Below are 57,671 nucleotides of genomic sequence, written 5' to 3' on the forward strand. Positions count from 1 at the left end.
GCCGCAACTCTGCTGGCAGATCACCCTCACCGGCCGGGAACGGCACCGTTTCCAGGTTGGGGAATCGGCTTTTCTCTGCCTCGACCCCAGCTGGATCCACGTGATGCCAATTCGGCGGCGGTAGCACGCGTCCGACCAACGGTGGGGCGTGAATGGCCGTACGCACCCCCATCCTTATCCGTAGCCGAACGGTTGGCGGCAAACGGCTGGGACGCATGGGTGTTGGTCTCAAGCGCTCTTTTCGTGTCTCAGAGGGCGAAGTCGGCGTCGAACGGTTCGTTCCCTTTGACTACCGGCAACGTCAAGGTGCGATCCCAGTCGGACCAGCCGCCGTCATAGACGCGAACGTCCTGATACCCCAGCGCTTTGAGCTGTAACCACGCCAGGGTCGAGCGAAAACCGTCGTGACAGTAGGTGATTACCGTTTTGCCCTTGGACACCGCTGCGTAAAGCTGTGCCAAATCGGTCATCGAACGCCATTTCTGGCTGAGGCCATCGACGCCAGCCAGGCTCACGACGTTGATCGCGCCGGGAATGTGGCCACCCTGGATGCTGTGCTGGATTCGCTCCCCGCGGTACATGGCGTTCGGGCGGGCATCGACCAAGACGACATCGGAGCGCCGTTCCGCAACCACCCAGCGGTAGACATCGACCCAATCGACCAGGCGATCGGCGGGCGCAGGTTTGAGCGTAACGTTGCCGCGTGGGCGCGGCTGCTCTGCCCTTTTGCGCAGTTCGTTGAACGCGGTCCATTCCAGCGTGCCGCCGTTCAAGATTTTCACTCGGCTCATATCGAACCCGTAGAGGTCGAGCAAAAAATAGACGCGGGAGGCGAGCGCCGTGAGGGAATCGTCGTAGATCACGATCGTCGAATCATCATTGACGCCCCAGCGCCGGAGCGTTTCTTGAAACACTTCCCGCGCGGGGAACTTCATGATCGGCAACGCGTCGTTCTTGCCCAGATCGGCAAACCGCTGCACCTGCACCGCGCCCGGGATGTGCCCGACCGTGAAGTAGCGGTGCGGATAATAGCGCACCTCGAGCACCACCAGATTCGGGTCGTCGATCCGTTCCGCGAGCCAATCGGCGTCGACCAGAAAGCCGGGCGTGGCCGCACGCGCCACGACGAGCGGCAGTGACAATAAGAGCACCAACAACCTTGGAAACCACGCTTTCAGGAACGAACGCGCCATCATGCATCTCCTATACGACATTAATTTATTACCTTATAAGAATAACATACTATGGCTAAAAACACCCGTTCAATCGGGAAACGCGACCACATCAATTTTTCCAATATAGTCGATATTGATTCTCAATTGCATTTCAATTCGGTAACCCCTATACTTCTTCAGACCTCACCCAAGAGGAGACAAAGATGTCCCGCTTCCGCAAGATCATCGCGCCTCACCGTCAATTGGCGGCGAAAACCCTTTCCTACTTCACGATGCACATCACCGTTGCCGCGTTGGTTGCCTACGCGGTGACCGGGAGCTGGCAGGCGGCGCTTGCCCTATCGCTCATCGAACCGATGGTGCAAAGCGTCGCGTACTTCTTCCACGAGCGTTTTTGGGCAGCGCGCGCCAGACGAACAGCGGATGCCCCATCAATGCGTCGCCAACAAACCCAGCCAGAACGTGAGGGTGACCGCGGAAACCACCGTAGTGAGCGAGATCAACCGTGCCACTCCGGGCCCGTCGCCGCCCATCCGTGACGCGAGGATATAAGCGGAGCTTGCCGACGGAAGCGCCGCAAAGAGCACCAAGACCGCGAACGGTAGCGGCGGGAGCGCCAACCACTGCCCCAACAGCCATGCCAACGCCGGGCTCACCACCAATTTGATCGTGGCAATGAGGCCACCAGAGCGCACGAGATCGCGCGCAGGCGTAAGCGCGGCACCCACCGCCAACAGACCGATCGCCACCGCTGCGGCGGCCAGCCGCGCCAACAGCGCATCGACCGGCTGCGGCACCACGCCACCGACTGCGTGAAAGAGGAGCCCCGCCACCGTCGCGAGCACCAGCGGGTTGGCAATGAGGTGCCGCATTCCGCCCGGAGACCGCCGCGCCATGCTGCCCACTGCGAACACGTTCGCGAGCGGCACCAGCGCGCCGCACAGCACCCCCATCCACGCCAGGCCCGTCGCCCCATAAGCCTGTTGCGCAACCGCCATGCCGATGTAGGTATTGAAGCGGTACGCGCACTGCGCGCGCGACGCCACCGCAAGGGGTTCGTCGCCGACCCATCGGCCGAGCGCGAAGACGAGCACGAATCCCACGCCCATCACCAAAGCGCCACTTGCGATCAGCATCACCGCGTCGCCCAATGCCAAGGGCGCGTTGGCCAACGAGCGAAACAGCAACGCGGGAAAGAGTACGAAATAGACGAGCCGCTCCACACCCACCCAAAAGCGTTCCTCGGTGAGCAGAAACCTTCTGAGCACCACGCCGAGCGCAATGCAGGCAAAATCGGGAAAAATGATCGCAAACGCGTCCATGGGGCTTCCGTGTTCGTGGTCTATTGGTTGGGTTGGTGAATTGGGTTGGGTTACTTTGAGTTGCGTTGCGTTTGGGGATCTTCTCTTACCGTGTTATAGTGTCGGTTGCATTGCGTCGCAGTCAGTAGATTCTTCTTGGCGCCTGTTGGGCGCGTCACGCTTCTGGGACTGTCGCCGCAGTCCCGTCGTCGGCTCCGCGCGCAAGCGGCAGCACCTGCATTGTACTTGGCTCGTTGCCATCGACGGTTCATGTCCGGATGGATATTTTTTATCTTTCATCGAAAGGAACGTTCATGGCAACGACACCGTTTTCTCCCGAAACTCCAACGCAAACCGCAACCACCTTCGCCGATCTGGGGCTCCCCCAATCGATCTTGTCCGCCGTCACCCAATCGGGTTACACCGAACCGACGACGGTGCAGCGCGAGGCGATTCCCGCCGTGCTCGCGGACGAAGATCTGCTCGTTTCGTCGCAGACCGGTAGCGGCAAGACCGCAGCGTTCGCGCTGCCGCTCTTGGCGCGTCTGGCAAACCCCCGCCCCGATCCCCGGACACGCGGTGCGCGCGTGCTGGTGCTCACCCCGACCCGCGAACTCGCGCAGCAGGTCGAAAAGGCGTTTCGTACCTACGGAAGCGGGCTTCGCCGCTTGAAGACCGTGACCCTGGTGGGTGGGATGCCTTTCGGCCCGCAACGTAGAGACCTTGCGGGCTACGTCGATGTGATCGTCGCCACCCCCGGGCGCCTCAAAGATCACCTCAACCAGCGCACGCTCACGCTCGACGCGGTGGAGACGCTCGTGCTGGACGAAGCCGACCGCATGCTCGACATGGGGTTCATCGACGACATCCGCGAGATCGTCGCCACCACCCCAGCGAACCGGCAGACGCTCCTCTTTTCCGCGACGCTCGAAGGGGTCGTGGGACAACTCGCGCGTTCGATCACTCGGAATGCGCGCCGGATCGAGGTGGCGCGCACCCCGGAAGCGGCGCCGAAGATCGAGGAACGGGTACACTATTTCGACAACGAAGCGCACAAGAACCGGTTGCTCGCGCACCTGCTGAACGACGAAGCACTCCAGCAGGCGGTGATCTTCACCGCGACCAAACGCGGTGCCGAAGCGCTTGCCGGTCGGCTCCAGGATTCGGGGTTGCGTGCCGCGGCGCTTCATGGCGACATGTCGCAGCGTGCCCGCAGCCGCGTGGTCGAGCAACTCCGGCGCGGCGCGGTGCAGGTGCTGGTCGCGACCGACGTTGCGGCACGCGGGCTGGACATCGCCGGCATTTCGCACGTGATCAATTTCGATCCCCCCAAACAGTTCGAAGACTACGTCCATCGCATCGGTCGCACCGGTCGTGCCGGACGCGAAGGGGTGGCGGTCACGTTCGTGCACCCCAACGAATCGCGCTTGATCCAGGGGATCAGCCGCTTCGTCGGCCGGACGCTCCCGGAAGTGACCATTGCCGGTCTGGAGCCGAGCATTCCGCGCCCCGCAGGGGGGCAGCGCCACTCGGCAAACGGGCACGGCCGGAACGAGCGTCGCGGCCCCAGCAAAACGCGCCGCACTGCTGCCCACGCCAAATCGTACGCCGGGCAGGAACGCGGCGGCTGGGAACGGAGCCGAACCGGAAGCTGGGATAAGCCGGAGGGATCACATCGCCCCCGTCGCGCGTGGGATGCGCCCGCGTACGACCGCTGGGACGACGATGCGCCGCGTCAACGGCGGACGCTTTCGGTCAAGAAGTGACACAAATGAAAGGGAGCGTGCGCTCCCTTGTTCACGAGCGGGCTTTTTTCACGAACGGGATGTGAATTCCACCGCGCGCTCGCGTTTGGCAAAGCGGTCGAGCACACCGTTGACGAATTTGTAGCCTTCGTCTGCGCCGTAGCGTTTCGCCAGCTCGATCGCCTCGTCGATGATCACCCGATGGTTGGTTTCCGGATGGCCGGCAAACTCTGCCGCGGCGATCAACAGGATCGCGTGCTCGATGGGGTCGAGGTCGGTGATCGCGCGGCGCGAGAAAGGCGCCAGTTTGGCGCGAAACGCATCGGCATGGCGAATTGCGGTGCGGAGCAGCTCCAGCATCAGCAGATGGTCGGTGTGGGGAAAATCCGCCTCTTCGGCAAGCTGCTGTTCGATCGCGGCCAGGTCGTGTCCGGTGAGCAGCCACTGGTAGACCCCTTTGAGCGCGAGCTCGCGCGCAAGCCGCCGCCGCGAGCGCGATTTGTCGAGGGGCGTGGAGCGCTCGGCCGCGCTCACTGCGCACCTCCTTGCCGGGCCAACGCGCGCAGGTGGTTCGCCATCTCCACCGCCACTTGCGCACAGTCACGCCCTTTGCCGTGCATGCGCACTTCGGCCTCTTCGTCGGTGTTGGTGGTGAGCACCCCGTTGGCGATCGGGACACCGGTCTCGAGCTGTACGCGGGTGATCCCAGCCGCCATCTCGTTCGCGACGATCTCGAAATGGTAGGTCTCTCCCCGAATCACCGCACCCAGCGCAATGAGCGCGTCGAAGCGGTCAGAACGCGCCATCTTTTGGAGGATGAGCGGCAGTTCGAGCGCGCCGGGGACGGTGACGATCGCGACCGCATCGGGGGAGACGCCCAAACGGCGCAATTCCGCGACGCACGCCGAAAGCAGGCCATCGCCCACTTCCTGGTTGAAGCGCGCGAGCGCAATGCCAACGCGCACACCGCGGCCGTCGAGGTTCGGTTCGTATTCGTAAATGTCGTCGTATCGTGCCATGAGTCGATCCTAAAAACGTCACAAAACAGCGGGCGACGGTGCCGCCACCGCAAATTCCATACAATTGGGGGCGTGCGTCCGCTGACTGGCATCCAAGATCTCGATACTGACTACGTTGCCTTCCGCATCGAAATCGAGGATCACACCCGGTCGGATCTCTTCCGAAGATTCGATCGTGCCTTCGCGCAACGTCAAATGGAGGGTATCGGTTTCCCGATCATAGACCGCCTTCATGCTCGCCATCCCCTCGCTGCAGATATTTTTCCATTTTACTGGTTCGATAGACCGTAACGACCACTGGCGGTTCGTGCCCACTTTCGACCACGACGCGCACCAGGTACGTCTTTGCCGCGAAAACGATCCTTTTTTGGTAAATCGATCGGCCGCCTGCACCCGCAACGACCGACTCGGGCGCTTCTATCGTCGAAGCGATCCGTTCGAGCGTGATTCCCCGACGCGCCGCTTCGAAGCGCGCATGATCGGTCATGCGAAACGGTGTCATCCCTCTTCTTCGAAACCCACCACCTCCAGCCCGAAACCGGTCAGGTTCGGGAAACGCATCGGGTGCGACATGAGGCGCATCTTGCCGACCCCCAGCGAACGGAGGATCTGCGCCCCGACGCCGAGGAAACGGGGGTCCCAGGCGCGGCGGCGCACCCGCTGTTCGGTGAAGTTTTCCAAGAGCTCTTCGCCGCTCTGCGCGCGGTAGAGCATCACCGCGACACCAGCAGGGTGCAGGGCGATCCGCTCGAGCGCTTGGGGCAGCGTCACGCTGTGCCCGGCGTAGCCCGGGTCGAGAAAGTCGAGGATCGAAACCGGTTCATGCACCCGCACGAGCGTCTCTTGGTCGGCGGTGATCGGCCCTTTCCATGCGGCGAAGTGCACGTCGCCGGTGGTGGTGTCGCGAAACGCGGTGAGGGTGAGTGCCCCCCACGGGGTCGCGATCGCCTTTTCCGCCATCCGTTCGACCAGCGTTTCGGTGCGCAGCCGGTATTCGATGAGGTCGCGGATCGCGCCGATCTTGAGCCCGTGTTGCGCTGCGAACCGCTTGAGCTGCGGCAGGCGCGCCATCGTGCCGTCTTCGTCGAGGATTTCGCAGATCACCGCTGCCGGTTCGAACCCGGCAAGCGCCGCGAGGTCGCAACCGGCTTCGGTGTGACCGGCGCGAATGAGCACCCCCCCTTTGCGCGCCATCAGTGGAAAGACGTGGCCCGGCTGCACCAGGTCGGAAGGTTTCGCGTTGCGCGCTACCGCGGTGCGGATGGTATGGGCGCGGTCGTACGCCGAAATGCCGGTGGTCACCCCCTGCGCCGCTTCGATCGAGACGGTAAAGGCCGTGCCATAGGGGGTGCCGTTTGCTTCGGCCATGAGCCGCAACCCCAACTGCGCACACCGCTCCGGCGTGAGCGTGAGGCAGATCAACCCACGACCGTACTTCGCCATGAAGTTGATCGCTTCCGGGGTGACACATTCGGCGGCCATCACCAGGTCGCCTTCGTTTTCGCGGTCCTCGTCGTCGACCAGGATCACCATCCGGCCCGCTTGGAGCTCGGCGATGATCTCGGGCACCGACGCGAGCGCGACCGTTTCGCCGACGTCGTTCATGGACCATCACCTCCCAGCACATCCGTTTCAGGCAGCGATTCGGGCGTCTGCGCAAAATGGCGGGCGTAGGCAAGGAGCCGTTCGCCGTAACGCGCGATGGGGTCGACTTCGAGGTTGACGCGCGTCCCAGCGGTCAGGCGGTCGAAATTGGTCATCGCGACCGTGTGCGGAATGAGGTTCACCGTAAAGAGGCAACTGCCGTCGGCACGATCTTCGACCTCGTTCACGGTGAGGCTGACGCCGTCGATCGCGATCGACCCTTTGCGGGCGACGAACGGCGCCACTTGCGGTGGCGCGCGAAACTGCACGCGCGTACTTTCGCCGACTGGGGTCACTGCGACCACCTCACCCACCGCGTCGACATGGCCCGTGACCCAGTGGCCGCCCAAAGGATCGCCGACTTTGAGCGCTTTTTCGAGATTGACGCGGGACCCGACCTCGTTGAGCCCGGTGGTGCACGAGAGCGTTTCGCCGGAGACGTCGTACTCCAGGCACGGATTGCCCGCAACCATGCGCCGCCCGACCACGGTGAGGCAGACGCCGCTATGGGCGACGCTGTCACCGATCCGCACGTCGGAGAAATCGAGCGAGCCCACATCGACGGCGATCCGCACCCCATCGGCAAGCGGCGTCACCGCAGCAATGCGTCCCACGCCGATCACGATTCCCGTAAACATCCTGGTCTTCCTTTGCGTCCCGGATCGGATTGTAACAAGGAGTCCGCGTAAAAACCGCGCCGCACGGCAAAGCCAGGTAGAATCGGCATCTGTCTGCGCAACTGCGAACCAACGAAAGGAGCAAACGATGGCGAAACGCATTCCCAATCCCGACCCGAACGGGCTCTTCCGCGAAGAGACGATCTCCGACCCGAAAGTGGGGGCGATCCGGCGCATGATTCCGGTGACCGCCGATGGGCTGCCCGATCCCGACCGCGACGAGAAGTTCATCGGCGAACTCACCGTGATGACGCCGATGGGGGCGTTACCGCTCACCTTCGAAATCCCGGCGAAAAGCCTCTCGGACGCGGTCGCAGGGTTTGCCGACGCCGCGGAAAAGCAGCTCGAGCGGATGCAGGACGAGTTGCGCCGCCTTGAACTCGAACAGTCGTCGCTGTTGGCGAAGCAAGCGCTCGTCGGCGGCGGACTGGGAGGACAGGGCGGCCCCGGAGGTGCCGGCGGCCCAGGCGGTTTGGGGGGCGGTCGCGCTGGCGGCGGCAGCGGCCTCATCCTTCCGTGAGTGCGGCGCTTGGAGAAAACGCCGTCGTGCGAACGGTAACGCGGCGCGCTCAGCGCCGCTTTTCGCTGCGCAAGACCGCCTCGATCCCTTGCCGCGCGCCCGCGGTAATCTGCAGCGCGAGCACCGGGCGCAACTGCCACGCGATCACCAGCCGACCCACCCCTTGTTCCGCCCCGGCATAGTAACGGGCGACCACGTTGGGCGCAAGGCGCTTGCCGAGCGTCCATTCGGTGGTCCCCGTTTCGGTGGTGGCGATCCCCACTTCGTCGAAACCAAACGCCTGCCCCAAGTCCTGCAAGACGCTGTCGGCTTGGGTCAGCCCCAACCCACGCGCCGCGGTGAGGAGCAACCCCAGTGACGTGCCGCCGCTCCCCAAGGGCTGGCCGGTGATGAGCAGACTCAACATCTCGCCCTCCGGCCGCGCTGGTTCGGCAAAGAGTTCACTCTTCAGCTTCGACACCGGCCCCCAAAGGCGCAACCCCACGAGCCCTTCGTTCGGCAGCGTACGGACCGCTTCTGCTTCGACGATCGGGTCGCTGAGTGGGCCGGCAAAGGTCACACTGCCGCTGCGCACCGCCAGATCGACTCCGTAGCCGCGGTAGCGGCCGTCTACGAGCGCGATCGTGCCGGTTCCGGTTGGCGGCGCGGGGGGATCCCGGCGCACCATCAAAGCACCGATCAGGCGGGTGGTAAAACCGTACCCTTCGACCCGCACCGCGTCTCCCAATACCGTCTCCACCGCGAGCGCCACCGGATAGCCACTGGTTTTTTCCTGCGGGGCGTCGGCATAGACCAGATCGTCCGATTCGCCGACCACCCCTTCGGGTAGCGCCTGCACGCGCAGCGTCGCGCTCGGGACGACGACACGCCCATGAACCACGGCGCCGCTGGGTTGCGCCCACACGGAGAGCGCCGGCGCAAGATCGAGCGCAAGTTCCGGCACCCGCATCGCCGCGAACCGTTCGCCACGAATCTGCACCGCGGCCGACCAGTCGGGCCACGCGGCGGTACCCGTGCCCGTCACCGTCAGCGTGCCGCCCGCGGTGCTCGCCACCGTCGCACTCAAGGTCAGGGTACGATCCGGGGCAAGCGCAAGGCGCGCCTGCGGCAACCGCAGACCGACCCCTGCCTGCGGTAATGTCACGGTACCGTCGTGGAGTGTCAGGGTCGCGGCGACTTGGGGTGCGGCGATCGTTCCGGACACGGCTGCGTCCAGCATAGCGCGACCGTCGATGCCGGTCACGTCAGGCACGAGCGGCGCGAACGGCGCAAGCGACGGGATCGACACCTGCGCTTGCGCCGCGATCGTCTCCGGCTGGGTCCAATCGACCTGTGCGGTGAGCGTACCGTCGAGTTTCAACGTGGCCACCGGCGAGGCTTCCGGAAGCCACGGTCGCGCCAGACGCTGCACCGTCGCGAGCGGAAAGCGCGCGGTGGCGTGGGCGGAGACTGGCGCTTCAGGCCGCTGTTGGGCGCTCAGGCAGAGCTCCCCGGCCGCCTCCCCCGGGGTCAAACAGAGCGGCGCGACTTGCCAGGCGCCGGGGCGCCAGGTGAGCGCCGAAGCCTTGCGCAGACGCCAGACGCCCAGTTGCGGTGATGTTATGGTGAACGCGGTCAGCGCGCCCTGCCACGCGAAAGCGGCGTCGTCTGCCCCCGTGCGTGCTGCGCCCGCCACGGTGAGCGCGACAGAACCGGGTGCCGACGCCGCCTGCACGCGGATTTCGTGGCGGGCAAGCGTCCCGGTGAGCTGCCCACGAATGCGGTCGATCGGTGGCGCATCCCCCCAAGTGAGTCGATCGAACGCCGCTTCGAGCGCGAGTTCGGGCGTGTGCCAAGGACCTCGCATCGCGCCTTCGACTACCACCCGACCGGCAAGCGGCAGGCGCAACTGTTTGACGAGCGGTAGCTCCGCCAATTGCGGGGCAGCAAACCGCAGGTGCATCTCGACGGTGCCGTCTGCGTCGCCCGCACCGGCGACCACGAGCTGAGCGCTGCCGTGGCGCGCGGTGAGCGCCGCGGAAACGCGCGGAACGGTGCGCCACTCAGCAGTGAGCGCACCCGAGAGCGCACCGTCGGCGCTTGCGACGAGGAGGTCGTCAAGCGTTGCGTCGGTGGCACGAAGCGCACCGCGCCAGCTCAGTCGATCGATGCGGTAGGGCGCAGTCATCGCCGGGTGGTGGATCGTAAGCGCGGTAGCAGCAAAGCGATCGACCGCGATCGCCACCGGCACGGCTTTGAGCGTTGCAGCGAGCGCATCGAGTTCGGCGCGCCAATCGCTCGGCGGCGCGTCGTCCAGCTGCGGCTTGACCGTCACCGTAGCGCGTTCGAGCCCGAGCGCGCGCAAATGGATCGTCCGACGCCCAAGCGCCCCCCAATCGACCGCGATCGTGACCCGGTCGACGCGCACGGTCAGCGCTTCGTCACGCCAACCGAGGTTGCGCCAGACCACGCCAGTACGAAGCGTCCCCGATTCGTAGGCAATCTGCAGTGCAGGCACCATGCGATCCACCCACCGGGTCAGCAATGCAGTTCCCGTTTCGGTCGTGATCGCAGCAGTAAAGAGCACCACACCCGCCACCACGAACTGCACGAGCAGCCACACCGCCTCGGCAATCCAGAACGGCAACGCCGCAAGCCCCGCGACGCCCAGCGCCAAAAGCGCCCGCCACCACGATTGGTGCCGCCGCCGCATCAGAAGGTCACTCCCAGTCCGAGGTGGAGCCGCGGGGTACGGCGGTCACCGTCGAGCGGCACGGCGAGGTCGACCTGGAGTAACCCAACGGGCGAACGCCAGCGGGCGCCGACGCCGATCGCGGAAGCGGGCGCAAAGTCGAGCCAACTGTCGAACGCCTGACCGGTATCGAAAAAGAGCGCGCCGTACCAACCCGGCGGCCCGACGGGGTGGAGCAGCTCGACGCTCGCCACCACCAGATGCTGTCCACCGAGCACACGACCACTCCCATCGCGCGGGGCCAACGTCTGGTAGCCATAGCCACGCACCGAACGATCCCCGCCCGCGAAAAAGCGCAGCGCGCGCGGCAATTCGGTCAATTTGCCGCCCCACGTCGTCCCCCATTCGCCGCGCGCCCGCACGATCGTGCGTCCGAACGGCCATGCGAACTGCCCGCGCAGGTGCATCTGCATGAGGTCGTCGCTGCTCAAAAGCCTACGGGTCGCACCGCGTACGGTTGCCTGCCAGCCGAAACCGCGGGTAGGAAAGAGGGAATCGTCGAACCCTTGCCAGCCCACGGTGAGGTGTTGCAACCAGAAGTGGCTTTGCGTCACGGCGCTTCCCGAATCGGTTCGGCTCCGCAGCCAGTCCGACCCGACCGAAAGCGTCCAGGCGTCCCGCACGCGCGTCCATGAAAGCCCCACCTGTGCCGTCTGCTCGGTGAGTCCCAACCGCGATTCCCGCGACCATTCGCCGTGCCAAAGCAAAAACTCCGTCTTGGGGTGGCGGCGCGGCACACGGTAGTCGAAGGTGAGCCGCTGCGTTTCGCGTGCGAACAACAGCGTGATTTCGCCCTGATGACCGCGGCGATTGAGCAACGGCCAGGCAATCGTGCCGCGCAATTGCGCGCCGATGTCGCTGAAATAGCCAAGTGCCGCCTCGTAGCGACGGCGAGGCGCGGGGGTCGATTCGATCCGGAGCGGAACCCGGTCCCCGGTACGCGCCGCCCAATCGGGGAGCACCCGCACGCGGTCGAACCATTCGGTACTCATGAGGCTGCGTTGCGCCTCAGCCACCGCTTCCAGCCGGTAGCGGTCACCCGGTGCGACGGGAAGCGCGCGGCGTAGAACCGATGCTTCGACCGGTGCGTCGTGGGCGTCGATCGCGCCGATCACGAGCGGCGCGCCGCTCTCCAGCACCAACCATGCTTCGGCGGTATTGCGGGTGCGATCGACGATGAGCGCTTTGCGGCGGAAACGCGCGTCGACGAACCCTTCACGCTGCGCGAGCGCAAGGAGCCCGTCTCGCGTCGCGTCGAACGCCCCTTGATCGACGACCTCGCCGACCTTGAGCGGCACCGTAGCGCGCCACGCCTGCGCCGCGTCGGAGTCACTCAGCGGCCCGTCGATCGTGATTGCGACATGCGACCAGCGGGTGGGCGGTCCAGGGTCGATCGTGAGCACCAACGGGGAACACGGCGCGTCATCGGCCCAACGTGCGGTGACTTTGGCGTGAAAATGGCCCAACGCCCGCAGCGCGCTTTCGGCCTTCGCGACCACGCGGCGGCGCCATGCGGCATCGCGCTCCGGTGATGCCATAGCGCACGCGCGCGGCACTTGCGCCACGGTTCGCGCGACGTTCGTCCGCAAGCGGCCGGTGACCCCTTCGACACGAACGGAAGGTGGCGCCGTCTGCTCGGCGCGCTCTGGCGCGGCAACCGATGGCTCATCTTGAGCGCCTGAGGCGACAGGCACGGAAAACGCCCAGACGACCCCGAGCACGACGCGCAGCGGCACCTGGCGGGTTCGTTCCATCTTCTGATGATAGCAAAGTGGCAACGGCTCAAACGGCGAAGACCGGTGCGAACCCACCGCCAAGCGTACGGAAATTGGTGGTCTGCCCCGCGTAGAGGCGCGCAGCGAAGAGCAGCACCTCGCCGTCGTAGGCGTAGGCGCGGATGTCGAATTTGAACGGTTTCGTCGCACCACCGTTTTCCGCTTCCGGCACCGGCCGCACCGCCGGGGCCGCGTAGGCCTGTGCGACATAGGTGCCGGGCAGGATCACCGTCTCCCAAACGCGGCGCGTCAGTTTGTCGCCGCGGTACGCCGCTTTGCTGCCGTAACCGGCCACTGGTTTGAAAAAGAACGCGCGCCGTTCGGCCCAGAGCGTCGCGGCATTTTCGGGTGTCACCAACACGGTGGTCGGCACGTGCGCCAACAGGAGCGCCCGCGTTTCGCCATCGACACCGAGCGCCTGCAGCGCGGCGTCGTCCGAAAGCGTGACCAGCCGCCGCTTGTCGGCTAGGAGCGCGTGGGCGCGCGGGTGCGGCGTCACCACCGCCGCGTCGCCAAGGTACGCGTCCCGCACCGCCGCGTGCGCCGGGGCTTCGAGCGCGAAGTCGGTCAAGCGGTTATAGACGAGATCGATCGCAACACGCGCCCCCGCGTCACTACGCAGCCACAGCCGCCCGTCGGCACAGGTAAGCGCGGTGGGGTCCGCGATCGCGACGCGGTACCCCGCTTCGGTGAGCAACGCGCAAAAAAGGAGAAACTCGGGGTAGAGGTACTGTTCTCCGGGATCGTCGTCGACGATCGCGATCGTGGTAAGGGGCGCGTTTCCCCGGCAGCGCCGCCATTCGGTCTGAAACATCGCGCACAGCGCCGCGGTGGGCGGGGGTTGTTCGGTCTCTGCCGCGATTTTCGCTGCCAATTCCGGGCAGCAGGCGCGCTGCGCCGCCCGGATCATGGCGTTGATCATCGCACCACCGGCGTTGGTGTTGATCTCGATAAGTTGCGGCCCGCGCTCGGTGAGGTGAAAGTCGTACCCCATCAACACACCCCGCGCGGCGGTGGCGTGGCGGGCCGTTGCCGGTGCCGTCCCGAGCGCCGCTTTCTGCCATGCCGTGGTTTGTGCCAACCGTTCGACCGCGGCGACCACCGCGCGAATCGTCGCCAGATCCGCTTCCGGCACGAAAAGCGCCACCGGTGCGATCAGGTGCGGGCGCTCGGCAAAACGCGCCGGGAGTTGGGCGAGCATCGGGTCACCGGCTGCCCAGGTGTCGAGGACCTGCGCAAGCCGTGCGCGATCGAGCGAATGGCAGGTACAGGTGTGGTGCATCTTACAGCCAACCGTTTTTGACCAACCACCAAACGAGCACGAGCGACGCCACCCACCCGGCGACGAGCGCTGTACGGCGCACCCGTTCCTTGCGTTTGGCTTTCGCGGCGCGCCGCGCGGCGATCTTCGCTTGCCGACGCGCCGTTTCGCGCGCGAGCAACTCCTGGTGCAACAGGCGCGGCAGTTGCGGCACCCATTTCGCCCAATGGGGCGCCTCCTCGCGCAGCGCTTTGGGCAACGCCCGCCACCCCACCTGCTCGCTCATCCACCGTTCGAGAAAGGGTTTCGCGGTTTGCCACAGGTCGAGGTCGGGGTCGAGCTGCCGCCCCAACCCCTCGATGTTCAAGAGCGTCTTTTGCAGCAACACCAGTTGCGGCTGCACCTCGACTTCGAAACGCCGCGCCGTCTGAAAGAGCCGCAACAGAGTTTTTCCAAACGAGATCTCTTTGAGCGGACGGTCGAAGATCGGCTCACAGACCGCGCGAATCGCCCCTTCGAACTCTTCGACACGCACGTACGGCGGCGCCCATCCGGCTTCGATGTGCGCAAGCGCCACCCGGCGGTAGTCGCGCTGGAAAAAGGCGAGAAAATTGACCGCGAGGTAGTTTTTGTCTTCGTCGGAAAGCGTGCCCATGATGCCGAAGTCGAGCGCGATGTAGCGCCCGTCGGGGGCTACCAGGATATTGCCCGGATGCATGTCGGCGTGGAAAAAGCCGTCGCGAAAAACCTGCGTGAAGAAGATCTCGACCCCCGCGGCGGAGAGCCGTTTGAGGTCGATCCCCTGCGCCCGCAACGCGTCGATCCGCGAAATCGGCGTGCCGTGCATCCGCTCCATTACCATCACCTGGCTGCCGCAGTAGTCCCAATAGACCTCAGGCACGATGAGGAGCTTAGCATCACGGAAATTGCGCCGCAATTGCGAACAGTTCGCCGCTTCTCGCATCAGGTCGAGCTCGTCTTCGAGCGATTTCGCGAACTCCGCGACCACTTCGCGCGGCCGCAGCCGCTCCCCTTCCGACCAGAGGGTTTCGAGCAGCCACGCAGCGGCATCCATCAACGCGACGTCGTGTTCGATCACCTGACGGATGCCCGGACGCAAGATCTTCACCGCCGCTTCGCGCCCGTCGAAGAGTTGTGCGAAGTGGACCTGCGCCACCGACGCGCTCGCGACCGGCTCGGGGTCGAACGCCGCGAACACTTCGGTCACGGGGCGGCCGAAATGGTGTTCGAGGATCGTGAGCGCCGTTGCGCTCGAAAACGGGGGGACGCGATCTTGCAGCTTTGCCAGTTCGTCGGCGATGTCCGGCGGGATGAGGTCGCGGCGGGTGGAGAGCATCTGCCCGAACTTGACGAAGATCGGACCCAGGGATTCGAGCGCCACCCGCAAGCGCACGCCACGCGGCGTCGCATCGTGCCGCCAGAAAAAGAGGCGGCGCCACCATCGGGACAACCGCCCAGACGGGTCGGCCGCGCAGACGATCTCGTCGAGCCGGTAGCGGTAGCCGATCCAAACGATGCGAATGAGGCGCAAAAGGCGCATGACGGACGTGATAGCGAAAGAACCTGCGCATTGTACCGTCTTGTCCGCCGGTTCCGTACAATACGCTCCTTCACTAGGCGGGGACGAGACGATGCGCTATTGGGTTCGCTTTGCACCGGAAATCATGATCAAGGGCAGCAGCGTGCGCAAACAGCTGAGCGCGCAGCTTGCCGAAAACCTCAAAGCGGTTTTCGCCAAGCGCGGGATCGAAGCGACGTTTGCGCGCCACCGCGACCGCATCGACGTCACGGTTGCCGACCCTTGCGCGACTGCGGCCGAAGCCGCGCTCACCCAGACCCCGGGGGTAAACCAAGCATGGCGGGTCAAGACCGCGCAGCTCGACACCCCGACACTCGACGCCGTCGCTGCCGCGATCGTTGCCGAAGCGGCACCCCGCGTCACCGGCAAACGCTTTGCCGTGCGCGCTCGTCGTAAGGGCACACACCCGTTCACCTCGCAGGAGATCGAGCGCGCCGTCGGCGCCGCGCTCCTTGCCGCCGCCCCGAACGCGCAGGTCGACCTCACCCAACCGGAGGTGGTGGTCGAGCTCGAACTCGACGGTACGCAGCTTGCCTTCGTCGACGCGCGGATTCCGGGGCTGGGCGGTTTTCCACTCGGCTCGCAAGGTGAGGCGCTCGCGCTCGTCTCCGGCGGTTTCGATTCGACCGTGGCCAGTTTCATGAGTCTGCGCCGTGGCGTACGCACCCACTTTCTCTTCTTCAACTTGGGTGGTGCCGCGCACGACTTGGGCGTCAAGCAGATGAGCTTCTATCTGTGGCAGCGGTTCGCGCTGTCACACCGCCTCCACTTCATCTCGGTGCCGTTCGAAGGGGTGGTCGAGGCGTTGCTCACTCAGATCCCCGACAGCTACATGGGCGTGATGCTGAAACGGTTGATGCTGATCGCCGCGGAACGGATCGCGGACGAAATGGGCATCGACGCGCTCGTCACCGGTGAAAGCGTCGCACAGGTCTCCAGTCAGACGCTGCGCAATCTGGCGCTCATCGACTGCGCAACGGGCAAACTGGTGTTGCGGCCGCTCGCGTTCGTGGACAAAGGGGAGATCATCACATGGGCCGAGCGCATCGGCGCGCGGCAGTTCGCCGAGACGATGCCGGAATATTGCGCGGTGATCTCGCGTCATCCGGTCACCCACGGTTCGTTCCAACGCTTGGCCGCGGTCGAACGCCGTTTCGATTTCGCGCGCCTGGACGAAGCGATCGCCGCGCGCGAGGTAACCCCGGTCGATCAGCTCCCGCAGACGATCAACGCGCAACCGGCGGTGCCCGTCGTGACGACGCCGGAAGCGGGCGACGAAATTCTCGACATTCGCCCACCGGAGCGAGTCAAAGCGGCACCGCTTACCCTGCCCCACCGGGTAGTCCCCTTTTTCGCACTCAAAGAGGCAGCGAAGGGGTTCGACCCCAACCGACGCTATCTGCTTTACTGCGACAAAGGGGTGTTGAGCCAGCTCCACGCGCTGCGGTTGCGCCAAGCCGGTTTCAACCAGGTGTACGTTTTCCGCCCGAATGGACCGCCCCGCCCATGAGCACCGCCCACCCCCGCGTGCTCGGGTGGCTTTCGAGCGCCAATTTCGCGATCATCGTCAGCGGAATCGAGAGAAACGCGCCCACGGTGCCGAGCAACCAGCCCCACAAAAGGAGCGAGACCAGCACCACCGTCGGCGAAAGCCCTAGCGCTTGCCCCATCCAGCGCGGCTCGACGACGTTGCCCAATACGACGTTGATCGCGAGATACCCCACCGCAACCACCGCCGCGTCGACTGGGCCATACTGCAACAGCGCCAAGACGACCGCGGGCAGCGCGGCAATGATCGAGCCGATCGTCGGGATGAAGTTCAAGAGCCCCGCCAAGACGCCGAAAAAGAGCGCGAAATCGACCCCACGCCACGCCAACAGCCCCCACGCCAGCAACCCGGTAGCGGCGCTCACACTGGTTTTGATCACCAGATAGCGATTCACCGCCGCCAAGAAGCGGCGCATCCGCACCTGTGCCCGTCGCTCGCGCGGGAACGCCGCGGTGAAACGGGCCGTAAGCGTTGGCACCTCCAGCAGCAAAAAGACGTACGCCAAGAGCACCAACGCGAAATTGGCCGTCACCTGACCGGTTGCCGCAGCGAGCGTGCGCGCCCCTTGCGCGATCACCGCAAGCGACGGGGTCGGCAACTCCGCCAGGAGCGACTCCCACGGCGCGCCGCGCGCCGCCAGCCACGCTTGCACGCCGCTGTAGAAGGACAACCATTTGCTCTGGTATTCCGGGCCATTCGCCGCCAGTTGTCGCGCGGTGAGCTCGATGACGTTGAAGAGTTGAAACACTGCGAACCCAACGACGACGAAGAGCAGCACGATCCCCACCCCCCAAGGCACTTTACGGCGATGGAGCCAGACGAGCGGCGGCACCGAGATCATCGCAAGAAAGACTGCGACCAGTAGCGGCGCGAGCCAACTCGCCACCGCCTGCACCCCGGCACCGATCACGACAAGCGCCGCAATGACGAAGAGCGGCAGAGGCAGCTGCCCCGTTCGCTCCCGACGCGGTTCGCGTTCCTGCGCCACGTTCCCTCCTCTTCGTTCACTCTCAGGTTCTTGGGTTGCGCGATCACGCCCTTGGGCCGTTGCGAACGTTCCCCGCCCGTGGTCTCATTTCGGGCCGATGGGGTGCGCGCGCTCAGCGGGGCGAGTATAATCGGAAGCAAACCCTTTCGTTACCAAGATCATGGCACAAACCACACACGATTGGACCCACTTGGAACCCCGACACGTCTTGGCGGGGTGGCTGCATCAAGCCATCACTGCAGCATTTCCCGACCACGCCCATCAACCGGTGACGCTCGAGCGCCCCAAAGACCCCAGCCACGGTGACTGGGCCACCACCTGGGCGCTGGCGCACGCCAAAGCGCTCAAACAAAACCCGCGCGCGATCGCCGAAGCGATCCGGCGCGAGCTCACCCCCCACCCGTGGGTTGCGGAGGTGACGATCGCCGGGCCTGGGTTTCTCAACATCCGTCTCACCCCGGCAGCGAAAACGGCGGTCGTGCCGAAGATCCTCACCGCCCGTGACCGCTTTGGCGCCGGCAAACCCCGCGCCGAACGGGTACAGATCGAATTCGTCTCCGCCAATCCCACGGGGCCGCTCCACGTCGGGCACGGTCGCGGCGCCGCGTACGGTGCGACGCTTGCCAACGTCATGGCATTCGCGGGTTGGCAGGTCGCGCGGGAATACTATGTCAACGACGCTGGCCGCCAGATGGACATCCTGACGCTCTCCACCTGGCTGCGCTACCTTGCGCTTTTCGGTGTCGAGATTCCCTTCCCGAAAAACGCCTATCAGGGGCAATACGTCGTCGCGATGGCCGAAACCCTCAAACAGGCGCACGGCGCACGGTTCTGCACTGCCACGGCGGAAGCGCTCCTTGCGGGCGTCCCCGAAGAGCCGCCTGCGGAACGCACCGACGACGACGCAGCCCAACAACGCGAAGCGCGGCTTGATGCGCTCATCGCGAACGCGAAGCGGTTGTTGGGCGAAGATTATGTGTGGCTGCACCAGTTCGTGCTGGCCGAACAGCTCGGCGATTGCCGCGACGACCTTGCTGAGTTCGGCGTCACCTTCGACAACTGGTTTTCGGAGCAGAGCCTCTACGACACCGGTTTGGTCGCGCGCACCATCGAAACGCTGGAAAAGCGGGGCCACATCTACACCCAAGACGGCGCGAAGTGGTTCCGCGCCACTGCGTTCGGCGACGAAAAAGACCGCGTGGTGCAGCGCGCCAACGGCAGCTACACCTATTTCGCTTCCGATATCGCTTATCACCTCAACAAATTCGAACGCGGCTTCGACCGCGTGATCGACATCTGGGGCGCCGACCACCACGGCTACATCCCCCGCATGCGTGCGGCGCTGGAGGCGCTGGGGCTCGACACCAGCCGCTTCGAAGTCTTGCTCGTGCAGTTCGCGGTGCTCTACCGCAACGGCGAAAAGGTGCCGATGAGCACCCGCGCCGGTGAATTCGTCACGTTACGCGAACTGCGCCACGAAGTGGGCAACGACGCGGCCCGCTTCTTCTATATCCTGCGTAAGTCGGATCAGCATCTCGATTTCGACCTCGATCTGGCAAAGCGGCAATCGAACGACAACCCGGTCTATTACGTTCAGTACGCGCATGCGCGCATCGCGTCGGTACTGCGCGAATGGCGCGAGCACGAAGCGGGCGACGCTGCGATCGACGAAACGCTCGCTACCGCCGACCTCGCCCCGCTCGAAGCCTCGCCAGCAGCGCTTGCGCTCGCGCAGCAGCTGCAAATGTTCCCCGCCATCGTCACCACCGCCGCCGAAGAGCGGGCGCCGCACCATATCGCGTTCTACCTGAAAGCGGTTGCTGCCGATTTCCACGCGTGGTACAACGTCGATCGCATCCTGGTCGAGGACCCAGCGGTACGCCACGCGCGGCTGGCGTTGGCGCGCGCCACGCAATGGGTCCTCAAAAACGGTCTGCAGCTCCTCGGCGTTTCGGCGCCGGAGCGGATGTGAGTCGGTTGGGATGGTGACGGAACGATGAACGTGGCTCGGATCGCAGCGCGAACACAACCTCCGCGCCCCCAGTGGGGGGGAACCCTGGTGGGGCTGCTCCTCGGGATTGCGCTGGGCGCGATGCTCGCGCTGGCTGCGGCCTGGTACGTCACGCGCCACTCCCCGTTTCGAACCCAATCCGCGCCCACCGTCACCCCCAGCGAAATCCCGAAAGAGATTCTCGGGATGCTTCGCAGCCAAAACGGTGGCGCACCCACCGAACCCAACCCCCCCCAATCGGTCGCCACACAGCCTGGGTCGGCGCCGCTTGCCGCCGCTGCCCTGGAACCGGCTGCCACACCGCCCGTGGCAACACCGAACGCGACGTCCTCGATCACGGGGCCGGTCCCGCCAGCTCCCTCGGCACCGCCCGCCGCGAACGAACGCTGGTTCTGGCAAGTGGGCGCATTCGGCTCGGAGCAAGAGGCCAACCGGGTGCGCGCCGAGCTGGCACTCTTGGGGCTCACTTCGCACGTGGAACCCACCCGGATGGATGATGGTCGAACCCTTTACCGCGTCCGTGTCGGCCCGTATCCCTCACAACAGGCGGCGCAAGCGGTCCGCAACCGGCTGCAAGGGGCGGGTTACCAACCCGTGATGGTCAGAGGGTAATCACCCTGTTCAGGAGGAGCGAATGCACAATGACTTTGGTGATCTGCTTACCCGTCGCGCGTGGCTTCGCACCGCAGGCGGGTTGCTTGCGTTGGCTGCGCTGCCGCGTGCCGGCATAGCCGCCCCCACCCACGAAGTGATCGACCCGCCGATCGCCTCGCCCAGCGACGTGATCGAAGTGCTGGAGTTCTTCCATTACGGCTGTCCCCATTGCCGCAATTTCGATCCGCTCTTGCAGACGTGGAAAGCGAAATTGCCTGGCGACGTGCGGGTGCGCGCGGTGCCGGTCATCTGGAACCAACGGGTGCTCCAAGGGCTGGCGACGTTTCATTTCGCGCTCGCGGCAATCGGCGCGCTCGACACGCTCCATCCGCGCGTCTTTGCCGCATTGCAAGACGAACGGCGTCCGCTCTACGACCGCGACGGCGCCGCCGAATGGGTGCGCGAGCAGGGGGCCGACGGTGCGGCGCTCGCGAAAGCGTGGGATTCGTTCGGCGTACAGACCCGCGTGAAACAGGCCGACCGCGAGACGCGTGAATACCAGATCCAAGGGGTGCCGACGCTTGCGATCGCGGGGCGTTATCGCACTTCGGCGTCGCTCACCGGCAGCCACGAAGCCGCATTGGCCGAAGCGGATCGGTTGATTGCGCGCATTCGGCAAAGTCGACAGAAAGGGTGACGGGCATGGCCGGAGCCGGTAGTTACCTGACAACGGACGCCGCGCCTTCGGAGCGCCGCCGCCACCAACGGATCTACGTCGCGCTCGTCTCGTCGCGCCGTTTTCGGGTGGACTTCGCCGGCGTGCCCGGCGGCGATGACCGCCCCGTCTATGACCTCTCGCTGGGCGGCTTTTCGTGTGGCCGCCCTACTGAGTTACCCACCACCTCCTTTCCCTTCGTTTTGCACAACGACAACGACGCGCAACCGATTCGCGGTGAAGCCGAAGTCCGCGCGGTGGTGAGCGACGGCCGCATCGGCTGCGCATTCGTGGCGCTCGACCCGGCAGAGAGCGAACGCCTCACCCGTTGGCTCATCGATTACATCCTGGCAAATGCCCGCGTGCGCATCGGCGAAGAAGAGGCGCGCGCGATTGTCGAGGGGAATTCGTTTTTGTGATTCACTCCTGACGGAGCGCGACGATCGGGTCGAGCCGCGCGGCGCGGCGCGCGGGCAGAAAACCGAACACCACCCCTACCGCGGCGGAAAAGAGCACCGCCAGCGCGATCACGCCGAAATCGAGGAGAAACGGAAACCCGAGCGCCTGCGCCGCCAAATAGGAAGCCACGAGCGCGAGGACGATCCCGATCGCGCCGCCCGCAAGCGAAAGTACCACCGCTTCGACCAGGAACTGTGTCATCACATCGACCGCGCGCGCGCCGATCGCCAACCGAATGCCGATCTCACGCGTCCGCTCGGTGACCGAAACCAACATGATGTTCATGATCCCGATCCCGCCGACCACGAGGCTAATCGCCGCCACCGCGGATAGGAGCGCGGTGAGCATCCGGGTAGTCGAGGTGAACGTCCGCTCGATTTCGCGCGAATCGGTGATGCGGAAGTTGTCGCTCTCGTTCGGTGCGACCCGCCGCCGTTCCCGCAGCAACTGTTGGACTTCGGCGATCGCTTCGCTACTGGTGTAGCCGGGCGCAACGGCAGCGATGATGAACCGCACCTGGGTGTTGCCCGCGATGCGGCGGTGATAGAGGCGCAACGGCACCATCACCAGGTCGTCCTGGTCGCTGCCGAATGCCGATTGCCCTTTCGCTGCGAGCACCCCGATCACCGAACAACTCAACCGGTCGAGCCGCATCCGTTCGCCGACCGGCGAGCGGTCGCCAAAGAGCGTCGTCGCTACCGTCTGTCCGAGCAGACAGACCGGGGCACCGGAACGGAGCTCGCCCGGCGTCGGTTCGCGGCCGTCCGCTACGGGCCACTGCCGGGCCGTCAAGTACCCTTCGCCAATGCCGACGATCTGTGTCGTCGTGCTCTGGTTGCCGGCGATCACGGTGCGGTTGGTCACCGCGGCAGGCGCAGCGATCGCGATCGACGCCGCTTCGCGCTCGAGAAAGCGGGCATCTTCGACGGTGAACGGAACGGTCAGACTGCCGGGCCCGAAGCCGCGCGACGGGCTGATGAAGAGAACGTTCGACCCCATCGCGGCGATCTGCTGCTGCACCGCGGCGGTTGCGCCGCGCCCCAGCGTGACGAGCGCGATCACCGCCGCAACCCCGATCACCACCCCGAGCACGGTGAGAAACGAGCGCAACGGGTTGCGCGAAAGGGCCCGCACCGCTTCGCGCCACGCGATCATCCACATAGGCCGCCCCTCTCCTCACGTTCGATCCGCCCATCGCGGAAATGGACGATGCGCCCCGCGTATTCGGCCATCTCCGGTTCGTGGGTCACCATCACGATCGTCACCCCTAGCGTCGCGTTGAGCGTGGCCAGCAGTTGCATGATTTCGTGGCTGCGCGCGGTGTCGAGGTTGCCGGTGGGTTCGTCGGCGAGCAGAAGCTGCGGCCGGGTGACGATCGCGCGCGCGATCGCGACCCGCTGCTGTTGGCCGCCAGAGAGTTCGCTCGGGCGATGCCCTTCGCGACCGGAAAGCCCCACCTGCGCAAGCGCCGCTTGGGCGCGCGCGCGGCGCTCCGCCGCTTTCACCCCTTGGTAGAGGAGCGGCAATTCGACGTTTTCCAACGCGGTGAGCCGCGGCAAGAGGTGAAACCCTTGGAAGACGAAACCGATCACGTAGCGCCGCAGCAGCGCGCGCGCGTCGGCGTCGAGCGCGGTCACCTCCAGCCCTGCCAACGTATAGCGCCCCTGGGTGGGCGTATCGAGGCAGCCGATCACGTTCATACAGGTCGATTTTCCCGAACCGCTCGGCCCCATCAGCGCGACGAATTCGCCGCGCGCCACGGTGAGGTCGATCCCGGCAAGTGCAGAGACCGCGGCGTCGCCCGCCCCATAGACGCGGGTGATCCCTTCCAAGACGACGAGCGGGGAAAGCGCAGCACCCGCAGCGGTTGCCCCGCCCGAGCCCGGCGCCGGGGCTTGCGGCTGGGGTGCGTCGCTCACGGCGCCTCCGCGCGCAGTTCCCGAACGATCACCGGTGTACCGGCGCGCAGTTCCCCTCTTTCCACTTGGATTACCTCGCTGCGCTGCCCGTCGTTCAGCCCCAAACGAACCGTCACCGCGCTTGGCGCGCCCCCTTGCAGCACATAGAGTGTTACCGCGCCGCGCGTTTCGCGCTGTGGCGGTGATTGTGGGGCGCGGGGAATCCGCGGGCGCAGAAAATCGAAAAGGGAAAAACCTTTCGACGCTTCTGCCCGCTTTGCTTGCGGACGATAGCGCAATGCCGCGTTCGCCACCGTCAATACCCCTTCGCGGCGATCGGTTTCGATCTCGGCGGTTGCGGTCATCCCGGGACGAAGCCGCAGGTCAGGGTTTTGCACTGCGATCACCGTTTTGTAGGTGACGACGCCATTGACCACCTCGCTGCCCCAGCGCACCATCGTCACCTTCCCCGTGAAGGTTTCGTCAGGGAAGGCGTCGACCCGAAAATGGACCGTCTGCCCGGCGCGGACCCGGCCGACGTCGGCTTCGTCTACGTCGGCCAATAGCTCCATTTCGCGCAGGTCTTCGGCGATCACGAAGAGCACCGGCGCTTGCAATGACGCCGCGATCGTCTGGCCGGGGTCGACTTTGCGCTGCAACACCACTCCGTCGACCGGAGAACGGATCACCGATTTGTCGAGGTTGATCGCCACCTCCTCGAGTTGCGCCTCGATCGCGGCGATCTGGGCCCGCACCTGCGCGTCGCTGGCTTCGGCACGCGCCACCGCGGCTTCCGCCGCATCGAGTTCGCTTTGCGCCACGGCTTGGCCATTGCTCGTTCGCGCCGCGGTCCGCAAACGGGCCAAACGGGTCTGCGTCTCCCGGATCGTCGCCGCCACCTCGGGCAATTTGGCGCGCGTTGCCGCCAACTGCGCCGTCAATTGGCGACGCTGCGCTTCGAGCTTGCGCGTGTCGAGCCGAGCGAGCACCGCCCCTTGGGTGACGCGGTCGTTGAAATCGACAAGCACCTCGCGCACGGTGCCCGAAATCTCCGCACCCACGTCTACTTGTCGGGTCGGCTGCAACGACCCGGTTGCCGTCACCGTCGCGACCAGGTCTGCGATCCGCGCTGCGTCGGTGGCGTAGCGCACCACCGGCTGCGCAGGTTGCGTGTGCCACCACCACGTTCCGGCAACCCCTCCAAAGAGCAGCGCCAAGAGGATCCAGCGCCAGCGTGTGCGCCGGGGCTGGGCGCGCAGCCGTGCGCTCAGTTCTGGCGGAAGCACCCCCACAGCAGTCTGTCCCCCCTCGTTATTGTCTGCCTCCCTCACGATAGCATGCTCCTTGGTCTCCTTGCTCCCCTTGCGGTCACCGCACCCTCCTTCACGCGCTCACCATGGCACGCCCAGATGGTATTCGAGCAACAGGCGGTCGTTTCGGCTCGTCGCGAGTGCCGTCTGGTAAGCGGCTTCGGCGCTGAGCCAGGTGCGCTGCGCGTCGAGGACGAGCGCGTAATCGACGAGCCCGGCGCGGTACTGCGCGTCCAACAGTTGCCACGCCCGCTCGGCTGCCTGCGCTGCGGCGGCAAGCGCGTGACGGCGCGCGTCGTTCGCGTGCAGCTGCGCAAGCGTCTGTTCGACCTCGCCCAACGCCGCGACGAGCGCAGCCCGGTAGTTCGCAGCCGCTTCGCGCACCGCGGCGTCGGCAGCGCGCGCTTCGGCAGCAAGCCGCCCACCGTCGAAGAGCGTCGCCGAAAGGTTCCACGCCAGCGCCCAACTCGCCGCGCTCATCTGCCACATCGCCGCCGGATTCGCCGCGGCGAACGCAAGCGTCCCAGTGAGCGGAAAAGTCGGGTATTGCGCCGCGCGCGCTTCGAGCGCACTGGCCACCGCTGCCGCGAGCTGCCGCTCCACTTCGCGCACGTCGGGACGGCGGCGCAAGAGGTCGATCGGGGTACCGGGGTCGGGCGGCGGTGGCAAGAGGTCGTCTGCAGAAAGGGGCGGCGGATCGCGCCAAGGGCCCTCTCCGCCTCCGGTAAGCGTCACCAGGCGTTCGACGGCAACAGCATACTGCGCCTGCGCTTGGGCGCGCTGTGCGGCGAGTTGCGCTGCCAGGGTTTCGAGCTGTGCCCGTTCCCGTTCGCTTGCGAGTCCTGCCGCGATGCGGGCGTCAAGGAGTGCCCGGCTCTGCGCGACGATGGCCATTTGCCGTTCGCTCACCGCCTGCTGCGCGCGCGCGGCGATCGCGTCGAGGTAGGCCTGCGCGGCTTGCCAGAGCAACTGCCGTTCAAGGTGCGCGGCTGCCCAGTGGGCCGCCTCGGCTTGCAGCGCCGCGGCGCGCGCCGCCGCCGCGCGCCTACCGAAAAGGTCTGGCGTCCACTGCCCATCGATCCCCGCCTGCGTGGTGGCGTCGACGCTGGCTTGGCCGGTGCGCGCCGCGCCCGTACCGCTACGCGTCATGCCCGCATTCGCGGTGATCGTCACTGCCCCGGCTTGCGCCTGCGCCGCCTCGGCGAGCGCTGCGGCTTTCGCCCACCGCGCAAGCGCCGCCTCTCGCTCAGGGTTCGCCGCCCGCACCGCGGTAAAGAGTTGGGCGAGCGACGGTGCGGCGGTCAACCAGGGCGACGACACGTTGGCTGGCGCAACCTCGGCAACGCCATGGTGGAAACGCTTGGGCCAATCGGCTTCGGGATTCGGGTATTGCGGGGGCTGCACCGCGCACGCGGACAGGAAGAGCGGCGCCAGGTACACCCACCTAACGTGCAGTTGCCGCGAGCTGGGCAAGGGATTCGGGGTCGTTGCAATTGGCGAAGGCGTCGGGTTCATCCGCGAATGAGACCGCGCTGTGCGGCAAAGTTCCGTACCAGGCGTCGATTCTACGCCGATTGGTCGCCAAGAACGCGGTCAGACTGGGTAAATGGGCACGATGGACGAGCAAAAAGACCGGATGGGCACGCACGCCGTCGTGGGCGAAAAAGACGGGCGGCAGAGTGTCGTGCGTGGTCTCCGCTCCGTGGACACCGGGACGCGCCAACACCCCTGCTTTGTGCGCCGCGGCCAAGAAGCGCGCTACGAGATCGCGAGGCAGGAGCGGCGCGTCGCATGGCACCGTGACCACCCATTCGCTGGGCGCCGCCGCCAGCCCCGCGGCGATCCCGGCAAGCGGCCCGGCAAAGCGCCATTCAGGGGCGTCACTGACCACGGGGTAGCCAAGCGCACGGTAGCGCTCGAGGCTGCGGTTGGCACTGACAAGGAGCTGAGTAACCTGCGGACGCAACCGCTCGATCGCCCACGCGATGAGCGGTTTGTCACGCCAGGTAACCCACCCTTTGTCAACGCCACCCATGCGCCGCCCTTCGCCACCGGCAAGGATCAGCCCGGTCACGGCGGGCCGGTTCGGGTCGGGTTCGGCATGGGACATCGGGATGTCGTCCTCTCTTTCCTGTGTCACGTCGCGGTATTCCCGTTTCGCAGCGCTTCGCGCGCCCGCTCCCGCGCGGCCAGCGCCGCTTCGCCGTGGCGCCGCTTCACGTGCCCGAAGCCCCGCACGGTGCGTGGCCAACGCGCTAGCGCTTCGGCACGGGACAACAGGTCGAGGGTTGCACGATCGCTGCGCAACTGGTCGGCGATTTCCGCCAGATCGCTTTCGTAGAGACGGATGAGTTTTCGCTCCCAGCGCCGCTCTTCACTCTGTCCGAACGGGTCGAACGGGGTACCGCGCAAGAACTTCAACCGTGCCAACCACGGGAAGACCCGGCGTAGCCACGGACCGTAGGTGCGCTTTTCGATCCGACCGGTCAGGGGATCGGGTTTGGCCAAGAACGGCGGCGCGAGCAAAAACTTTGGCGTAAAACCGGGTTCGAACGTCTCGGTCAGCTGTTGCCACACTTCGGGGCTGCTCCACAGCCGCGCCACCTCGTATTCGTCTTTGATCGCCAAAAGGCGATGGTATTCGCGGGCCACCGTCGCGGTGAGCGGCAAATCGTCTGGTGTCTCGGATGCGGAATCGGGCAGCGCCTGACCCGCTTTTTGCCGCAACGCGCGTTCGGCGACGCGGATCCGTTCGACCCGCTCCCGGTACCGTTCGGCGTAGCGCGCGTTCTGGTAGCGGGTGAGGTGTGCGACGCGGCGCGCGATCATTTCGTCGAGCGTCTGCGACAGGCGCAAGATCCCCTTGGGTTCGCTGTGGGCAAAAGCGCGCACTGCATCCAGATCGACCGCGGCGCGCCGCCCCCACAAAAACGCTTTCTGGTTCGCGGCAACCGCGACCCCGTTCAATTCGATAGCACGCAGGAGCGCCGCCTCAGAAACCGGCACCCACCCCTGTTGCCACGCGTAGCCAAGCAGAAAGGCGTTGGTGAAGAGCGCATCGCCCATCAGCCGGGTCGCCAATTGGGTGGCGTCGAACGCGAAGGGCGCCCCCCCGATCGCTTCACCGATCTGCGCCAGCAGCCGCTCGCGCGGGAACTGCCAGTCGGGGTTGCGCGTGAATTCGAGCGTCGGCGTCTCAGCCGTATTGACGACCACACGGGTACGCCCGACGGTCATTTTCGCCAACGCCTCGTCGCTCGCGGTGACGATCAGGTCGCCGCCGATCACCGCGTCCGCTTCCCCGGCAGCGATGCGGGCTGCGGTGATCCGCTCTGGAGTTGCAGCTAGCCGTATGTGGCTGAAGACCGCGCCCCCTTTCTGCGCAAGACCGGTCATGTCGAGCGTCGTCACCCCTTTCCCTTCCAGGTGCGCCGCCATGCCGATGAGCGCGCCGATCGTCACCACACCGGTCCCCCCGACTCCGGTCACCAGGAGGTTCCACGGGCGGTCGAGCGCGGGCACGCCGGGTTCGGGCGGCAGCGGCCAATCGTCGTCGCCCGCAAGCGCTTCTCCTTTTTTGAGCTGCGCGTTTTCGAGCACGAGAAAGCTGGGACAAAAGCCGTCGGCACAGGAGTAGTCTTTGTTGCAGCTCGACTGGTCGATCTGCCGCTTGCGACCAAACTCGGTTTCGAGCGGCCAGACCGCGACGCAGTTCGACACTTCCCCGCAATCGCCGCACCCTTCGCAAACCTCCGGGTGGATGAAGAGCCGCCGCGGGGGATCGGGGAACTGCTTGCGTTTGCGGCGCCGCCGCTTCTCCGCCGCGCAGGTCTGGTCATAAATGATCGCCGAAACCCCAGGCAACGCGCGAAATTCGCGCTGAATCGCGTCAAGCTCCTTGCGGTGGCGAATCGGCACATGGTCGACGTCGGCCGGACCGTAAGCGCGGGGCGTACCGTCGGTGACGATCACCAAGTTATGGACCCCTTCGGCTTTGAGTTGCGCGACGATCATCGGGACGGTGAGCGGTCCGTCGACCGGCTGCCCGCCGGTCATCGCGACCGCATCGTTGTACAGGATCTTGAAGGTGATATTGACGCCCGCCGCGATACACTGCCGAATCGCCAGGATCCCGGAGTGGTAGTAGGTGCCGTCGCCCAGGTTGGCGAAGATGTGGCGCGTTTCGGTAAACGGCGCCTGCCCGACCCACGGCACCCCCTCGCCCCCCATCTGGGTGAAGGTACTGGTGTGGCGCTCCGGCATCCAGGTGACCATGTAGTGGCAGCCGATCCCGGCAACCGCGCGGCTCCCTTCGGGCACGCGGGTCGAGGTGTTGTGCGGACACCCGGGGCAGAAGGTGGGGAGCCGTTCGGCATGGAGCGGCAGGCGCGCCAACGCCGCCTCTTTCTGCGCGATCCATTCGAGCCGCGCCCGCATTTCGGGCGAATCGTACCAACGGGCCAAGCGGTTGCCGATCGCACGCGCGATCATCGCTGGCGTGAGCTCCCCCGCCGCGGGCAAGAGCCATTCGCCGTGGTCGACGGTGCCGTCGGGACGCACGAGGTGGGCCCACTCCCCCTTTTCGTCGAATTTGCCGACCACCCGCGGCCGGACATCTTCGCGCCAGTTGTAGAGCTCCTCTTTGAGCTGATATTCGATGAGCTGCCGCTTTTCCTCGACCACCAGGATCTCTTCCAACCCGTCGGCGAAGCGGCGCACCGCGTCGGCTTCGAGCGGCCAGACCATCCCGACCTTCATCAGGCGGATGCCGATCGCCTTGGCGCGTTCGGCGTCGATACCCAGGTCTTCGAGCGCCTGCAGCACGTCGAGGTAGGATTTGCCGCTGGTGATGATCCCCAGGCGCGGCCGTTCGGGTTCGATCACGATGCGGTTCAGTTCGTTCGCCCGCGCGTACGCGAGCGCTGCGTAGAGCTTGTGGTGCAGCAGCCGCTCCTCTTGCACCCGCGGTGGATCGGGCCAGCGGATGTTGAGTCCGCCCGGCGGCATCGGAAAGTCGGTGGGAATGGTCACGGTGACGCGGAACGGATCGGCGTCGACCGACGCGGCGCTCTCCACCGTATCGGCCACCGCTTTGAACGCGACCCAGCAGCCGCTGTAGCGCGACAGCGCGTAACCGTGGATTCCGTAATCGAGGTACTCCTGCACGTTGGCTGGCGCGAGCACCGGCATCATCACCGCTTTGAAGATATGGTCGGTCTGATGCGGCAGCGTCGACGATTTCGCGGCATGGTCGTCGCCAGCAACGACCAATACGCCGCCGTGGGGCGACGTACCCGCGGCGTTGCCGTGGCGCAAGACGTCGCCACTGCGGTCGACCCCCGGACCTTTGCCATACCAGAGCGCAAAGACGCCGTCGTAGCGGGCACCCGGGAACAGGCCGACCTGTTGCGTTCCCCAGACCGCGGTGGCCGCCAGATCTTCATTGACGCCGGGTTGAAAGACGATCGCGTGGTCGCGCAGGAAAGCTTGCGCGCGCCACAACTCTTTGTCGAGACCGCCCAGCGGGGAGCCGCGGTAGCCGGAGACGAACCCCGCGGTGTTAAGCCCAGCGGCCTGGTCGCGGATCTTCTGGTTGATCAGTAACCGAACGAGCGCCTGCGTCCCGGTCAAGAAAACCCGGCGTTCCCGGTAGCGGTCGTCCAGGGTATAGCGGGCCAGCGCCAGCTGACCGATGGGTGCGTTCATCTTCTGTCTCCTTTGGTGTGGCTGCGCGCCGCAAAGCGGTTCGACTCTGCGGCGACCGCTCGCGAATCGTGGTGTTCGGTGGCGATTTGGTTTTATTTTTGCGCGTTACCGCATTCGAGAAAAGTTAGGGAAAACCCGATCACCACGCCAGATAGGCGTACCCGGCCTCTTGGAGCTCCATGATCGCCGCCGCGCCCACTTCGACGATCTCGGCAAACGGTTCGATCGCCTCCGGGCCCCACCCGAGCGTTTTCATCGTATTGCCACACGCGATGTAGCGCACGCCGTAGAACTCCGCCTGCCCTTTCGCCCGCTGCCGCAACTCCTCCGGGATCGGGCGCTGCGGCGCTTTGGCGATGAGGTGAATGCCCGGGCCGAAGCAGACCACCGCGACTGCGATCTGATCGGGGTATTTTCCCAGCATCGCCGAGACCGAGTTGAGGATATGTCCGATGTATTCGGGGTCGGCTTGGTTGAGCTGGTAGACGATTTTGTGCGGCATCTCGTCGCCGAAACCACTCCCCGCCCGTGCCCCCCCGGCTGCGAGCGCCAACGCAGCCGGTGCGGTCAGTGCCAGTCGACGGCGACGGTCGGGCGCGCGTTCGCCCGTCACGGCGTTTTGGGTGGGTCTTGGGTCGGTTCGCGTGGGTTTGGTCATCGTGCACGCTCCTCTCTGTTGGGGGTCGTTCCTCAAAAACCGAGCCGCTGCCGAGGGCCGCCCTTTGCGACCACCTCTTCCCGCAGCGCGTGCAAAAGCGCCTCGCCGCTTGCCGCACCACCGAGCAGACGCAACCGCTTCACTGCCGCCGCGAAATCCCCAGGCGTCAAGCGGTCGAGCGCGCGGGTGCGGCCACTCCACGCTTCGGCTTCGTCGCGCGGAACCCCCAGCCGCACCGCCTCTTGGACGAAGAGCGCTGCCCGCTGCGACGCGGTGAGGTAGTCGAACCGCACTTTGAACGCGAAGCGGCGCAGGCTCGCTGCGTCGAGCTGTTCCACCAAGTTGGTGGTGCAGATGAAAATGCCGTCGAACGCCTCCATCTGCGTGAGCAGTTCGTTGGTTTGCGTCACCTCCCAGTGCGCGTGCGCCCCGCGGCGGTCGGCCAGGAAACTGTCGGCCTCGTCCAGCAGCAATACCGCCCCGCGCTCGCGCGCTTCCCGGAACATCGCCGCGATCGCCTTTTCGCTTTCGCCCAGCCATTTGGACAACAGGTCGGAGGCGCGCTTCACCACGATCGGCTTGTCGAGCGCGCGCGCAATCCCGTGCGCGAATTCGGTCTTGCCGGTACCGGGCGGGCCATAGAAGCAGAGCGTTGCGTGCGGTTGCCGCGACAGCGCCGCAACGAGCTGCTCCGGATCGATGTCGAGGTTGAGGAACGCCCAGTCGAGCGCAGTCGCGGCAGGTAGCCGCGGCACACCCTGTTCGCCCAGGAGCGCCAAACTCGCCGACAACGCCCGTTCCGCCGCGGCAAGCGGTGAAACTGCCGTCTCTGGTCTTTTCCCAGCCGGGCGCGACGCGACCCAACGTGCCACCTGCGCCGCTTGCGCCAAGAGCGCCGGTGACGCCGCCTCGTGGCGCACGAGGCGCATCAACCATTCGTCGCTGGCGCCCAATCCCGCAAACGCTTGCCGCGCGATCGCCAACCGCACCCCTTCGGGCGGGACGGGAAAACGCACCGCGTACGCGAAACGGCGCAAATAGGCCGGATCGAACGTCGCGTCGTTGGTGATCCAGATCGTTGGCAGTGGATTGTTTTCAAGCAGCCAATTGGTCCACGCCTTCGCGCCTCGGGTCGGCGCGGTGTCGTCGTCGCCGCCCAACAAGGAAAGCAGGGAATGCCCCGCGGTGGGCAGCACATCCTCGGCTTCATCGAGCAGCATCAACGTACGTTCCGCGCGCGCGGTGATGCTCGACGCCGCGGCGTAGGCGCGCAGCCGCTCTTGACCCTGGATCGGTTCGCCCGCTTCATCCTGCGCTGGCGTCTCCACCAGCCGCGCGCCGAGCGCTTGCGCGAGCGCTTGCGCGAACTCGGTTTTGCCGGTACCCGGCGGGCCATAAAAGAGCAGGTTCACTCCTTTGGCACGGGTCGTGAGCGCTCCGTCCACGAGCGCGATCAAGGTTGCGGCATCCTGCGCCAAATGGGGAAAGTCGGCGAGCGTACAGCGCGGTTGCCGCACCACCGGCCGAACGAACGCCGCCATCAAGTCGTCGGTGGTGAGTTGGCTCGAGAGCAAGAGGTGCGGCAGCCGCCCCATCACGTCGAAGCGCGTTTCCAGGTCGTGCCCCGCACGGTGCGCCGCATCGACCCGAACCAACCCGGCGCGGTGCAGCGCCCCGTCGGGCCGCAACGCTTTGACGACGAGCGCGCGGCGAACGTTCGCGATCGCCGCGACCGCCAACGCGACATGGTCGAGCCCACCCGGTTGGTTCGCCGCCGCCACCGCCGCGTGGAAACGGCGAAACGCCGCCAACGCCACCGCGAAACGCAACACGCCCACTTCGGCGCGGTTGAGCCCGAGCACTTTGCCCAAACGTGCCGAATTGCGCAACAATGGCAATTTCGGGTTGATCGCGGCTTCGAGCTGCTCCAAGCGTTCGAGCAACCGCTTCTCGATCCCTGCGGTGCCGAGCTTGCGCATCGCGGCGCGGTCGATCACCGTATCGCCGTCTTCGTCCTCCCGCGTCGGGACCAATTCGCCCACGTAGCGCACGTAGTCGCTGTCGAGCAGGATCGGCTCGGAAAAGATGCTCTCCTTGTCCAAGTGGCGGTGCCACCCGAACGCGAGCGTCAAGCGGATCAACCACGCCCCGAGGAGCGGCGCATGGGGATCCCGGTCCGATGCGTCGAGGGCTTGAAAAAGATGAGCGAGGCGCTTGGCCAAAATCACGACTCCTTTTGCTTACCTGGCGGTTCGGGTATCATCGCGCAAACGCAACCCGGATGACCTTTCATGGGGCACCACACCGTTAGAGCGGAAAACCTCGATTCGGTTCGCCTGGACGTCTGGCTCTGGGCTGCCCGTTTCTTCAAAACCCGAACCCGCGCGCAAGAAGCGATCGCGGCGGGACACGTCAAGCGCGGCGGCGAACGGGTGAAGGCGTCGCACCGCGTCAAAGTGGGCGAACGCTACACGATCCGCATCGGCCCGTACGAATGGCAGATTACGGTTGCTGCGCTCAGCGACCGCCGCGGCCCCGCCGAGGTGGCACAAACGCTCTACCACGAGGACCCCGAAAGTCACGCCCGCCGCCAGGCACAAGTGGCCGAACGTCGCGCCCTGCAAGCGGCACCTACAAAACCCAGCAAAACCGCGATCGACCGCGCCCGCCTGCGGGCGCTGAAGCGCCAACAGCGCGCCCCGTGACCGCGCACCGCACCGGCACCTTACGACGAAGCCGACGAAGCCGCGCCCGACGACAGACGACGCGCCATCTCCTCTTTTTCCGCTGCTTCTTGCAAGCGTGCCAACCACCGACGGTGGGCTTCGTCCAGACACAGATCGACTTGAATCCGCTGCGTACAGGCGGTGCGTGCCGCGGCCAGTTCCTGGTCTGCCTGCTGCCGAATCGCCCGCGCCTCCTCCTTGAGCTGCACCGCTGGCGCCTGCTCCCGCGCCACCACGCCGCCGACCACTGCGACGACGCCGAGCACAGCCGCCAAAAGCCAGATCCCTCCGCGCATTGAGTAGGCTTCCTTGTTAGAATTCGTTTATTGTATCCCTTTGGAAGCGAAGATGGAACTGGTTTGTCTCGACCTTGAGGGGGTGTTGATCCCCGAAATGTGGGTGGCGTTCGCCGAAGCGGTAGGAATACCGGAACTCAAACGCACTACCCGCCAAGAACCCGATTACGATCGGTTGATGCGTTTTCGCCTGGAGATCCTGAAACAGCACGGCTTAGGCCTCCGGGAGATCGAACGGGTCGTTGCCACCCTTGAACCGCTACCGGGCGCCAAAACCTTTTTGGATGGTTTGCGCGAACGCTACCAGGTGATCATCCTTTCCGATACCTTCCAAGAGCTGGCGCGCCCCTTGATGCGGCAACTCGGTTGGCCCACCCTCTTTTGCCACAACCTCGTCGTCGCTCCCGACGGCACGATCACCGGCTACCGGCTGCGGATGAAGGACCAGAAACGGGAAGCGGTGAAGCGCTTCAAAGAGCTCAACTTCCGGGTCGTCGCCGCGGGTGACTCCTACAACGACACCACGATGCTCGCCGAAGCCGACGCCGGCATCCTCTTTCGCGCGCCGCAGGTCGTGGTCGAAGCGTTCCCGCAGTTCCCGCTCGTCCCCGAAGCGTACAGCGAACTGCGTGCGGCGATCGACGACGCGTTTGCCCGCATCGCCCAAGAACGGCAAGAGGCAGCCGCACGATGAGCGAACGCACCTACACGCTCGTCGCGTCATGCCCGGACCAGGTGGGTGTCGTCGCGCGGGTGTCGCAGTTCCTTGCCGAACTGGGCGGGTGGATCCTCGAAACCAATTTCCACGCCGAACCGGCCGACGCCGCGAACCCGTCGGGTCGCTTCTTCATGCGCCTGCAACTGCGCGCCGATTCGATCACGCTGCCGCTCGTGACGTTGCGCGAACAGTTCGCGCATGCGGTCGCCGAACCGCTCCAGATGCAGTGGCGGATCACCGATTCGGCGGTGAAAAAGCGGGTCGTGATCCTGGTCTCGAAGCAAGAACACTGCCTCTACGACCTCCTGGCGCGCTGGCAAGCCGGGGAGCTCGACGTCGAAATCCCCTGCGTGATCTCCAACCACCAGACGCTGCGCGGCATCGTCGAATGGCACGGGATCCCCTATTTTCACGTCCCGGTCACGCCAGAGAACAAACCCGAAGCGTTCGCCGAAATCCGCCGGATCTTCGACGAAGCGAAAGGCGACGTGATGGTGCTCGCGCGCTACATGCAGATCCTGCCGCCCGAACTCTGCGACGCGTATGCGGGACAGATCATCAACATCCACCACTCGTTCCTGCCCAGCTTCGTCGGCGCGCGCCCCTACCACCAAGCGTGGCAACGCGGCGTGAAACTGATCGGCGCCACCTGTCACTACGTGACGCCCGAGCTCGACCAAGGGCCGATCATCGAGCAGGACGTGATCCGTGTCGACCATACCGACACACCGGACGAGATGATCCGCTACGGGAAAGACATCGAAAAAGCGGTGCTGGCGCGCGGGCTGCGTTATCATATCGAAGACCGGGTCTTGATCCACGGCGCACGCACCATCGTCTTCCGCTGAGCCAAAGGGGTTGCAAACGACCGTTTTTGCGGCAAAATAGCGAACACATGCAGGAGGAGGGGGCGACACGCCCGGTTGTTCCACCATTTTTTCAGGAGCGAAAATCATGAACAAAAGCGAATTCGTCGAAGCCTTGGCCGACAAGATGGGCAGCAGCAAAGCAGAGGCCGCACGTGCGCTCGACGCCGTGCTCGCCACCGTCACCGAACAGCTCGCGAAAGGCGAAAAGATCACGTTCACGGGCTTTGGCTCGTTCGAAGTCGTCACCCGCGGCGAACGTACCGGTCGCAACCCGCAGACCGGCGCCACGATCACCATCCCGGCGACGAAACTCCCGAAATTCACCGCCGGTGCGGCGCTGAAGAAAGCCGTTCTCGGGTAATTTACCCCGTTTCGATTCGCACATTCGGCGCGACTGCACCGCGTGCAGCCGCGCCGTTCTCTCTTTCCGCTTACGGACTGCGACTTTGCGTATGATCCCCCACCTCACCACTGCCCTTTCCGGTCCGTTGCTCGAAATCGAACACCAGTTCCTCGCGCACCAACCGGCGATCGAACGCTGGTTTCGCCACTGGTTCACCGAGCACATGCCACCCTTTTACGCCTCCACCGACCTCAGAAACGCCGGGTTCAAACTCGCGCCGGTGGACTTGAACCTCTTCCCGGGCGGATTCAACAACCTGGCAGAGCCCTTTACGCCGCTTGCCGTGCAAGCGCTGCAGGTCGCGATCGAACGGGTCTGTCCCGAAGCGCGGCAATTCTTGCTCATCCCTGAAAACCACACCCGGAACCGCTTCTACCTCAGCAACGTCTTCCACTTGCAACGGCTTTTGCGCCTGGCGGGGGTCGAGGTGCGCGTCGGCTCGCTCCTTCCTGAGATCACGGAACCGACGCCGTTCGAAACACCAGCGGGCACACTCGTCCTCGAACCGATCGTCCGGCGTGGCAACCGCGTCGGACTTGCAGATTTCGACCCGTGCGCGATCCTCCTCAACAACGACCTCTCCGCAGGGATTCCGGCGATCCTCGCCGAACCGCTCGAGCAGATCGTGATCCCGCCGCCGCAAGCGGGCTGGCATCGTCGCCGCAAATCGCACCACGCGGCGTGTTACGCGCAGGTTGCGAACGAATTCGCCGAAGCCTTCGCGCTCGACCCCTGGTATTTCACCCCCGCGTACCGCACCGTGGGGGGCGTCGACTTCCGCCACAAACAGGGGGTGGAGGCGCTTGCCGATGCCGCAAGCGACCTTTTTGCCGAAATCCGACGGGAATACGCCGCGCGCGGCATCACCGAAACGCCGTTTTTGGTGATGAAAGCGGATGCGGGCACCTACGGCATGGGGGTGATGGTCGTCAAAGACCCCGTGGAACTTCGGGAACTCTCGCGCCGCGACCGCAACAAAATGGCACGGGTCAAAGAGGGGCTCGAGGTAACCCAAGTGATCGTGCAAGAGGGGGTCCCCACCTTCGAACGGGTCGACGGCGCTGCCGCCGAACCGGTCGTCTATTTCATCGATCACTACGTTGTGGGCGGGTTTTACCGCGTCCATACAGAACGCGGCCCAGACGACAACCTCAACGCCCCTGGGATGCACTTCACACCGCTCACCTTCGCTCGCCCCTGCTCGGTGCCCGACTTCACCGCCGCACCCGACGCCGAACCCAACCGCTTCTACGCGTACGGCGTCGTTGCGCGTCTGGCGCTTGCGGCAGCCACCCGCGAGATCGAATCGTTGAACGAATCGCACAGCGATGTAGCGGCAACCCCACTTGCGACCGCCCGATGACGGAAAGCCAACGATGGAACTCCTCTTTCTGATCGATCCGCTCGCTGCGCTCAACCCGAAGAAAGACTCCTCGCTCTTTCTGATGCGGGAAGCGGCCGCGCGTGGCCACACCATCTGGGTCGCTTATCCCGGCGCGATTGCCTGGCGACACGACCGCGTCTGTGCCGAAGCGCTGCCGCTTGCCGTCGACCCCAACGCCCCGCATACCGCGTGGGCAGAAGGTGTGACCCCACGCTGGCGGGCGCTCCGTGAATTTTCCGCGGTGCTGCTGCGCTTCGACCCGCCGTTCGATTTCGAATACCTTACGCTCACCTGGCTCCTTGAGCGGGCGGAGCAGGAAGGCGCGCGCATCTTCAACGCCCCGCGCGCGGTGCGTGACCACTCCGAAAAATTGAGCATCCTCGAATTCGCCGAATTCATCCCGCCAACCCGAGTGGTGCGTCGCGTTCCCGACGTCCAGGAAGCGATCGACGCACTCGGCGGCGACGTCATCGTGAAGCCGCTCGACGCGATGGGGGGCGCGGGCATTTTTCGCATCCGCCACAACGACCCCAACCGCAACGCGATCGTCGAGACCCTCACCGCACAGGGCCAGCGCACGATCATGGTCCAGCAGTACCTTCCCGCGATCGCCGACGGCGACAAACGGGTCTTATTGATCGCCGGTTCGGTAGTGCCGTGGGCGCTGGCGCGGATCCCGAAAGCGGGCGAAACGCGCGGCAACCTCGCCGCCGGGGGTACCGGCGTGGCGATGCCGCTCACCCCGGAAGAGCGGCGGGTCGCCGAAACGCTGGCACCGATCCTGTGGCGACGCGGCCTCTTTTTCGTCGGGCTCGACCTGATCGGCGGCCGACTCACCGAGATCAACGTCACGAGCCCCACCTGCTTCGTCGAGATCGCCGCGCAAAGTGGCGAGAACCCTGCGGCGTGTGCGATCGAACGGCTCGAAGCGGTGATCGCGAACCACTGAACCATGTCCGTGTCTGCACGCCGTACCGCCTTCCGCCGTATCGTCACGCCACTTGTCTGGCTGTCGCTGCTTTTTGCGCTTGCCGCGTGCTCGCGCGAACCCACGTTGGTTCGCGAAGAGCAGTTCGTCTTCGGCACCCGCGTCGAACTCACCGTGGTCGACGCCGACGCGGAACACGCCCACAGCGTCTTGGCGGAAATCAGCCGCGAACTCGCGCGCCTGCATCGCACCTACCACGCCTGGGAGCCGTCGGCACTCACCCGCTTGAACGCCGCGATCGCTGCCGGACACCCCGCTCGCGTGAGCGCCGAGCTTGCCGCAATCCTCAGGGACGCCCAACAGTTCGTCCGCGCCAGCGACGGACTTTTCGACCCGGGCATTGGCGCACTCGTTGCGCTGTGGGGCTTTCACCGCAGCGACTTCAGCGCCAACCAACCGCCCGACCCCGCGGCGGTTGCCGCGTTGCGCGACCGCCATCCATCGCTTGCAGCGCTCACCATCACGCCGCTTACCCCCGATCCCGCGTCTCCATGCGCGCAGCCGGACGCGGTCGACGCGATCGCCACGAACGAAACCCCTGCGGCGTGCGTCACCAGCTCCAACCCCGCGGTCGCCATCGACCTCGGTGGCTACCTCAAAGGCTACGCGCTCGACCGTGCCGCCGAGATCGTCCGCCGCCACGCGATTGCGGCCGCGCTCATCAACATCGGCGGCAACATCCTCGCGCTGGGGCAGCCCAACGCCACGCGGCCCTGGCGCATCGCGCTGCAACACCCGCGCCGCGCCGAACCGCTCGCGGTGCTACCGCTCTACGATGGGGAAGCGATCGGCACCTCGGGGGACTACCAGCGCTATTTCCTCGCGGACGGACACCGCTACCACCACCTGATCGACCCGCGCACCGGGTGGCCCGCCACGGAGAATCAGGCGTTTACCGTCGTGATCCTGCCGCAACCCGATCACCGAACGGGGCTTCGCTCCGACGTCGTCAGCAAACCCCTTTTTCTTGCCGGTGCCGATTGGCCGCGCTACGCCGCGCGTTTCGGGGTGACGCGCGCGCTTCGCGTCGCCGCGGACGGCACCATCACCGTGACCGCGCCGCTCCAGCAACGCCTCCGTTGGATCGACCCACCCGATGCGATCACCGTGGTCGATCCGCCAGAACCGCAAAAGGGACTTAGCGATTGAGGAGATTGGCCAGACGCATCCGGTACTCGCGCAGCAACGGATCCCCGGGCCGCATCAAATCGAAGATTTGCAGGATCAATTTGCGCGCCGCGCCATCGTTCCAGTCACGTGCGCGCGCGACGATCGCCAGCAGCGCTTCCAGCGCCGGTTGCCATTGCCCTTCAGCGGCGTACCGCTTCGCCAACCGGTAGCGGCTGTCCCAATCCTCAGGAAACGCCGCGACCCGCGCTGCGAGTGCTTCCAGAGATTCGGCGGTACCGTCGGCAAGTAACGCCAACCGCGCCTCGAGCCGTTTCGCGTCGTCGCTGTCCGGCTCACGGAGCGCACGAAAGTGTTCGCTTGCTTCCGCTACGCGCTTCTGATCCAGGAGTAGCGCAATAAGATCGAGCCGCGCCCGGTCGAACGCGGGGTCTTCGGCAAGCCCCTCGAGTAGGAGCCGCTCGGCGGTTGCGGCGTCGCCCGCCTCGCGCGCGGCAACCGCTTGCCGCCAGTTCGGTTCAGCAGGCGAGGGCAGCAACCGTTCGAGCCAACGGCGCACCTCCCGCTCGGGAAGTGCGCCAGTGAATTCATCGACCACCTGGCCGTCACGCAGCGCCTTGACATTGGGAATGCCGCGGACCCCATAGCGCGCGGCCAACGTCGGGTTCTCATCGGAATTGACCTTCGCCAGCAGGAAACGGCCCCCATATTCGGCGGCGAGCCGCTCCAACACCGGCTTCAGCACCCGGCACGGACCGCACCAAGGTGCCCAAAAATCGACGACCACCAACCGACGGTGGGATTCGGCAAGGACCGTCGGTTCGAAATTCGCTTCATTGGCGTCGATCGTCACGGATTGCGTCATCGTCGCCTCCTGCAACAGCATTTTCTGATATTTTTATCTTATCACGGGTGCGCATGTGCAGGAACGGTTGAATCTGCAGCCAAACGAGCCCCAACGCCGGGAGCGCCGCAACCGGTGCCGTGGGGCCAACGGTCAACCACAGCGCGAGCGTCGCTCCGACGACCCCCCAACGCCATTGCAGTCGCCGTTGCCATTGCGCCATGCGCTGCGTCTGGGCGCGCACTTCCGCGCGCAATGCGGCAAATTGCGTCAACCCCCTCGCTACCCGCACATCCGGCAGCGGACCCTGGTCGAAGCGATCGGCGTCGAGCAGCACCAAAACGCGATGAGCGGTATCGTTCTGGTCCGCGTTCGGGGAGACACGCGGTGCTGTTGTCTGGCACAAGACCCACGGTGCCCCCGGCGGTAATTGCTGCACGCGCGGATCACAGACCTCGGACTCGGCCGCCCCAGGCCACCAACCCAGCGCCGACCACGCCGCGCGGGTGGTCGCCGGTACGTCGTCGGCAAGCACCCGCCACACCCCCTCGGGTTCACTGGGTACCGCCGACGTCACCGCAGCGAACGAACCGGCAGGGACGGGCACCACCGCACACGCACCCAGCCATGCCAGCATCTCCGCGTTGGCATCCACGCGCTCGGGTGCGCTGACTCCGTGCGCAACGCCGATCACCCACGCGCCGTTGTGCCGCGCCGCTTCGATGCGCGCGAACCATTGGTCGGAATCGAACGCTCCGCGCCACGCCGCACGCGTCACCCCGGCTGCCCGCAGCGCTTCCGGTTCGCCGGTCGCCACGACCCAAACCCGCCCCCGCCGGTCCGCGCAGCGTGTCAGCCACCCGAATGGCCCCCATTCCGGTTTGCGTTCCCGCGCCACCACGCGCCACTGCGTCAAGGGATCTCGCGCAGAGTCGCCGACCAAAGCACACGTGCTCTGCCACAGGCTAGCGGCAACCGCATCGTTCCCGGTCGGCAGGAGCGTGACGCATCCCGGGCCTGGCGCCAACGTCACCCGCACCGCTTGGGCGAATGGCACCATACCCGTGACCGCCAACGGATTGAGTACCCGCCGCGCCCCGCGCCAGAATTGGAGTTCTGGGGTATGCGGTCTCTCTGGCGCGTCGTGTTCGGGTGACGGTGCCGCTTTGTCACAGCGCACGGTATCGAACGGCAACAGTAATGCGGCGACGCGCCACTGCTCGAACCAAGCGGTGCGCGCCACCGTAATGTGCACCGCGCGACCGAGCGCCGTGACGGCGTGCGGCGTCCGAAACCAGACACCGCGCGTCGCAAAGCGCAACCGCGAAGCGATCGCCCAACCGGAGCGCACCTCGGAATCGAACCACGGGAAGAGAACGAGCGCCAGCACCGCCAGTTGGTGGAGCCAGATCGCAAGTGGCGCTTCACCCACCACCAACACCGCCGACCAACCGGCCACCGCTAGGGCTGGCCAAACCCAACCAGCGCTTTTGTCGGCTTCATCTTCCAGAGCGACCACACCACGGGGATCGATACGGCTGGGACGCACCACGACCGCCCATGCCTGTCCGGAAACCACCTGCGTACTGCGTTGCCACGGTTCGGTCTGCCAGTCGGGTGAGACCGCCAATAGGTGTAACTGCGCTGGAAAAAGGGTGCCCGGTGTCAGCCAAAGAATATCGCCGGGGACCAAATCGGTGGCCGGAACCCGGTGCCACACCCCTTCGCGTAACACCCAGAGATGCCAGGGAACGCGCGTCAGTCGGCGCGCCGCGCAACGCCCCCAGCGCGCCATGCCCCATCCGGCTGCCAACAGGGTTCCTCCCACCAGCAACCAGGCCCAGGCAACCGCAGTCGCTTCTTGCTCGATCGCTGTCGCCACCGCCAGCACGACACACGCAAACGCCAGCGCGAACCGTGGCAGACCTGTGCGGTCCGGACGCGACGCCACAGGAAGCCCTGCCGAAAGATTGCGCCCATGGATACGCTGACGACGTCGGACCTCTTCCCAACTCAACCCGACCGTCGGATCGGTAGCCAACCGTGCCAACAGTGCTTGGGTCTCTGGCGGCAAATGCTTCGGATCAGGGAGGCTATCCGGATCGGAATCGGGAACAAAATCAGAGAACGCCACGAACGTCCTGAGACAAAAGAATCACGCTTTCTGGTTCGCTTGCCACGCGGCCAACAACTGATCGCGGTACGGCGCGAGTTTTTCGATTGGGATTTCGACGACCGGACCACCCAGGGTCGATCCCCGATAGACGCCAACCAATGGCGTTTCCACGTCGGGAAGGTAGATCTGAACCGGCGCATTGGCTTTGAAACGCAGGCTGCGCAACTCCTCGGGGAAAAAGAGCGCACCGTGCGTGATGTTGAGTGCCGCTGCCCCTTCGAACCGCTCGCCGTTACTTTTTTCGGCAACCACTTTGACCGGCACCAACCGCACCTCGTTCACGCGCTTCAACGCGCGCGCCCGAATCCGCTTGTGCAGCTCCTCCTCGGCGAGGAACGGGAGATTGCCGATGCTTGCTTCGACGTCGGCCAGCTCCACGTCGGTGAGATGGGGCGCCGCGGCGACGAGCCGCTCTTTCGGGATCGTTGTGCCGACCGCGCGGCGGGGGCGGGTCAACGCCACTTGGTGCGTCAGCTTCGTGACGCGAACACCCGCACCGGCCAAGCGCTTCCCCACAACGGTCCGCAACCCTTGATGGACGGCGTTCCCCAGAAGACCGTCGAGCGTTTTCGCCAGATCCGCCTCTGGGACCGTTTCGAGCGCCGCCGGAAGTTCCAGCGTCAAGGTATAGGTCAGTTGCAACGTCGCTTTGCTCATCGCGACCACCTTCTATTTTTCGTCATCTTACCACGGGGATGGTTGCCGCGGCCAAAAGCCGAAATAAAACGCTAAAGCAATCGGCAATTTTGCCGTTAGACAGAGCATGCCTTCGACTATACTGTGTTTACCTGTCCGCGCGGTTGGAGCGTCATCATGCGTCATTTGTCGATTTCCGCCAAACTCCTTTCGATCCTCATCGTCGGCGGGCTGCTGGTTGCGACCACCAATGGATTGACCTTGTGGAAAGATTGGCAAAGCGTGCAAACGGCGCAGCGGCAATTTGCCGGACTCGAGTTGCTCACGCGCCTGGGGGACGTCTACCGTCAGGTGCCCATCCTACGCACCTGGTCCGGGGTTACGCTCGCTGCGGACCCCAAGAGTGAACTCCACCAGCACGCGACCCAAAACGCGCAGACGCTCGTGACTGAAATCGACAGCCAATGGAACGCGTTTCGCACCCTTGCCACGCAAGCCCCGCTTTCGCCAACCTTGACCGAACAGATCGCAATGCTCGATCGTTCCTGGCAGGAGATCAAGACCCGCGATGCGGCCGATCGCTTCCAGATGCTGGCGCCGCTCGTCGACGGATTATTGGAAACGATGCGCCTCATCGCGGTCGAATCGCAACTCGCGTTCATTCCCGACCCGACGATCAGCAGTCTGACTCAGGCGTGGTTGAACGATATCCTTCCGCTCACCGACGCAAGCAACCGCTTGCGCGGGTTGCTCACGCTCGCGTTCGTCGAGCAACGCTTCGGCGAACCGGCACTGTTGGAATTCACCCGCCATCGCCATACCTTGGCAAAAAGCATCGAAGATCTGGCGTTCATCCACAACCGCTTGCGCAGTTTCGGCGTCACCGAACTGGTCGACCTCTTCGACGCGCAACTGAGCTATCTGCAAGAGCAAGGGGAGATGCTCGACACCACCCTCGACGCGATCAAATTCGGCTTCTTCGCGCGCGATCCGCTCGAAGTCTATGACGAAGCCAGTCAGTTGGTCGATGGGGTCTGGGGCTACGGCGCGTCGGTGCATGCGCTCCTTGCCGAACATGTCGAAAGCTACCGCGCGGCGAAATGGCGCAGCCTTGCGATGTTGTCCGCTGCGATCGCCGCGGCATCGCTCGTCGTTTTGCTCATGACTTTGGCCATTCGGCGCTCGTTGCTCGCTACCATCACGCGCATCGCCAACGGTGTGCAGCAACTTGCCCAAGGTGACCTGACCACACAGATCGCGGTTCGCGAGCGCGACGAAACCCGCCGCATCGTCACGGCGCTGCACGAGATGATCGGCAAATGGCGCGAAAGCCTCTCCACCGTCCATGCCGCACTCGAAGCGCTGGCGCGCGCCGCGCAAGTGAGCGAAGCCAACGCACAGGCCATTGCCGACCGCGCTCGGCAGAGTGAAACCCACGTCACCGCGATCGTCGACGCTGCGGACGCGCTCGACGCCACCGCACGCAATGCCCGTACCGAAGCGCAAGCAGTCGTTGCCGACGCGCAAAAAACCCTCGACGAAGCGCAACAGATGGCCGGCGCGCTTGCTCAGGCGCTGGCTACGCTGGAAGCGATGAACACGCAACTCGACGGGGTCAACGCCGCCAGCCGCCGCTTCATCGCCGAATCGGCGGCGATCCGACGCATTACCGACAAAGTGCGGGAAATCGCCGAGCAGACCAACCTCTTGGCTTTGAACGCCGCGATCGAAGCGGCGCGCGCCGGTGAGGCGGGCCGGGGCTTTGCGGTGGTTGCCGACGAAGTGCGCAAACTCTCCGAACAGTCCGCGGTCGCTGCGGGCGAGATCGACACGATCACCACGAATCTGGCGCAGCAGGGTCAAGCGATCGAAGCCCAGCTCGACGCGACCCTGGCCGAAACGCAGTCGAGCCACGAACGGATCGGCGCGTTGCAGGGGTTCATGGCGCAGGTGGAACGCGCGACGCACGGCACGCTCGAACGGGCGCGCTCCATTTTACAGGTCGCAAGCGACGTCGAACGGTTGAGCGAAACGATCGACCAAGCGGCGCACAACGCCAAAACCGCCGCGCAGCAAACTTCGAATGCAGCGAACGAAATCACGACCGCAAGCAGCGAAGTCAATGGTTGGGTGACGAAACTCAAAGCGGCGTTTGCGCGCTTTCGGCTCTGAGCTACGCGTCGAGCGGATCCACCTCCAAGCGCCACCGCAACCCTTGGCGTTGTGGCCACTGCAGCAACCGTTCCCGCCACGCCCGCAAAAAGGTGTGGAGCGCAGCGCGGTTCGGCGATTCGACCACCAGCTGTGCCCGTTCGCGCCCGGCCAAACGGACGATCCTGAGCGGCACCACGTCCAAGAGGCGCACCGCATGCCCGTGCGCGTGCTGTTCCCGCATCGCCTCGCCGGTCGCTTTCGCTGAAGTGAGGAATTCGAGCGCCACTTCGAGTCGTGGCGCGTCGGCGCGCAGCAACGCTTGATGCACGAAAGGCGGCAACGCTAGCCGTTTGCGTTCAGTCAGTAACGTATTGGCGAACGCCGCGTAGTCGTGCGCGACCAGTTGCTGGAAAAACGGGTGGTCCGGATAGCGGGTCTGCACCAGCACTCGACCCGGTTGCCCGCTTCGCCCGGCCCGCCCGGCAACTTGCAGCAACTGCTGCATCAAGCGCTCCGTTGCCCGCGTCTCGGCCGCAAGCAGCCCCGCATCGGCGCCGACGACGATCACCAGCGAAAGCGCCGGGAAGTCGTGCCCTTTCGCGATCATCTGCGTGCCGATCAAGAGCTTCGCGTCGGCGCGCGCCACCGTCTTGCGCAGCGCAGCAAACGCCGCAGCGGTTTGGCACGCGTCGCGGTCGATCCGCACCACACCATGATCGGCGAACGCGGCGTGCAACTCCGCTTCGAGCCGTTGCGTTCCCTGCCCGGCAACCGACAACCCGCCGTTGCCGCACGTGGGGCAGACCTCGGGCACCGCGATGCTCCAGCCGCAATGGTGGCAGCGCATCCGGCTGTCGACGCGGTGATAGACCATGCGCACCGAACAGCGGCGGCACTCCTGAACCCAGCCACAATGGGCGCAATAGAGGGTCGGCGCAAACCCACGCCGATTGAGGAAGAGCAACGCCTGTTCCCCGCGCGCCAGGGTCTCTTTGAGCGCCTCCCATGCCTCGGGCACCAATCCCGCGGTGCGCGGTGCTTCCCGCGTCACGGGCAACAGTTCGATCGTCGGCAGCGGCACGCCAGTGGCGCGCTCCGCAAGCGTCACCCGGCGGATCCGCCCCCGTTCGCTGTCCCACCAGCGTTCGAGCGACGGCGTCGCCGACCCCAAGACGACGCGCACCTGCGCCGCTTTGCCGCGCCACAGTGCAAGATCGCGCGCCGAATAGGGCGCCCCTTCGAACTGTCGGTAACTGGCGTCGTGCTCTTCGTCGACCAAGATGAGCCCCAAGCGCGGCATCGGCGCAAAGATCGCCGAACGGGTGCCGATCAAACAGTCCACCGCGCCTTGCACCAGCGCCGCGAAGAGGTGCTGCCGTTCGCGCGCGTTGAGGTCCGAATGCCAGACGCCGATCCTCGCTCCCGGAAAACGGGCGACCACCCGCGTTGTGGTCTGGGGAACGAGCCCGATTTCTGGCACCAATACGAGCGCTTGGCGCCCGGCCGCCAGCGTCTCCGCGATCAGACGGAGGTAGCACTCCGTTTTTCCGCTACCGGTGACACCGAAAAGCAGCACGGGGTCGAAACCCGTGGGACCGGCGGTGAGCTGTGCATACGCGCGCGCTTGCGCCGCGGTCAAACGTGGCCCCGGCGTCGTCACGACCGGCTCCGAACGGCGCTGGGAAGCGGTGTTTTCGCCGGTCGCGTGTTCGCCCACCGCTCCATCCGTTACCGCGGCGAGCGCCACTTGGCGTTTGCGCCGTCTGAGTGCGGGCGGCAGTACAAACGCCAGATATTCGCCCAGCGGGTTCAAATAGTAATCGCTCGCGAACGCGATCTGGTCCAACAAGACCGGATCGAGCGGCGGCCAATCGTCCCACCATTCGGCGATCGGCTTGAGCCGCTCTGGCGGCACCTCGGGTTCCGGGTCACACGCCCAAACCACACCCAAGACGCGCCGCCGCCCGAGCGGAACCCGGACGAGCTGCCCGCGGTACATCGGGTGCATGTCCGGTACGCGGTAATCGAAGAGGCATTTCCCCGCTTGCGGCACCAACACGCGGGCAACGCGTTCGCTCATCGTGCTGCCGCGCACCCGATCACGGTGATGTGGTTGGGTGGTACTGCGCACTCTCCTGTTGCACCGTCTCGACGAGCACCGCGACATGCTCCGGCGGCGTGTGTTGCGAGATCCCGTGGCCCAGATTGAAGACGTGCCCGGTGCCTTCGCCATACGCGGCGAGGATCGCGCGCGCCTCGCGACGCACCGCCTCGGGTGTAGCGAGCAACACCGCGGGATCCATGTTCCCTTGCAGCGCGACGCGGTCACCGACCAACTGCCGCGCTCGACCGATCTCGATCGTCCAATCGAGCCCCACCGCGTCGGCGCCGCAGTCGGCGATTCGTTCGAGCCACAACCCACCCCCTTTGACGAAGACGATCACCGGCACGCGCCGACCGCGCGCGGTGCGCGTAAGTCCCGCGCAGATCCGTTCCAGGTAGGCAAGCGAAAACTCGGCAAACGCGCGTTCGGAAAGCACGCCTCCCCACGAGTCGAAGAGCATCACCGCGTCCGCACCGGCGGCGATCTGCGCGTTGAGGTACTGCGTCACCGCTTCGGCGTTGACCACCAAAATCCGATGAAGCAGCTCCGGGCGCGCATAAAGCATTTTTTTGATGGTGTGGTAGTCGCTGCTTGCGCCCCCTTCGACCATGTAGCACGCGAGCGTCCACGGGCTTCCGGAAAAGCCGATCAGCGGAATCTCGTCGGCGAGCGCCGCTTTGATCTCCCGCACCGCGTCGAGCACGTACCGCAGCTCCACCTCGGGGTCGGGTACCGCCAGGTTGCGGATCTCCCACTCTTCCCGCAACGGTCGCTCGAATTTCGGTCCTTCCCCTTCGGCGAAATAGAGTCCCAACCCCATCGCGTCGGGGACCGTGAGGATATCGGAAAAGAGGATCGCGGCGTCGAGTCCGAACCGCGCGATCGGCTGTAACGTCACCTCGACGCACAACGCCGGATTGCGGCACAAATCGAGAAAACTCCCGGCACGTGCCCGAGTTTGTCGGTATTCCGGCAGATAGCGCCCCGCTTGGCGCATGAGCCAGATCGGGGTGCGGTCGACGGGTTCGCGCAGCAACGCGCGCAGCAAACGGTCGTTTTTCACGTCGTCTCTCGGCAATACGGTTCCGTGCGCGAGGATAACACAGCCAGCACCCCGTTACCGTCGCCAGAACGCTGGGGTGAGGACGACCAGAAAGGTGAAGATTTCAAGGCGCCCCAACACCATGGTAAAGGTCAAAAGCAACGTCTGCCCTTCGTTCAACCAGCCGTAATTCGCAGCCGGCCCCACAGCGCCCAAACCCGGCCCTGTGTTGTTGATGCACGCCACCACCGCCGAAAACGCCGTGACGATATCGAGGCCACTGGCACTGAGCACCAGCGTGAGCGAGACGATAGAGACCATGTAGAGAAAGGAAAAACCCAAAACCGCGAAAACGACACGGTTTTCGATGATCGTCTTGCGTAAGCGCACGGGAACGACGGCGTTGGGGTGGAGCGCGCGCACGATCTCGCGGTAGATCTGCTTGTAGAGGATGATCGCACGCATCATTTTGATCCCGCCGCCCGTCGACCCGGCACAGGCGGTGAAACTGCTCAGGAAGAGCAGCCACAATTGGGCGAAGAACGGCCAGAGGGTGTAGTCGGTCGTCGCCAAACCCAGCGACGTGGCGATCGAGACGACGTGAAACGCGGTGTCGCGCAGCGCCCGCCAGAAATCGGCGTACGCGCCGTTCACGGTCAAATAGGCGGCGAGCATGAGGCTACTGAACGCGAGCACACCCAAATAGTAGGGCAATTCAGGATCGCGCCAGTAGGGTTTCGCGGATCTTCGCACCAGCGCCAAATAGTGGGTGGCCCAGTTGAATCCGGCGAGCGTAGCGAATGCGATTGCGATGAGTTCGAGCGTAAGGCTGTGAAAATAGCCGAATGAGGCATCGTGGCTGGAAAAGCCACCGAGCCCCATCACCGAAAAGGCGTGGATCACCGCATCCTCGATCGACATCCCACCGTACCAGAACGCACCCATGCACAGGAGCGTCATCCCCGCGTAGGTGAGCCACAGGCCCTTTGCAGTATCGGCAACGCGCGGTGTGAGCGACTCCTCTTTCAACGGCGTGGGGGATTCGGCCTGAAAAACCTGCCGCCCCCCGATCCCCAGCAAAGGGAGAATCGCTACCGCCAAAACGACCACCCCCATTCCGCCCACCCAATGGAGGAACGCGCGCCAGAGGTTGAGGGAAAAGGGGAAATCGTCCAAACCGGAATAGACCGTGGCGCCGGTCGTTGTCAGCCCCGAGACCGCTTCGAAATAGGCGCGCACGTAGCCGAGTTCGGGGCGGTAGAGGTAGAGCGGGATCGCCGCGAAGAGCGGTGAGACTACCCACGTGAGCGCGACGATCAGAAAGCCATCGGCGGGACGGAGCGCGCGCCGATACCGCCGCGTCGCAGCCCAGAGAAGTGCCCCAGCAGCGAACGCCGCTGCCATCGCTTCTTCGTAGAGCGTGTGGCTGCCGTCGGCGCGCCACAGCGACGCCGCGGTGGGAACCAAAAAGAGCAGGGAAAAGAGCATGAGAATGTACGCGTACGCATGGAGCGCCGGAACCCAGGGTCGCATCGTCGCCGCTCCGCCGATTCAGAAAAAGCCGAACCCGACGGCGAAAAGCTTTTCGATCTCACGCACGCGCCGCCGTTGCGTACAAAAGAGGATCACGTGATCCCCCTCTTCGATCACCGTGTCGTGGTGGGCCATCACCACCCGTTTCTGTTTGCGCGCTGGGCTTGCCGCTTCCTCGTCCGCTACCGTCTCTTCGCGAACGATCGCTGCGACCGTCACCCCTGGTGGCCAGCGAATTTGGTCGATCCGCCGCCCCACCACTTTCGACGTCTGCGCGTTGCCATGAACGACGATTTCGATCGCCTCCGCGGCACCGCGCCGTAAGCGGTGGACTGCGGCCACGTCACCGCGCCGCACGTGTTTCAAGAGGGCCCCGATCGTCACCAACGCCGGTGAAATCGCGATGTCGATCGTTTCGCCTTGCACCAGATCGACGTACGCGGAGCGGTTGATGATCGCCAACGTCTTTTTCGCGCCCAACCGTTTGGCGAGCGCAGCCCCCATGATGTTGTTTTCGTCGTCGTTGGTCACCGCAAGGAAGTGATCGACCTCTTCGATCCCTTCGCGGTCGAGCAGATGTTCGTCGGTGGCGTCACCTGCGAGCACCAGGGTATCGGTGAGCTCGACAGCCAGCTGCTGCGCGCGCTGCTTGTTATATTCGATCAATTTCACGCGGTAGTCGCGTTCGAGCATTTTCGCGAGCCGCATTCCGATATTGCCGCCCCCTGCGATCATCACGCGCGATCCGCGCCGCTCTGCGGGCCGCAGTTCACGAAGCAGTGCCGGAATTTGCCCTGCGCTTGCCAGAAAAAAGAGTTCGTCGCCGGGGTGGATCACCGTATCCCCTTCCGGAATGATCGGCACCCCGTGGCGGTAGATCGCAGCGACCCGCATTTCGACGTTGGGGAGGTGATAGCGCAACGCTTTGATCGGGTGGCCAACGAGCTTTCCGCCCCGTTCGGCACGCACCGCGGCAAGCTGGACGGCGCCGTTCGCAAAATCGAGCAGTTGCAGCACCCCTGGGTGGTTCACCAGGCGGACGATGTATTCGCAGACGATCTGTTCGGGGCAGATCGCGAAATCGACCGCAAAAGCCTCTTCGCCCAGGAGTTCTTGGAACGCGGTGTAGTCGGCGGCGCGCACTCGGACGATACTGCGCGGCACGTTGAAGAGCCGTTTTGCGATCAGAGACGCACAGAGGTTGGTCTGATCCGATTGCGTCACCGCGACGAGCAGATCGCAATCGCGCGCGCCCGCCTGTTCCAGCAGACGGGGGGACGCGGCGTTCCCGACCAAAGTGCGCATCTCGATGCGGTTTGCGACCTCCGCCAAGCGGCTGGCGTCGACGTCGATCATCGTGATGTCGTTCTCTTCGCTCGCCAGATGCTCCGCCACCGAGCTGCCGACCTGACCGGCCCCCAAGATGATCACGTTCACGCGTCGTCCTCCTCTTTCCGGCGCAGCGAGAGGCCCAACTGGCGGAGCTTGCGGTAGAAGTGGGTGCGCTCCAATCCCGCCAGATCCGCGAGCCGCTGCACGGGGAGATCGGTGCGCGCCAACAACCGTTCCAGGTAGAGCCGCTCGAACGCTTCCCGGGCCTCCTTGAGTGGCAGTGCAAAGAGCGTACTCACGTTCTCCGGTTGGTTTCGCTGAAGCGCCCTTTCGATCGCTGCAGGATCGAGTCGATCTTCGGTGGCCAACGGCAAGAGCGCCTGGGTCCATGCGTCGAGTGTCCATTCGGCATCGAGCGCGATCCGTTCGATCGTCCGTTTCGCCTCCTCTGGCCATGCCAACGGTTGCCCCAGTTCGGCTTCCAAGGCCTCCTGGACGAGCGTACCGAGCGCGATCGACTCGTCCCGTTTGGGTACGACGATGGGGTCTTCCCATACCCGCGCCAATTTTTCACCGACCAAGGGACGCCACTGAGCGAAAGCGTCCCACGCGCGAATCGCCGCGATCAGCCGCACCTGATGGACCGCTGCGTACTGATAGAGGAACGACAGGTTTTTCGCGAGCATCCGGTTTGCGCGTTCACCCAAATTCGCGAAAACCAGATGGCTGCGCCACTGCTTCACCTGGTCCACCGAGAGCGGTGGGGTTTCCGTCGTCAACCATACGGTGTGCTGCCCTTCTCCGAGGTGGCGCAACAGCCACTGCTCGTAAAACGGTTCGGGAAAATAAAGGAGTGCTGCGTGGTCGTGCTGTAATTTCGCGTTGAGTGCGTCGATCACCGGAGCGAGCGGGCGCGGCACCCGCGTTACCGTGAGTGGGGTTTCTGCTTTCGGTTGCGCCCGATAGCGGTCGATCGCTTTTTTCAGCACATCGAGCAGCTTTTGCATCGAAATCGGTTTTTCCAGAAAGCCGTACGCACCGTGGTGTGTTGCCTCGACCGCGGTCTCGATCGTGGCATGTCCGGAGATCATGATCACGGGGGGCAGCGCGCTTCCCATTTCGCTCTGCCATTGTTTCAACAGGGTAATCCCGTCACAATCGGGCATCCAGATATCGAGCAATATCGCCTCAGGAGCGAATTCCGCCAGTTTCTGCTGCCCTTCCGAACCATTTGCGGCCGTTGCGACGCGATAGCCTTCGTCTTCCAGGATCTCGCTCAGCCAGTCGCGGATCCCCACTTCGTCATCGACGATCAGAACTTTTGCCATCGTCTCCTTCCTCACGGTCGGCTGCGGCAAATGTCAGACGTACTTCTGCACCCTTGCCATCCACCGGTGTCGTCAGCACGATCGCCGCATGGTGATCGTCGACGATCTTCTTGACTACTGCCAAGCCCAACCCAGTCCCTTTGCGCTTCGTGGTGTAGTAGGGTTCGAACGCTTTTTGCTGATACCCTTCGGGAAAACCGATCCCGTTGTCCTGAACGCTCAGTTCGATGCGATCATTCTGACGCACCAAGCGGACAACGATTCTCGGGTCGGCGATCCCCTCCAGAGCGTCTTGCGCGTTTTGCAGAAGGTTGTGCAGCACCTGCCGCAGCTGCCTGGGATCCCCTTCGATCGCCCACGGTCCTTCGCCTTCTACGACGCATTCGACGGGGATCCCGCCCTCTTCGTAGAACACCAAAAGCGACCGGATGAGTTCGGCAAGATCGACACGCGTTTTTTTTGCGTTCGGCATTTTCGCATAATCGCGAAACGCATTGACCATTTCGGTCATCGCTTCCACTTGGTCGATCACCGTTGTCGTGGCGCGCTCAAGGAGCTGGCGCTCTTTCTCGGGCAATTTCTCGGCCAATTTGTACCGTAGCCGTTCCGCCGCAAGACGAATCGGCGTCAAGGGGTTTTTGATCTCGTGCGCGAGCCGCCGCGCGATTTCGCCCCACGCCGCAAGGCGTTGTGCAAGGACGACGTCTGTGACGTCGTCGATCACCACAACCCATCCGCTGGTGGCCTCTGTGAGCGGTGCCACATGAACCACGAAGGTTTTGCCCTTATCCTCGTCGACCCATTCGAAGGTAACTGGGCCGCTCGCAACCGCCATAACTGCCTGTAAGCGGTCGCGCAATGCCGGATTTCCGCGCCAAGCATCGTTGGCGTTGAGCGGGGTCGTGCTTTCGTCCCCGAGCAGCGCTTTCGCGGCCGCGTTTGCGAGCACCAAATGGTGGGTTTCATCGAAGACCAGCACTGCAGTGGTCAAATGGGCGAGCACGGTTTCCAGATAAGCGCGGGCGGCTTCCACCTCGGCATGCGCCCGTGCTTGTTCGGCTTGCGCTTTTGCCAATTGTTCGCTCATGCGATCGAACGAGCGGACGACCCAACCCAACTCGTCTTGGCTGGAAATGCGATCCGCCACGGGGAGGTAACGTCCCTCTGCCAGCGCCCGCGTGCCTTCTTCCAGCGCGAGCAAAGGTGTGATGAAACGGCGCGAAATCTGCAGCGCGATCATCGCGGCGGCAATCCACGCGGTTACCACCGCAACGGAGAGGATCACCAAATAGAGCCGTTGCAACGCCTCGCGACCGTGCGTGATCTGCGCGTATTCGCTTCGTGCCTCCGTGACTTCGTCGATCGCAGTGCGAATCGACGTGGGCACCCGGCGCAGTAACACCATAAAGGCGCTCTCTTGTTCGATCGTTTGCGGGATCCACACCACGACCCTTACCCAAGAACTCTCCTCGGTTTCGACGACGCGATGGCTGGTTTCTTGCAGTTTCGCCAATTGCCATTCGGCTGGAGTGCCCGCTTCTTGCTGCACCCATTGTGGATCTTCGCCAGCAAAACCTTGGACGACCCCTTTACCCGTCAAAATCAGTAAGCCATCGAGCCCCATCTTTTGCCGCCACTGCTCCAAAGTCGCGCCTTGGATGCTGTGCGCGTTTGCGACCCATTCGCTCTGGAGCCATTGCGCCTCTGCCAATAGACGCGCCACTTGGGTATCGATCGCGTGCCGGGCAAGCTGCCCAGCGGCATCTAGGGCACGCTCCACCCGGACGTCGAACCACGCGTCGATCGCGCGCACGACGAAAAAGACCGTGACGCCGTACAAGACCAAGGTAGGGAAAAGCGCCATCATGAGCAGGATGCCCGTGAGTTTTGCACGCAGTCGCGAGCCAAACCGACCCATGCGAACCTGGCGCCACAGATGGACCCCCTGCCGGAGTGCAATCGTCAATAACGCGGCGACCGCGATCGCCGCAAGCCCGAGCAAATAGGGAAACGCTTGAGCGAACAGAACCGTTTCCAAACTGGCCGAAGCGGCCAGCAGGATGACGAAGATCGCCGCGGCAAACCCGACCGCAACGCGCACACTATTTACGCCCAGGGTCGCCATCGGTACGGGGTTCCCGCCCAATCGATGCGATCACGGCTTTCCGTACTGGGAAGCCGTAACACCGGCCCGAGCTCCCGTTCGTCAACCGAAACCGTGACTTCGGCTTCGAGTTCCGGATTCGGTGTCAAGCGATCGCGTTCCAACAGGCGCCAACCGCGCAGGGTGGTCACCGGTGCGATCGCATCATGCCAACTGCCCTGCGCAACGACGCTGCCGTTGTGTTGCAGCCACCAGATGCGCGTTCCAGGTCGGTATTGCAGTTGAAAAGTCCACCGTTTCCCCCAAATAACCTGATCCGTCCACCACCATCGTACCTGAAGCAGGCGGAACGTGATCGCAAAAGGAAACTTCACCCCTTTTTCCAACAGCGACCGCCAAATTGCGGGTAACTCTGCCCACGTGAGTTTGGCATCGAGCACCCACCAACCTTCGGCTTCGCGTAGCGCCGCGTGCGTGATCGTCACGAATTTTTGCTCGTTTTCGGGTTGGGCTGCGAGCGTGCGCCTGCCGGTTTGCAGCCACAAACTCCCTGCGCCACCGATGAGCGCCGCCACGACACGCCGGCGCTTACGATTCGGCAACCTTCTCGATACGCGCATAGTAAAAGCCATCGTGCTGCTCGGTGGGCAAATAGTACCCGTCAACCCCTTCGGTGGGAACCCGCTTAGCGTCGTTGTGGTTGTTCAGAAACTTTGCAATGACCCTTTCGTTTTCTTCGGCGAACACGGAACAGGTGACATAGAGCAGTCGGCCTCCGGGTCGGAGCAAAGGCCACAGTGCAGTCAGAAGTGCTTGCTGCACCGTGCGGAACGTCTCGAGATCGCTTACCCGCCGTAACCATTTGATATCGGGATGGCGGCGCACGACACCCGAACCGGAACACGGCGCATCGAGCAATATCGCGTCGAACGGTCGCCCGTCCCACCATGCGTGCGGTTCGCGGGCATCGCCCACGACCGCTTGTGCGCGCTCACTCAATTCCGGAAAGCGCGCGAGCATCGCGCGGTACCGGTTTTTCTCTTTTTCGACTAGGGTCAAATCGATCGCCGCGCTGTCGAGCAGGTGGAGCGCTTTTCCGCCTGGCGCCGCGCACGCGTCCAACACCCGTTCCCCTGGGCGTACCGCCAATAACGGTGCCGCCCATTGCGCTCCGATATCCTGGATCACCACCTCGTTCCGCACCGGTTCGGGCAGTTTCGTTTCCGCAACGGGTTCTGGCAACCAAATCGCGCCGGGTAACGGATCAAACGGTTCCGCTGCGATCCCCGCTTCCCGCAGTCGTGCGATAACCTCCCTCCGTTTTTCGCTGCTACGGACGCGCAATCCCATCGGCGGATGGGTATTTCCCTGATGCAACACCGTCTGCCAGGCACTTGGGTGGGCAAATTGGATTTTTTCGACCCACCATCGAGGGTGCCGCCAATGCGCCGCGATTGCCTGATCGCTCCGTGCACCCCAAGCTTCGGGTGCCCACTGGGCGCGCTCGCGATCATAGCGCCTGAGGAGTGCATTCACGAAGCCTGCGGCGGCGGTGCGTCGTTTTTTTGCAACCGCAACCGCTTCATGGATCAGCGCATGAACCGGCACACGACCTTTGCGCAATTCGGTGAGCGCAACCAAGAGAAGTGGCCGCACAGTGCGATCGATAGGTCTGCGACTCAATGCCGCCAGTACGGCATCGCCCCAGCCGTAATCACGCAAGGTACTCCACGCAAAATCCTGTACCCTCGCCCATCCTGGGGCCTGAGGGTTGTGCGCGACCATCCGTTGCCACGCCGCGGTGGCACTTTCCCCTCGGATCACGGCGGCGACGATCGCGCTCGCACAATCGAGCGCACCCGCGAGCGTTTCTGGTGCAGCATAATGGCCCGCTGAGTGCGCCTTGTGTTTCACGTGAAACCTTTCTAGGCGATCAAGTCACGAACATATCGGGGCAAAATTCCCCGCGCACGATAATTTTCCCCATCGAGATAGCGCAGGTCCGTAATCCCCCGTGTTGTGATCCGCTCATCGATCCGTTCCGGCGTCATCACCGCACAATCGGTTCCGTTCGATGCCGCGGCAATTCCCCAGAGCGCGCCGTAGAGCGGAATGTAGTGGAAATGGGGATAGACATAACGAAAGACCCGCCGCAAACGGGCCACCAAAGTTTTAATACGCTCTGGCAAATGATCGGGCGAACCGATGTGCAACGACAATAAGCCGTTCTCTCCCAAAAGTAGGGCGCACTGCTGGAAAAAGGGTTCCTGGTAAAGTGCTTCGGCCGGTCCCACCGGGTCGGTGAGATCGAGCACGATCAGATCGTAATCGCGTCGGCCGGATTGGGCCGCTTCCGCAACGAACTGCAACCCATCTTCGATCCGAACCGATACTTTGGGATGATCGAGTGCGCCACGATGGATCGCGTGAAAATACTTTTTCGCCAATTCGATGACTTTTTCATCGAGCTCGACCAGATCGATCGCTTCTATCGAGGGGTATTTCAAAAGCTCCTCGGCAGACCCGCCATCCCCACCGCCGATGATCAATGCGCGACGCGGTTCCGGATG

At 64.6% G+C, this 57,671-nt stretch carries 50 protein-coding genes and 1 pseudogene (2 of these 51 running past the window's edge); 17 read left to right on the forward strand and 34 right to left on the reverse strand.

What is annotated here, in order from left to right:
• On the forward strand, positions 1-124 hold the end of the coding sequence (locus HPTL_RS10470) for an ABC transporter ATP-binding protein (RefSeq protein ID WP_119335922.1). Its footprint begins 1,028 nt before the window's first position; 124 of the gene's 1,152 nt are visible here — the last part of the coding sequence; its start codon lies off the left edge, out of view; it ends in the stop codon at positions 122-124.
• Between the two features lie 124 nt (positions 125-248).
• Here HPTL_RS10470 and HPTL_RS10475 read toward each other — a convergent pair whose 3' ends face one another.
• Positions 249-1,196, reverse strand: coding sequence for a sulfurtransferase (locus tag HPTL_RS10475; protein ID WP_197713693.1), 948 nt, complete (start codon positions 1,194-1,196; stop codon positions 249-251).
• Between the two features lie 182 nt (positions 1,197-1,378).
• Here HPTL_RS10475 and HPTL_RS11680 point away from each other — a divergent pair.
• A pseudogene (locus HPTL_RS11680) lies at positions 1,379-1,591 on the forward strand (DUF2061 domain-containing protein); the annotation flags it as partial.
• Between the two features lie 15 nt (positions 1,592-1,606).
• Here HPTL_RS11680 and HPTL_RS10485 read toward each other — a convergent pair.
• The gene (locus HPTL_RS10485; RefSeq protein ID WP_119335925.1) at positions 1,607-2,497 is read right to left on the reverse strand and encodes an AEC family transporter; all 891 of its coding nucleotides are present in this window, start codon (positions 2,495-2,497) and stop codon (positions 1,607-1,609) included.
• A 293-nt stretch (positions 2,498-2,790) separates the two neighbouring features.
• On the opposite strand from HPTL_RS10485, the gene HPTL_RS10490 reads away from it, so the two are divergent.
• Complete coding sequence (locus tag HPTL_RS10490; protein ID WP_119335926.1) at positions 2,791-4,242, forward strand: DEAD/DEAH box helicase; 1,452 nt, start codon at positions 2,791-2,793, stop codon at positions 4,240-4,242.
• Between the two features lie 48 nt (positions 4,243-4,290).
• On the opposite strand, the gene nusB is transcribed toward HPTL_RS10490, so the two are convergent.
• Genes nusB through HPTL_RS10520 form a run of 6 tightly spaced genes read right to left on the reverse strand, consistent with a single transcriptional unit; the run spans position 4,291 to position 7,522 of the window.
• The gene (nusB, locus tag HPTL_RS10495) at positions 4,291-4,755 is read right to left on the reverse strand and encodes a transcription antitermination factor NusB (RefSeq protein ID WP_119335927.1); all 465 of its coding nucleotides are present in this window, start codon (positions 4,753-4,755) and stop codon (positions 4,291-4,293) included.
• Entirely contained in the window at positions 4,752-5,240 is a 489-nt protein-coding gene (ribH, locus tag HPTL_RS10500; RefSeq protein WP_119335928.1) for a 6,7-dimethyl-8-ribityllumazine synthase, read from the reverse strand. Before ribH ends, nusB begins: the two co-directional genes overlap by 4 nt.
• An 18-nt stretch (positions 5,241-5,258) precedes the next feature.
• Entirely contained in the window at positions 5,259-5,474 is a 216-nt protein-coding gene (locus HPTL_RS10505) for a DUF2283 domain-containing protein (RefSeq protein WP_119335929.1), read from the reverse strand.
• Complete coding sequence (locus HPTL_RS10510; RefSeq protein WP_119335930.1) at positions 5,458-5,742, reverse strand: DUF4258 domain-containing protein; 285 nt, start codon at positions 5,740-5,742, stop codon at positions 5,458-5,460. Before HPTL_RS10510 ends, HPTL_RS10505 begins: the two co-directional genes overlap by 17 nt.
• Positions 5,739-6,845 (reverse strand): bifunctional 3,4-dihydroxy-2-butanone-4-phosphate synthase/GTP cyclohydrolase II, encoded by a 1,107-nt coding sequence (gene ribBA / locus HPTL_RS10515; RefSeq protein WP_119335931.1) that lies wholly within the window; start codon positions 6,843-6,845, stop codon positions 5,739-5,741. Before ribBA ends, HPTL_RS10510 begins: the two co-directional genes overlap by 4 nt.
• Complete coding sequence (locus HPTL_RS10520) at positions 6,842-7,522, reverse strand: riboflavin synthase (protein WP_119335932.1); 681 nt, start codon at positions 7,520-7,522, stop codon at positions 6,842-6,844. Before HPTL_RS10520 ends, ribBA begins: the two co-directional genes overlap by 4 nt.
• 127 nt (positions 7,523-7,649) lie before the next feature.
• Between HPTL_RS10520 and HPTL_RS10525 the strand changes: the two genes are divergently transcribed.
• Complete coding sequence (locus HPTL_RS10525) at positions 7,650-8,081, forward strand: hypothetical protein (RefSeq protein ID WP_119335933.1); 432 nt, start codon at positions 7,650-7,652, stop codon at positions 8,079-8,081.
• 49 nt (positions 8,082-8,130) lie between these two features.
• On the opposite strand, the gene HPTL_RS10530 is transcribed toward HPTL_RS10525, so the two are convergent.
• Genes HPTL_RS10530 through ubiB form a run of 4 tightly spaced genes read right to left on the reverse strand, consistent with a single transcriptional unit; the run spans position 8,131 to position 15,409 of the window.
• Positions 8,131-10,773 carry a translocation/assembly module TamB domain-containing protein gene (locus tag HPTL_RS10530; RefSeq protein WP_119335934.1) on the reverse strand — a complete coding sequence of 881 codons (2,643 nt, stop codon included), beginning with the start codon at positions 10,771-10,773 and terminating at the stop codon, positions 8,131-8,133.
• Entirely contained in the window at positions 10,773-12,566 is a 1,794-nt protein-coding gene (locus HPTL_RS10535; RefSeq protein WP_119335935.1) for an autotransporter assembly complex protein TamA, read from the reverse strand. Before HPTL_RS10535 ends, HPTL_RS10530 begins: the two co-directional genes overlap by 1 nt.
• A gap of 28 nt (positions 12,567-12,594) precedes the next feature.
• On the reverse strand, positions 12,595-13,869 hold the full coding sequence (locus tag HPTL_RS10540; RefSeq protein WP_119335936.1) for an ATP-grasp domain-containing protein: 1,275 nt from the start codon (positions 13,867-13,869) through the stop codon (positions 12,595-12,597).
• Position 13,870: 1 nt separating this feature from the next.
• Entirely contained in the window at positions 13,871-15,409 is a 1,539-nt protein-coding gene (ubiB, locus tag HPTL_RS10545) for a ubiquinone biosynthesis regulatory protein kinase UbiB (RefSeq protein ID WP_119335937.1), read from the reverse strand.
• A 91-nt stretch (positions 15,410-15,500) separates the two neighbouring features.
• On the opposite strand from ubiB, the gene thiI reads away from it, so the two are divergent.
• A complete protein-coding gene (gene thiI, locus HPTL_RS10550) occupies positions 15,501-16,958 on the forward strand; it encodes a tRNA uracil 4-sulfurtransferase ThiI (RefSeq protein WP_119335938.1) in 1,458 nt (485 codons plus the stop codon).
• Here the strand turns inward: thiI and HPTL_RS10555 are convergent.
• A complete protein-coding gene (locus HPTL_RS10555) occupies positions 16,912-17,985 on the reverse strand; it encodes an AI-2E family transporter (protein WP_119335939.1) in 1,074 nt (357 codons plus the stop codon). The two genes, thiI and HPTL_RS10555, sit on opposite strands and share 47 nt — an antisense overlap.
• Positions 17,986-18,145: 160 nt before the next feature.
• Between HPTL_RS10555 and argS the strand changes: the two genes are divergently transcribed.
• Genes argS through HPTL_RS10575 form a run of 4 tightly spaced genes read left to right on the forward strand, consistent with a single transcriptional unit; the run spans position 18,146 to position 21,724 of the window.
• Positions 18,146-19,957: an arginine--tRNA ligase gene (argS, locus tag HPTL_RS10560; RefSeq protein WP_119335940.1), complete on the forward strand. Its 1,812-nt coding sequence runs from the start codon at positions 18,146-18,148 to the stop codon at positions 19,955-19,957.
• 24 nt (positions 19,958-19,981) lie between these two features.
• A complete protein-coding gene (locus tag HPTL_RS10565) occupies positions 19,982-20,608 on the forward strand; it encodes an SPOR domain-containing protein (protein WP_119335941.1) in 627 nt (208 codons plus the stop codon).
• A gap of 22 nt (positions 20,609-20,630) precedes the next feature.
• Positions 20,631-21,287 (forward strand): thiol:disulfide interchange protein DsbA/DsbL, encoded by a 657-nt coding sequence (locus tag HPTL_RS10570; protein ID WP_119335942.1) that lies wholly within the window; start codon positions 20,631-20,633, stop codon positions 21,285-21,287.
• Positions 21,288-21,292: 5 nt separating this feature from the next.
• Positions 21,293-21,724 carry a PilZ domain-containing protein gene (locus HPTL_RS10575; protein ID WP_119335943.1) on the forward strand — a complete coding sequence of 144 codons (432 nt, stop codon included), beginning with the start codon at positions 21,293-21,295 and terminating at the stop codon, positions 21,722-21,724.
• A gap of 1 nt (position 21,725) precedes the next feature.
• Here HPTL_RS10575 and HPTL_RS10580 read toward each other — a convergent pair whose 3' ends face one another.
• The 8 genes from HPTL_RS10580 to HPTL_RS10615 all read right to left on the reverse strand — a co-directional run bounded on the left by HPTL_RS10580 (position 21,726) and on the right by HPTL_RS10615 (position 33,558).
• Entirely contained in the window at positions 21,726-22,925 is a 1,200-nt protein-coding gene (locus tag HPTL_RS10580; RefSeq protein ID WP_119335944.1) for an ABC transporter permease, read from the reverse strand.
• A complete protein-coding gene (locus HPTL_RS10585; protein WP_349497531.1) occupies positions 22,916-23,596 on the reverse strand; it encodes an ABC transporter ATP-binding protein in 681 nt (226 codons plus the stop codon). Before HPTL_RS10585 ends, HPTL_RS10580 begins: the two co-directional genes overlap by 10 nt.
• An 83-nt stretch (positions 23,597-23,679) precedes the next feature.
• Complete coding sequence (locus HPTL_RS10590; protein WP_170141350.1) at positions 23,680-24,993, reverse strand: efflux RND transporter periplasmic adaptor subunit; 1,314 nt, start codon at positions 24,991-24,993, stop codon at positions 23,680-23,682.
• 60 nt (positions 24,994-25,053) lie between these two features.
• Positions 25,054-26,412, reverse strand: coding sequence for an efflux transporter outer membrane subunit (locus HPTL_RS10595; protein WP_170141351.1), 1,359 nt, complete (start codon positions 26,410-26,412; stop codon positions 25,054-25,056).
• Positions 26,413-26,416: 4 nt separating this feature from the next.
• A complete protein-coding gene (mobA, locus tag HPTL_RS10600) occupies positions 26,417-27,082 on the reverse strand; it encodes a molybdenum cofactor guanylyltransferase MobA (protein WP_119335948.1) in 666 nt (221 codons plus the stop codon).
• 26 nt (positions 27,083-27,108) lie between these two features.
• Positions 27,109-30,678: an indolepyruvate ferredoxin oxidoreductase family protein gene (locus HPTL_RS10605; protein ID WP_119335949.1), complete on the reverse strand. Its 3,570-nt coding sequence runs from the start codon at positions 30,676-30,678 to the stop codon at positions 27,109-27,111.
• Between the two features lie 139 nt (positions 30,679-30,817).
• Entirely contained in the window at positions 30,818-31,336 is a 519-nt protein-coding gene (locus tag HPTL_RS10610; protein ID WP_119335950.1) for a DsrE family protein, read from the reverse strand.
• A 32-nt stretch (positions 31,337-31,368) separates the two neighbouring features.
• Positions 31,369-33,558 carry an ATP-binding protein gene (locus tag HPTL_RS10615; RefSeq protein WP_170141352.1) on the reverse strand — a complete coding sequence of 730 codons (2,190 nt, stop codon included), beginning with the start codon at positions 33,556-33,558 and terminating at the stop codon, positions 31,369-31,371.
• A gap of 69 nt (positions 33,559-33,627) precedes the next feature.
• Here HPTL_RS10615 and HPTL_RS10620 point away from each other — a divergent pair, with 69 nt between their 5' ends.
• Entirely contained in the window at positions 33,628-34,041 is a 414-nt protein-coding gene (locus tag HPTL_RS10620; RefSeq protein WP_119335952.1) for an RNA-binding S4 domain-containing protein, read from the forward strand.
• Positions 34,042-34,061: 20 nt separating this feature from the next.
• Here HPTL_RS10620 and HPTL_RS10625 read toward each other — a convergent pair whose 3' ends face one another.
• Positions 34,062-34,358, reverse strand: a complete 297-nt coding sequence (locus HPTL_RS10625) for a hypothetical protein (RefSeq protein WP_119335953.1) — start codon at positions 34,356-34,358, stop codon at positions 34,062-34,064.
• A 52-nt stretch (positions 34,359-34,410) separates the two neighbouring features.
• Between HPTL_RS10625 and thrH the strand changes: the two genes are divergently transcribed.
• The 6 genes from thrH (at position 34,411) to HPTL_RS10655 (ending at position 39,869) form a co-directional block, all read left to right on the forward strand.
• Positions 34,411-35,052 carry a bifunctional phosphoserine phosphatase/homoserine phosphotransferase ThrH gene (gene thrH, locus HPTL_RS10630; protein ID WP_119335954.1) on the forward strand — a complete coding sequence of 214 codons (642 nt, stop codon included), beginning with the start codon at positions 34,411-34,413 and terminating at the stop codon, positions 35,050-35,052.
• Entirely contained in the window at positions 35,049-35,924 is an 876-nt protein-coding gene (gene purU / locus HPTL_RS10635; RefSeq protein WP_119335955.1) for a formyltetrahydrofolate deformylase, read from the forward strand. The genes thrH and purU overlap by 4 nt, the downstream gene beginning before the upstream one ends.
• Positions 35,925-36,030: 106 nt before the next feature.
• Positions 36,031-36,306 (forward strand): HU family DNA-binding protein, encoded by a 276-nt coding sequence (locus tag HPTL_RS10640; RefSeq protein ID WP_119335956.1) that lies wholly within the window; start codon positions 36,031-36,033, stop codon positions 36,304-36,306.
• Between the two features lie 91 nt (positions 36,307-36,397).
• Positions 36,398-37,711, forward strand: coding sequence for a glutamate--cysteine ligase (gene gshA, locus HPTL_RS10645; protein ID WP_119335957.1), 1,314 nt, complete (start codon positions 36,398-36,400; stop codon positions 37,709-37,711).
• Positions 37,712-37,724: 13 nt separating this feature from the next.
• Positions 37,725-38,681 (forward strand): glutathione synthase, encoded by a 957-nt coding sequence (gene gshB / locus HPTL_RS10650; protein ID WP_119335958.1) that lies wholly within the window; start codon positions 37,725-37,727, stop codon positions 38,679-38,681.
• 3 nt (positions 38,682-38,684) lie between these two features.
• Positions 38,685-39,869, forward strand: a complete 1,185-nt coding sequence (locus HPTL_RS10655) for an FAD:protein FMN transferase (protein WP_119335959.1) — start codon at positions 38,685-38,687, stop codon at positions 39,867-39,869.
• On the opposite strand, the gene HPTL_RS11600 is transcribed toward HPTL_RS10655, so the two are convergent.
• Genes HPTL_RS11600 through HPTL_RS10670 form a run of 3 tightly spaced genes read right to left on the reverse strand, consistent with a single transcriptional unit; the run spans position 39,859 to position 43,525 of the window.
• A complete protein-coding gene (locus tag HPTL_RS11600; RefSeq protein ID WP_119335960.1) occupies positions 39,859-40,713 on the reverse strand; it encodes a tetratricopeptide repeat protein in 855 nt (284 codons plus the stop codon). The two genes, HPTL_RS10655 and HPTL_RS11600, sit on opposite strands and share 11 nt — an antisense overlap.
• Positions 40,682-42,826 (reverse strand): cation-transporting P-type ATPase, encoded by a 2,145-nt coding sequence (locus HPTL_RS10665; RefSeq protein WP_119335961.1) that lies wholly within the window; start codon positions 42,824-42,826, stop codon positions 40,682-40,684. The genes HPTL_RS11600 and HPTL_RS10665 overlap by 32 nt, the downstream gene beginning before the upstream one ends.
• Before the next feature lie 21 nt (positions 42,827-42,847).
• Positions 42,848-43,525, reverse strand: a complete 678-nt coding sequence (locus tag HPTL_RS10670) for a hypothetical protein (protein ID WP_145981816.1) — start codon at positions 43,523-43,525, stop codon at positions 42,848-42,850.
• A 156-nt stretch (positions 43,526-43,681) separates the two neighbouring features.
• Here HPTL_RS10670 and HPTL_RS10675 point away from each other — a divergent pair, with 156 nt between their 5' ends.
• Positions 43,682-45,676: a methyl-accepting chemotaxis protein gene (locus tag HPTL_RS10675; protein ID WP_119335963.1), complete on the forward strand. Its 1,995-nt coding sequence runs from the start codon at positions 43,682-43,684 to the stop codon at positions 45,674-45,676.
• 1 nt (position 45,677) lies between these two features.
• Here HPTL_RS10675 and priA read toward each other — a convergent pair whose 3' ends face one another.
• The 9 genes in view from priA to speE are tightly spaced (at most 54 nt apart) and all read right to left on the reverse strand, a layout consistent with a single transcriptional unit that may run on beyond the window.
• Positions 45,678-47,738, reverse strand: a complete 2,061-nt coding sequence (priA, locus tag HPTL_RS10680; protein ID WP_170141353.1) for a replication restart helicase PriA — start codon at positions 47,736-47,738, stop codon at positions 45,678-45,680.
• A 19-nt stretch (positions 47,739-47,757) separates the two neighbouring features.
• Complete coding sequence (gene hemE, locus HPTL_RS10685) at positions 47,758-48,825, reverse strand: uroporphyrinogen decarboxylase (RefSeq protein ID WP_119335965.1); 1,068 nt, start codon at positions 48,823-48,825, stop codon at positions 47,758-47,760.
• A gap of 54 nt (positions 48,826-48,879) precedes the next feature.
• On the reverse strand, positions 48,880-50,337 hold the full coding sequence (locus HPTL_RS10690) for a TrkH family potassium uptake protein (protein ID WP_119335966.1): 1,458 nt from the start codon (positions 50,335-50,337) through the stop codon (positions 48,880-48,882).
• An 18-nt stretch (positions 50,338-50,355) separates the two neighbouring features.
• Positions 50,356-51,774, reverse strand: a complete 1,419-nt coding sequence (trkA, locus tag HPTL_RS10695) for a Trk system potassium transporter TrkA (protein ID WP_119335967.1) — start codon at positions 51,772-51,774, stop codon at positions 50,356-50,358.
• Positions 51,771-52,997: a sigma-54-dependent Fis family transcriptional regulator gene (locus HPTL_RS11585; RefSeq protein ID WP_119335968.1), complete on the reverse strand. Its 1,227-nt coding sequence runs from the start codon at positions 52,995-52,997 to the stop codon at positions 51,771-51,773. Before HPTL_RS11585 ends, trkA begins: the two co-directional genes overlap by 4 nt.
• Positions 52,972-55,122: a sensor histidine kinase gene (locus HPTL_RS10705; protein ID WP_119335969.1), complete on the reverse strand. Its 2,151-nt coding sequence runs from the start codon at positions 55,120-55,122 to the stop codon at positions 52,972-52,974. Before HPTL_RS10705 ends, HPTL_RS11585 begins: the two co-directional genes overlap by 26 nt.
• Positions 55,104-55,703 carry a DUF4390 domain-containing protein gene (locus HPTL_RS10710; protein ID WP_170141354.1) on the reverse strand — a complete coding sequence of 200 codons (600 nt, stop codon included), beginning with the start codon at positions 55,701-55,703 and terminating at the stop codon, positions 55,104-55,106. The genes HPTL_RS10705 and HPTL_RS10710 overlap by 19 nt, the downstream gene beginning before the upstream one ends.
• Positions 55,690-57,015, reverse strand: coding sequence for a 16S rRNA (cytosine(967)-C(5))-methyltransferase RsmB (gene rsmB / locus HPTL_RS10715; protein WP_119335971.1), 1,326 nt, complete (start codon positions 57,013-57,015; stop codon positions 55,690-55,692). Before rsmB ends, HPTL_RS10710 begins: the two co-directional genes overlap by 14 nt.
• 11 nt (positions 57,016-57,026) lie before the next feature.
• Positions 57,027-57,671, reverse strand: the 3' portion of a protein-coding gene (speE, locus tag HPTL_RS10720) for a polyamine aminopropyltransferase (protein WP_119335972.1). The gene runs 216 nt beyond the window's last position; 645 of the gene's 861 nt are visible here — the last part of the coding sequence; the start codon falls outside the window, past its right edge; the stop codon is at positions 57,027-57,029.

This window comes from Hydrogenophilus thermoluteolus, from assembly GCF_003574215.1.
Taxonomy (GTDB): domain Bacteria; phylum Pseudomonadota; class Gammaproteobacteria; order Burkholderiales; family Rhodocyclaceae; genus Hydrogenophilus; species Hydrogenophilus thermoluteolus.

Excerpts from the sequence above, each read along its gene's own strand:
- HPTL_RS10525 (WP_119335933.1), top strand. The coding sequence starts at position 7,650 with ATGGCGAAACGCATTCCCAATCCCGACCCGAACGGGCTCTTCCGCGAA.
- ubiB (WP_119335937.1), bottom strand. The coding sequence starts at position 15,409 with ATGCGCCTTTTGCGCCTCATTCGCATCGTTTGGATCGGCTACCGCTAC.
- HPTL_RS10530 (WP_119335934.1), bottom strand. The coding sequence starts at position 10,773 with ATGCGGCGGCGGCACCAATCGTGGTGGCGGGCGCTTTTGGCGCTGGGC.
- argS (WP_119335940.1), top strand. The coding sequence starts at position 18,146 with ATGGCACAAACCACACACGATTGGACCCACTTGGAACCCCGACACGTC.
- ribH (WP_119335928.1), bottom strand. The coding sequence starts at position 5,240 with ATGGCACGATACGACGACATTTACGAATACGAACCGAACCTCGACGGC.
- HPTL_RS10490 (WP_119335926.1), top strand. The coding sequence starts at position 2,791 with ATGGCAACGACACCGTTTTCTCCCGAAACTCCAACGCAAACCGCAACC.
- HPTL_RS11585 (WP_119335968.1), bottom strand. The coding sequence starts at position 52,997 with ATGGCAAAAGTTCTGATCGTCGATGACGAAGTGGGGATCCGCGACTGG.
- mobA (WP_119335948.1), bottom strand. The coding sequence starts at position 27,082 with ATGTCCCATGCCGAACCCGACCCGAACCGGCCCGCCGTGACCGGGCTG.
- HPTL_RS10675 (WP_119335963.1), top strand. The coding sequence starts at position 43,682 with ATGCGTCATTTGTCGATTTCCGCCAAACTCCTTTCGATCCTCATCGTC.
- HPTL_RS10705 (WP_119335969.1), bottom strand. The coding sequence starts at position 55,122 with ATGGCGACCCTGGGCGTAAATAGTGTGCGCGTTGCGGTCGGGTTTGCC.
- purU (WP_119335955.1), top strand. The coding sequence starts at position 35,049 with ATGAGCGAACGCACCTACACGCTCGTCGCGTCATGCCCGGACCAGGTG.
- HPTL_RS10670 (WP_145981816.1), bottom strand. The coding sequence starts at position 43,525 with ATGAGCAAAGCGACGTTGCAACTGACCTATACCTTGACGCTGGAACTT.
- HPTL_RS10570 (WP_119335942.1), top strand. The coding sequence starts at position 20,631 with ATGCACAATGACTTTGGTGATCTGCTTACCCGTCGCGCGTGGCTTCGC.
- HPTL_RS10565 (WP_119335941.1), top strand. The coding sequence starts at position 19,982 with ATGAACGTGGCTCGGATCGCAGCGCGAACACAACCTCCGCGCCCCCAG.
- thiI (WP_119335938.1), top strand. The coding sequence starts at position 15,501 with ATGCGCTATTGGGTTCGCTTTGCACCGGAAATCATGATCAAGGGCAGC.
- HPTL_RS10475 (WP_197713693.1), bottom strand. The coding sequence starts at position 1,196 with ATGATGGCGCGTTCGTTCCTGAAAGCGTGGTTTCCAAGGTTGTTGGTG.
- HPTL_RS10535 (WP_119335935.1), bottom strand. The coding sequence starts at position 12,566 with ATGGAACGAACCCGCCAGGTGCCGCTGCGCGTCGTGCTCGGGGTCGTC.
- HPTL_RS10690 (WP_119335966.1), bottom strand. The coding sequence starts at position 50,337 with ATGCGACCCTGGGTTCCGGCGCTCCATGCGTACGCGTACATTCTCATG.
- ribBA (WP_119335931.1), bottom strand. The coding sequence starts at position 6,845 with ATGAACGACGTCGGCGAAACGGTCGCGCTCGCGTCGGTGCCCGAGATC.
- gshA (WP_119335957.1), top strand. The coding sequence starts at position 36,398 with ATGATCCCCCACCTCACCACTGCCCTTTCCGGTCCGTTGCTCGAAATC.
- HPTL_RS10505 (WP_119335929.1), bottom strand. The coding sequence starts at position 5,474 with ATGAAGGCGGTCTATGATCGGGAAACCGATACCCTCCATTTGACGTTG.
- HPTL_RS11600 (WP_119335960.1), bottom strand. The coding sequence starts at position 40,713 with ATGACGCAATCCGTGACGATCGACGCCAATGAAGCGAATTTCGAACCG.
- HPTL_RS10510 (WP_119335930.1), bottom strand. The coding sequence starts at position 5,742 with ATGACACCGTTTCGCATGACCGATCATGCGCGCTTCGAAGCGGCGCGT.
- HPTL_RS10655 (WP_119335959.1), top strand. The coding sequence starts at position 38,685 with ATGTCCGTGTCTGCACGCCGTACCGCCTTCCGCCGTATCGTCACGCCA.
- HPTL_RS10540 (WP_119335936.1), bottom strand. The coding sequence starts at position 13,869 with ATGCACCACACCTGTACCTGCCATTCGCTCGATCGCGCACGGCTTGCG.
- HPTL_RS10520 (WP_119335932.1), bottom strand. The coding sequence starts at position 7,522 with ATGTTTACGGGAATCGTGATCGGCGTGGGACGCATTGCTGCGGTGACG.
- gshB (WP_119335958.1), top strand. The coding sequence starts at position 37,725 with ATGGAACTCCTCTTTCTGATCGATCCGCTCGCTGCGCTCAACCCGAAG.
- HPTL_RS10575 (WP_119335943.1), top strand. The coding sequence starts at position 21,293 with ATGGCCGGAGCCGGTAGTTACCTGACAACGGACGCCGCGCCTTCGGAG.
- priA (WP_170141353.1), bottom strand. The coding sequence starts at position 47,738 with ATGAGCGAACGCGTTGCCCGCGTGTTGGTGCCGCAAGCGGGGAAATGC.
- HPTL_RS10580 (WP_119335944.1), bottom strand. The coding sequence starts at position 22,925 with ATGTGGATGATCGCGTGGCGCGAAGCGGTGCGGGCCCTTTCGCGCAAC.
- HPTL_RS10610 (WP_119335950.1), bottom strand. The coding sequence starts at position 31,336 with ATGACCAAACCCACGCGAACCGACCCAAGACCCACCCAAAACGCCGTG.
- HPTL_RS10620 (WP_119335952.1), top strand. The coding sequence starts at position 33,628 with ATGGGGCACCACACCGTTAGAGCGGAAAACCTCGATTCGGTTCGCCTG.
- HPTL_RS10640 (WP_119335956.1), top strand. The coding sequence starts at position 36,031 with ATGAACAAAAGCGAATTCGTCGAAGCCTTGGCCGACAAGATGGGCAGC.
- HPTL_RS10485 (WP_119335925.1), bottom strand. The coding sequence starts at position 2,497 with ATGGACGCGTTTGCGATCATTTTTCCCGATTTTGCCTGCATTGCGCTC.
- thrH (WP_119335954.1), top strand. The coding sequence starts at position 34,411 with ATGGAACTGGTTTGTCTCGACCTTGAGGGGGTGTTGATCCCCGAAATG.
- HPTL_RS10605 (WP_119335949.1), bottom strand. The coding sequence starts at position 30,678 with ATGAACGCACCCATCGGTCAGCTGGCGCTGGCCCGCTATACCCTGGAC.
- HPTL_RS10625 (WP_119335953.1), bottom strand. The coding sequence starts at position 34,358 with ATGCGCGGAGGGATCTGGCTTTTGGCGGCTGTGCTCGGCGTCGTCGCA.